The organism is Streptomyces griseorubiginosus (genome assembly GCF_001514195.1).
GTDB lineage: Bacteria > Actinomycetota > Actinomycetes > Streptomycetales > Streptomycetaceae > Streptomyces > Streptomyces griseorubiginosus.
Map to the genome: position 1 here is coordinate 319,082 of NZ_KQ948743.1, position 42,935 is coordinate 362,016.

Consider the following 42,935-nt stretch of genomic DNA (forward strand, 5'->3'; position numbering starts at 1 on the left):
TCCCGCACGGGAAGTGGCCCGGCTTTTCTCATGGTTGATCCTCTTTTGCGCGCTTGGTCAGGGCATGCTGAAGGCACTCGGGGCGGAACGGGGTGAACCAGGGGGTTACGGCGTGACGAGCGAGGTCGAGATCGACGGGGAGTCGCTCTGCCAGGTCGCCGTCCCCGTGGGCGGGGGCGAGGTGGAGCCCGCGGAGGGCGGGGGCGAGGTCGAGGAGGACGTCGTCCCGGTCGCGGCTCCGGTCGTGACCGGCGCCGTGGGCGGTGTCGTGGTCACCGTGTCGCCGCCGGTGTGCGTGGGAGCGCCGGTCGTGGCGGTCGGCGCGGAGGGGCCGCTCGGCGTGGTGTCGGGGGTGCCGGGCGGTGAGGACGTCCACGGTGTGGAGGTGACGGTGGGGAGCGGGTCGTGATCCGCGGGTTCCACCCGGGAGGGCCCCTGGGGCAGCAGGAACAGCCCGAGGCAGAGCCCGGCGACGGCCAGGACGGAGCCCGCGGCCCTGCGTGCGGCCCTCATCCGGCGGCGGTGGCGCACCCCGGCCCGCAGTCGTTCCCCGTGCCTCGCCTCGAAGGGCGTGGGCTCCTCACCGTCGCGCATCATCCGCGCCAGTTCGCGCTCGAAGTGATCCATGGGGCCCTCCTTCACTGGACCGGCTCGATGACGTCGGCCAGGAGCCGGCGCAGTCGCGCGACTCCCCGGGCGGCGTGGGACCGAGCCGTCCCCACCGGGCATCCGAGCACTTCCGCGACCTGGCCCTCGGGGAGGTCCTGGTAGTAGCGCAACACCACGGCCACGCGTTGCTTCGGCGGCAGCTGGGCCAGCGCCGCCTCCAGCCGGGACCGCTCCGCGACGTCCGCGGAGACATCCGTGGCCATCGCCGTGTCGGGCAGCTGGTCGACGGGGCGCTCACCCCACCAGCGCCGCTGGCCCGAGCGGGCGGCCGCACGCACCATCACCTTGCGCACGTAGGGTTCCGGAGCCTCGTCGGCGACCTTGGGCCAGACGAACCACAGCTTGACCAGGGATTCCTGGACGAGGTCCTCGGCCCGGTGGCGGTCGCCGCCGACGAGCAGCCGGGCGAGGTGGATCAGCGTCGACCAGCGGGCCGCGACGAACGCGTCGAACTCACGGGCCCGAGCCTGCTCCATCCGCACTGTCCCTGCTTTCCCCTGGTTGCCTACACCTTGAGAAAGACACCGGGCCCCGGTGCACGCTGCACTCAGGGCCCGTGATCTGGATCACTCCGGCGCCGGAGCCAGGAGGGAGGCGGGATGTCGGCGCCCGCCCGGGCAGCACTGTGGCGCCTCCGACACACAGGTCGAAGGCGCCACAGTGCCGTCCGGGTGGGATCAGCCGAACAACCGGCGCTGGATCTCCCGCCGGTAGTCCTCCAGCGTCCGGTCGAGGTGTACGGCCGTGGCCTGCGCGGCCTCGTCGGGGTGGCCGTCGCGGATGGCGCGGTAGATCGCCTCGTGCTCCTCGACCGCGGAAGCGGTGCCCTCGTTGAAGCTGTTGTGGATGCCGATCGCGCTGGACTGGCGCTGGAGGCGGCGGGCGTCGCGCACCGCGCTGCCGAGGAAGGTGTTGTGCGAGGCCGCCGCCACCGCCGCGTGGAACTCGTCGTCCCCCTGGTTGAAGACGTCGACCTCGCCGTGGACGTACCCGTGCCGGCACTGCTGCATGGCGACCTCGATGGTGCGCAGTTCGGCGGGGGTGGCACGGGTCGCCGCGAGCCGGGCGGCGGCCATCTCCTGAACCCGGCGGAACTCGAACAGCATGAGCACGTGGTCCAGGTCCACGGGCCGGAAGAAGCCGCCCCAGCGACTGGTGATCAGCATGCCGTCGTCGTCCGCGACGAACAGACCGCGCCCCTTGTGCGCCCGCACCCGGCCGAGCGCCGAGAGGATCTTGACTGCCTCCCGGACCACCGCCCGGCTGGTGTCGAGCTGTTGGGCCAGGTCGTTCTCCGTGGGCATGCGGTCACCGGGGACCAGGCGGGACTCGGCGATGAACTCGAGGATCCGCTCCGCCACGATCTCGTAGCCGGGCCGGTAGTCGGTCCGCTCGTCCGATCCGTTCACCAATGCCGCCACCGCGGGCGTGTCCTTCATGTGTCCTGCCTCCGGGTGACTGCGACAACGGTGACCGATCGGCCCTGAAGCCGCGCTCATCGTACCCCAGACTTCGATAAGTCGTACTCATTGATTTCAGGCTCGATCATGAATCCGTCAGCACTTTGCCGCTTTCATGCCGTTTTACCTGGTTCTATGGGTCGACTTGGTTACCTTGGCATGACCGCTGAAGCGCGAAAAAAGACGTACACACCCCTTGACGTCACATCGGATATGGCGGCTAATTTCTTCCGCGGCGGCAACGCCAGAGCCGTCAGAAACCCTCATGGACACCCAGTGGAGTCGCTATGTCCGTCTACAAGCCTTCGGCAGCCCGGAAGACAGGTACCAGCGGGAGACGAGCCGCGCTGCTGGCCGGCTGTGCCGCCACCGTGCTCCTCACCGTCACCGCCTGTGGCGGCGGTGGTGGCACCGGCGGCACCACCAACAAGGACGGATTCGCCCAAGCCGCCCAGAACGACGGGGCGTTGACCGTCTGGGTGGACGCGACCCGCATGGACGCGGCGAAGCAGTACCAGGCGTCGCACCCGAACGCGAAGCTGAACATCGTCAGCTACGACGGCGACGCCAACGGGTCCAACTACCTCCAGACGAAGGTCCAGTTGTTCAACCGCACCGGCAAGGGCTGGCCGGACGTCGTCTTCAGCTCCCAGAACAACGAGGCCAGCTGGGCCGTCGACGCGGGCTTCGCGGCTCCGCTGAACAAGGGCCTCATCCCGGACGCGACCCTCAGCGGGTTCGCCAAGGGCGCCAACGACGTCTGCACGGTCGACGGCACCCTGTACTGCCTGCGCAACGACCTCTCCCAGGCGGTGCTCTGGTACAACGCGCCGCTGCTGAAGAAGTTCGGCTACGCGGTCCCCACGACCTGGGAGGAGTTCCAGGCGCTCGGCGAGAAGGTCGCCAAGGAGCACCCCGGCTACCTCGTGGGCGACGCGGGTGACTCCTTCACCCCCGAGATCTACCTGTGGGCGAGCAAGTGCGGCGCCAACCACATCACCGGCCCCAAGGCCGTGTCGGTGAACACCACCAGCGAGTCCTGCACCAAGATGGCCAAGCTCCTGGACACGCTGATCAAGAACAAGTCCATGTCGATCAGCGGCGTCTTCAGCACCGACTTCGCCAAGAACGAGGCCGACAAGGTCCTGCTGATGCCCGGCCCGGCGTGGTACGGCGGCGCGGTGTTCAAGGACGGCCTCAAGACCCCGGCCAAGCAGATCGCGGTGGCGCCCATCCCGCAGTGGCAGGGCGACACCTCCCCCGCCACCGGCAACGTCGGCGGCGGCACCTGGCTGCTGTCCAAGCACTCCAGCCACCTCAAGGCGGCCACCGACTTCCTGAAGTGGGTCACCACCGACAACGCCTACCAGGGCGAGAAGGCCCCCGGCTTCCCGGCCTACGCCCCGGCGGCCGAGAACTGGCTGAAGGCGCAGGCCGCCTCCGAGTACTACGCCAGTGACCTCACGGCCCTCAAGGACGCCTCCTCGCAGGTGTGGTCCGACTGGGGCTCGGGCCAGTTCAGCCAGGAGGCCATCTGGGCCGCCACCGTCAAGCCCGGCATCACGCAGGGCAAGACCATCGAGTCGATGCTGCCCGCCTGGCAGGACTCGATCGTCAAGTACGCCCAGGCCGACGGATACAAGGTCTCCAAGTGACCGTCACGCACTCCTCGGCCGGCTCTGTCCGGGGGCGCCCTCGCGGCACCTCCCGGCAGAGCCGGGCCGGCGTGGCATTCGTCGCCGGCTACGTGCTGCTGCTGATCGCCTTCGGCGTCCTTCCTACCTGCTACGCGATCTACTTCGCGTTCACCGACGCCGGAGGCGCCTTCACCGGCCTCTCCAACTTCGTCACCACGGCGCAGGACTTCCGCTTCGTCGACTCACTGGGCCACGTGGCCCTGTACCTGGTCTTCTGGCTGCTGTCCCTCGTGGTGTTCGTGGTGGTCCTGGCACTGCTCCTGCACAAGCTGTCCTCCGGACCGCTCAGTCAGGCACTGCGCTTCCTCTACTACATCCCCGGCGCCCTCGCCGGCGCCGCGAGCGTACTGGTGTGGCTGTTCATGCTCGACCCGACCGTCAGCCCGGTCAGCTCCCTGCTGGAGACACTGGGCTTCCACACCTTCGGCGAGGTCATCGCCCCCGGAAACCTGGCGCTGCTGTTCACGATCATCGCGTTCTGGACCGGCGCGGGCGGCTGGATCGTCGTCATGTACGGGGCGCTCAACAACATCCCCAAGGACGTCATGGAGGCCGCGCGCATCGACGGCGCGAACGGCTGGCAGACCGCCTGGCGGGTGCAGATCCCCATGCTCCGCAAGTGGATCGTCTACATGGTGATCCTGGCCTTCGCGGGCGGCGCGCAGCTCTTCGTCGAGCCGCAGCTGCTCTCCCTGGCGAGCACGGGCGTGGCCGGCCGCGACTACTCGCTCAACCAGCTGACGTACGACTTCGCCTTCCAGATGAACAACATCAACGGCGCCGCCGCGGTCTCCGTGGAGCTCCTGGTCGTCAGCGTGTCGGTCGCCGGTGTCTTCGTCGCACGATCGGGGTTCTTCGATGCCGACTGACACACGATCCAACTCTTTCGCAGCCGCTCCTCCCGCGAAACGGGATCAGCACCCCGGCAGCCGCCACGGGCAGCCACACCCGCGCCGCCGTCGACCCCGCCGCGTGACATCCCGTCTGCTGGCCGGCTCGGTGCTCACCGTCTTCGTGGTGTTCTTCGTCCTGCCGGTGCTGTGGCTGCTGCTCGCGGCGACCAAGACCGACCAGCAGCTCGTCCACGACAACCCGCTGTCCTTCGGGTCCTGGCACGCGCTGAAGGCCAACTGGCACGCGCTCACCGCCTTCCAGGACGACGCGATCCTGGTGTGGCTGCGCAACTCGGCCGTCTACGCCGCGATCTCCCTGGTCATCACGCTCTGCCTGGCCATTCCGGCCGGCTACGCGCTGGCGATGACCGAGTTCCGCGGCCGTCACACGCTGCTGATCGCGACCCTGGTCGTGATGCTGATGCCGAACGCCACGCTGGTGGTGCCGCTCTTCCTGGAGATCAACGCGGTGCATCTGATCGGCACCATGTGGTCGATCATCCTGCCGTACTCGTTCTACCCGTTCGGGGTGTACCTGACGTACATCTACTTCACCACCGCCGTGCCCAAAGATCTGCTGGCCGCGGCGCGGATGGACGGCTGCTCCGAGTTCGGTGTGTTCCGCCACGTGGCTCTGCCTCTGGCGACCCCCGTCATCGCGCTGGTCGGGTTCTTCAGCTTCGTCGCCAACTGGACGAACTACTTCCTGCCCTACGTGATGCTCCCCGAGAGCGACCAGATGCCCGTCCAGGTGGGCGTCGGCAGCCTCCTCAGCAATGTGCCGTCGTTCAACCCGACCGTCGGCACACTCGCCATCGAACGACCGCAGTTGGCACTGGCGACGCTGGTGGCCATCACACCGGTGCTCGTCGTGTTCCTGTTCGCCCAGCGCTTCCTGGTCAGCGGAATGCTCGCCGGCGCCACCAAGGAGTAACAGCCCTCATGCCCTACAGCCCCGACCCCCACGCGTCCGGAGCCGAGACCCCGGCCTCCGAGCAGACCGCACCCGACATCACGGCCGGGATCCCGCTGCTCGAACCACCCGGCTGGGCCATCGCACAGCGCTCGCTGTTCGACCTCCTCGACCACGCCTGGCGCCGCTTCGCCCGCGACTTCACCGGCCCCGACGGTCGACTGAACTACACCGGCCCGCTGACCACCCGCGACGGTGCGGACGACTTCTACGAGGTCTTCTTCAACTGGCCCCAGCTGTACCTCCTCGGCGGCGCAGACGACCTGCTGCCCGCCAGCGAGAAGCACTGGGAGGGCGTCACCCGGCAGCTGACCGAACTGGACATGCTGCGCGACGAGTACGAGCGCGGCTACGACTGGTTCCACCAGGGCGAGAGCCTGCTCCTGCTCTACTTCCTGTGCATGGCCGCCCCCGACCGGTGGCGTGAGCGCGCCCTGCGCTTCGCCGAGCTGTACGTCGACCCCGCCAAGGGCAACTACGACCCCGAGCACCGCATCATCACCCGCCCCCACAACGGCAGCGACCCCGAGCGCACCGGCCTGTTCGACGGTGACGTCTACCCGTGGCTGCTGAAGGAGGCGGAGACCTACGGCTACCCGCTCGAGTGGCTGCCCGAGGCCCAGGACGGTCCGTACCCGCTCTCGGCGGACCCGCGGCTCGGCGACCAGATGCGCGACCGGATGGGCGTCGGCGACACCACGATGAACCTCGCCGCGGCCGGTCTCGTCCTCAACGCCTGGATCCTGTCCGGCGAGGAGCGCTACCGGGACTGGATCGTCGAGTACGTCAGCGCCTGGCGCGAACGCACCGAGGCGAACGGCGGTCTGATCCCGGACAACGTCGGCCCGGACGGGGTCGTCGGCAGCCTGCTGGAAGGGCGCTGGTACGGCGGCCACTACGGCTGGTCCTGGCCGCACGGCTGGCACAGCCTCGGCCACGCGGCCTGCGTGGGGGCGCTCGCGGCGGCCACGGTCACCGGCGACGACGACTACCTCTCCATGGTCGCGACCTCGCTCGACACGCTCATAGGCCAGGCCAAGGTCATGCCCCACACGGAGGCCGACACCAGTCTTCCCTCCAAGTGGGCGGTGGAACTGGTCGGTCAGGACCGGCACACGCCCACCATCCACCTGCCGTTCCGCCACAACGACTCCGGCTGGTTCGACTACAACCCGGCCACGCCCCCCGTGCCGGTGGCCCTGTGGCACCACACCTCCTCCGAGGCCGACCGGGCCCGGCTGGAGGGGCTGCGCGAGGCGGACGGCATCGACTGGCGCACCGTGCGGCCGTTCCGGTCCAAGGAGGACTCCGGGCACGAGAAGGCGTGGTTCGCCTTCCTCGCCGGCGACGACCCCGACTACCCCGAGCGCATCCTCGCCACCGCCCAGGCCCAGATACGGCACCGGCTGCGGCGCATCGACCGCTACCGCGACCTGGACGTGCCCGAGGCCGACATCCATGTGTGGCAGCTGTGCAACCCGGTGGTCACCGAGGCCCTGGTCCAACTCACCTGGGGCGGCCCGCAGGTGCTGTACCAGGGCGGTCTCCAGCAGGCCCGGCTGCGCTACCACGACGCCGACGCCCGCCGCGCCGGCCTGCCCGCGGACGTCGCCGCGCTCGTCAGCTCCATCGACCCGGAGGCGACCACCGTCGAGCTGGTCAACCTGGCCCCCGAGACCGACCGCACGGTCATCGTCCAGGCGGGCGCGTTCGCCGAGCACACCATCACCGGCGTCCGGTACACGACCTGCACGGACGACGGCTGGATCGGCGACATGTACGACTACGGCCACACCGAGCCGGTGGTCTCCGAGGCCGAAGTCCCGCATGAGGGGCCGTACCTGACGGTCCGGCTGCCCGCCTCCACCCGTATCCGGCTGACCCTGCGGCTGGGGCTGCGCACTCGCACACCCAGCTACGGCACACCCTTCGACGGGTCCCGCTCCGACGACACGACAGGGGAATCGGCATGAAGCGCATCGCCCAGACCATCAGGCTCCGTCCCGAGCACCGCGAGGAGTACCTGCGGCTCCACTCCGCCGTGTGGCCCGGCGTGGAGGCCGCCCTGCTCCGGGCGAACATCCGGAACTACAGCATCTACCTCCACGGTGACGTGCTGTTCGCGTACATGGAGTACATCGGCGACGACTTCGAGGCGGACATGGCGTCCATCGAGGCCGACCCCGAGACCCAGCGCTGGTGGAAGCACACCGACCCGTGCCAGGAGCCCTTCCCCGACCGGGGCGAGGGACGGCAGTGGACCGAACTCCCCGAGGTCTGGCACCTCAGCGCGCCGACCGACGACGCCACCGCCTGACCCGGCCCGCACCAGTCCGACCCGACTTGGATCACCTCGTGAACGCACCCGTGCTCATCGACGCCCACCACCATCTGTGGGACCTCGACCACCGTCCCCAGCCGTGGCTGGACGACCCCGGCGTGACGTCGATCCGCCGCACCTTCACCCCCGACGACCTGCGCTCCACCGCCACCCGGCCCATCGCGGGCCGGAGACTGCACGGCACGGTCGTCGTCCAGTGCATCGCGGAGGTCGCCGAGACCGAGGACCTGCTCGCGCTCGCCGAGCGGGAGCCCCTGATCCAGGCCGTGGTCGGCTGGGCCGACCTCACGTCACCGGCCGTCGGTGACGTACTCGACAAGCTGCAAGCCGGGCCGGGCGGCGGACACCTGCGCTCCCTACGGCACCTCGTCCAGGGCGAGACCGACCCCAACTGGCTGCAACACCCTGACGTGGAAAGCGGGTTGAGGGCGGCCCGGGACCGCGGACTGCGCTACGACGTCCTCGTGCGCGACCACCAGCTCGACCAGGCGATCCGGCTCGCGGAACGCTTCCCCGACCTGCCCCAGGTCCTCGACCACGCGGGCAAGCCGGACCTCGTCGGGCAGGACCTCACCGAGTGGGAACGCGGGATCCGACGGCTGGCAGCACACCCGCACGTGGTGTGCAAGGTCTCCGGGCTTGTCACCGAGGCCGACCACACCCACTGGACCACCGCCGACATCCGCCCCGCCTGGGACGTCCTGGTCTCAGCCTTCGGCCCCGAGCGGCTGATGTTCGGCTCGGACTGGCCGGTTGCCAACCTGGCCGGCGGCTGGAACCGGTGGGCCACCACCGTGGACGAACTCGTCACCGGCTGGAGCGAGAGCGACGTCCACGCGCTTCTCGTCGGCACCGCGACCGCGTTCTACGGGCTCGCCCCCGTCGCCGCGGAGAGCGGCGCAGCAATCCGAACGACCTGACCCGCCCCGCCGAACATCGCACCGACCCCGCGCCGGACACACCGCCCCACTGCTCCGGTCCGCGCCGAAGGGACCCTGCCCCCATGCCACTTGCCGCCCGCTACACCTCCGCCCGCACCCTGGACACCGCCCCCGTCCAGACCGCGCCGCCCGGCCCCGGTGAGGTGGAGATCGCCCCCGCCTTCGTCGGGATCTGCGGTACCGACCTGCACATCTTCCACGGCGACATGGACGCCCGGGTCACCGCGCCCGCCGTCCTCGGGCACGAGATGTCCGGCCGCATCGTCCGGGTGGGCGAGGGCGTCGAGGGCTGGGCACCCGGTGACGCAGTCACCGTGATGCCGCTGCGCTGGGACGACACCTGCCCCGCCTGCCGCAACGGCCACCAGCACATCTGCCAACACCTCGACTTCATCGGCATCGACTCCCCCGGCGCCATGCAACAGCGCTGGACCGTCCCCGCCTCCACCCTCATACGCCTGCCCGACTCCCTGCCCCTGGACCGGGCAGCGCTCGTGGAGCCCACCGCGGTCGCCGTGCACGACGTCGGCCGCGCCCAGGTGCGCGAGGGCGAGCGGGTCGTCGTGGTCGGCGGCGGCCCCGTCGGCGTCCTGATCGCCCTGGCCGCCAGGGCCGCCGGCGGGGATGTCAGGGTGGTGGAGCTGAGCCCTCACCGGCGTTTGCTCGCAGAGGAGTTGGGCCTGACCGTGTGGGACCCGGCCGCCGAGGACCTGGCCGCACTCGTGCGGGAATGGACCGGGGACGCGGGGGCTGACGTGGCCTTCGAGGTGTCCGGCGCGCAAGGGGGCGTGGAGACGGCCGTCGACGTGCTCGGCGTGCGCGGCCGGCTGTGCCTGGTCGCCATCCACTCCCGGCCCCGCGAGGTGAACCTGCACCGCTTCTTCTGGCGCGAACTCACCCTCGTCGGCGCCCGGTTGTACGACCGCTCCGACTTCGAACGAGCCGTGTCCCTGGTCGCGGAGGGTGCCGTCCCCGCAGACCGGCTGATCACCAAGATCGTGCCCCTGACCGACGCACCGGCTGCCTTCGAGGCGCTGGAGGGCGGCGGAAACGTGATGAAGATCCTGGTGGACTGCACCGACGAGGCCCAGGGAGCCGTCCAGTGAACGCCTTTGATCTGACAGGCAAGCTCGCCGTCGTCACCGGCGCCCGGCGCGGCATCGGCCGCGCCATGGCCCGCGCTCTCGCCGAAGCCGGCGCGGACGTCATCGGGGTGAGCGCCTCCCTGGAGGAGTCCGGCAGCGCGGTGGAGAAGGACGTCACCGCCGCCGGCCGGACCTTCGAGGCGATCCGCACCGACTTCGCCGACCCCGACGCGGTGCGGGCCCTGGGCGAAAACCTCGCGGGCCGACAGCGTCCGGTGGACATCCTGGTCAACAACGCCGGCACCATCCGCCGCACCCCGGCCGCCCAGCACAGCGACACCGACTGGGACCTGGTCCTCCAGGTCAACCTGAGCGCCCAGTTCGCCCTCACCCGCGCCATCGGCGCCACCATGGTCGCCCGCGGCCAGGGCAAGATCGTCTTCACCGCGTCCCTGCTCAGCTTCCAGGGCGGCATCACCGTCCCCGGCTACACCGCCGCCAAACACGGCATCGCAGGACTGACCAAGGCGCTCGCCAACGAATGGGCCCCGCACGGCGTCAACGTCAACGCCATCGCGCCCGGCTACATCGCCACCGACAACACCCAGGCCCTCCAGGACGACCCCGCCCGCAGCAAGGCCATCCTGGAACGCATCCCGGCCGCCCGCTGGGGCAACGCCGACGACCTCGCCGGCGCCACCGTCTTCCTCGCCTCCTCCGCCGCCGACTACATCCACGGCACCGTCCTCCCGGTCGACGGCGGATGGCTCGGCCGATGACCGGCACCGACCTCGCCGGGCTGCTCACCGGGGCGCGGATCGTGCCGGTCCTGACCGTGCCCGACCCCCGCACGGCCGCCCCGCTGGCCCGCGCCCTGGCGGCAGGGGGTGCCCGCTGCGCCGAGGTCACCTTCCGCACCCCCGATGCCGAGCAGGTCGTGAAGGCGATGGCCGCCGAGGGCGGTCTGGTCGTCGGCGCGGGCACGGTGCTGACCGCCGAGCAGGCGGAACGGGCCGTGGCGGCCGGGGCCCGCTTCCTCGTCTCGCCCGGCCTCGACGACGAAGTCCTCGACGCGGCAAGGGCGTTGGGCGTGCCGGTCGCGCCGGGCGTCGCGACGGCCACCGAGCTGATGCGCGCGGTCAGGGCGGGCATCGACACGGTCAAGCTGTTCCCCGCCGAGCCGCTCGGCGGCCGGGCGATGCTGCGGGCGCTCGCCGCGCCCTTCCCCGGGGTGCGGTTCATGCCGACCGGCGGGATCGACGCCGCCGCGCTGCCCGGCTACCTCAGGGAACCTTCCGTGCTCGCGGTCGGCGGCAGCTGGATGGCAACCCCCGCCCTCCTCGCGAGCGGCGACTACGAGGAGATCCGCCGGCTGACCGCCGAGGCCGTGGAGCGGAGCGTGCCATGACCGACGTGATCGCCCTCGGCGAGGTCATGCTCCGCTTCGATCCCGGTGAGGGCCGCATCCGTACCTCCCGCACCTTCCAGGTGTGGGAGGGCGGTGGCGAGTACAACGTCGTCCGCGGACTGCGCCGCTGCTTCGGTCTGCGCACCGCCGTCGTCACCGCCCTGGCCGACAACGCGGTCGGACGCCTCGTCGAGGACCTGATCCTCCAGGGCGGGGTGGACGCCTCCAGGATCTGCTGGATCCCCGACGACGGCATCGGACGCACCGCCCGCAACGGCCTGAACTTCGTCGAGCGCGGCTACGGCATCCGGGGCGCGCTCGGTGTCAGCGACCGCGCCCACACCGCCGTCTCCCAACTACGCAAAGGCGACGTGGACTGGGACACGGTGTTCTCGGCCGGGGCGCGCTGGTTCCACACCGGTGGGATCTTCGCGGGTCTGTCGGAGACCACGGCCGACGTCGCCGACGAGGCGATGGCGGCCGCGCGCCGGCACGGCCTCACCGTCTCCTACGACCCCAACTACCGGCACAGCCTCTGGGCCGACCGCGGCGGACCTGAGCGGGCCCGCGAGGTCGACCTGCGCCTGGCCCGGCACGCCGACGTCGTGGTGGGCGCCCTCGGCCTCGCGGGTGAGCACCCGGGCGCCGTACGGTTCACCGCCGACGAGGTGCCGGACGCGCTCACTGCGGTGGCCGGCCTGCTGCCTGAGGTGAAGGTGCTGGCGACGACCCTGCGCGAGGTGCCCTCGGCGGGTGTGAACGACTGGAGCTCGGCCGCCTGGTCGGCCGAGACGGGTTACGTCGCCGGTCCCCGTATGCCCGGCCTGCACGTCCTGGACCGCATCGGCTCCGGCGACGGCTTCGCCGCCGGGCTGATCCACGGCCTGCTCGCCGGCCACTCCCTGAAACGCGCCCTCGCCTACGGCACCGCCCACGGCGCCCTCGTCATGACCACTCCCGGCGACGTCTCCATGGCCACTTTGTCCGAGGTCGAGGCGCTCGTCGACGGCGGCTCGGCCCACGTCCGACGCTGAACGACCCTCTCAGGAGCATCCCTTGCACCGCCGAAAGATCCCTCACACCCCCGTCGAGGTCACCGAACTCGGCTTCGGCGCCGCGGTGATCGGCAACCTGTACCGGGTCACCGCCCCCCGGACCGCGTCGGCCGCGATCGACGCCGCCTGGGACGCCGGCATCCGCTACTTCGACACCGCGCCGCACTACGGCCTCGGCCTCTCCGAACGCCGGCTCGGTGCCGCCCTTCGCGACCGCCCACGCCACGAGTACGTCGTGTCCTCCAAGGTGGGCCGCCTCCTGGTCCCCAACGAGCATCCGCGGGGCGTCGACGACGACGGGTTCGTCGTACGGGACGACCTGCGCCGCCAGTGGGACTTCAGCCGCGACGGCGTCCTCCGCTCCCTTGAGGAGACACTGGAGCGCACCGGCCTGGACCGCATCGACGTCGTCTACCTCCACGACCCCGACGACCACTGGCAGCAGGCCGCCGACGAGGCCATGCCCGCGCTCGCCGAACTCCGCGACCAGGGCGTGATCGGGGCGATCGGCGCCGGCATGAACCAGTCCGCCATGCTCGCCCGCTTCCTGCGCGAGACCGCCGCCGACGTGGTCATGCTCGCCGGGCGCTACACCCTCCTCGACCAGTCCGCCCTCGACGACGTCCTGCCCGCCGCACAGGCCCACGGCAAGAGCGTGGTCGCCGTCGGCGTCTTCAACTCCGGACTGCTCTCCCAGGACCGGCCCGCCGAAGGCATGAAGTACGACTACCAGGACGCCCCGACCGACCTCGTACAGCGGGCCCTGGCCATCGCCGAGGTCTGCGAGCAATACGGCACCACGCTTCCGGCCGCCGCCATCGCCTTCCCCTTCGCACACCCCGCCGTCGTCAACGTCACCCTGGGCATGCGCACCGCGGAACAGGTCCGGCGCAATGTCGAACTGCACGCGCGACCCATCCCCGACGGCCTCTGGGACGAGCTGCGCGCACAGGGGCTGATCAGGGCCGATGTGCCCATCACGAACGAGGAGCGGTACCCCCGCCGTTCCTGATCGGCACGACGGCACCACGCCGTCGTCCGAGCACACTTCTGGAGCCGCCCATGTCCACGTCCCCCGACACCCGCACCCCGAAGAGGGGCAGACCCCCCGTCTCCCGGGGCCTGTGCCTCCTCCGGGCAGCGCTCACGATGGCGGTCTCGGCCACCGTGCTGACCTCCCTCACGACGCCCACCCCGGCCTCGGCCGCCACCCAGGCGACGTACTACGTCGCCCCCAACGGTGACGACTCCAACGCCGGCACGATCTCGGCGCCCTTCAAGACCCTCCAGCACGCGCGGGACGTCGTGCGCACGGTCAACAGCAACATGACCGGAGACATCAACGTCTTCCTCCGGGGCGGCACCTACCCGGTGACCAGCACCATCAGCTTCACGTCGGCCGACTCCGGCACGAACGGGCACCAGATCGTCTACGCCGCCTACCCGGGCGAGAAGCCGGTCCTTGACGGCGGTGTCCCCGTGACCGGCTGGACCCAGCAGAGCGGGAACATCTGGAAAGCCACTCTCAACCGCGACAACAAGCTCCGCGCCCTCTACGTCAACGGCAAGCGCGCCCAGATGGCCTCGAAGACGATCACCTCGGCGGGCTGCTACGCGAACTACGCCTTCCCGAGCCCCCAGCCCTCCTGGGCCTGGGACTCGCCCAAGACGACGTGCGACCAGATCAAGTACAGCCTTTCCGACCTGCCGGCCATCGCGTCCAACCAGGACGACGTCGAGATCAAGACGGCGACGACCTGGACCACCTCGATCGTGGGCGTCAGCCAGGTCACCACGAGCTCGGACGGCGCCAACCGCGTCGCCAAGCTCCAGGAGCCCGGCGCGGCGATAGCCCAGGCCGCGTTCAACGCCAACTTCCAGCCCACCGGCACCCAGACGTTCATGAACGCGTACGAGTTCCTGGACCAGCCGGGCGAGTTCTACTTCGACAAGTCCACCCACACGGTCTACTACTACAAGGCCGCCTCGGACGACATGTCGACGGCGCAGGTCTTCGCCCCGAACAACGTGTCCACCATCATCAAGATCGCCGGCACGTCCACGACCGACCACGCGAAGAACATCACCCTCTCCGGACTCACGGTCCAGGACTCCGACTGGAACCTGACCAATGTGGCGGGTTCCGTGTTCCGGCAGGGCCAGCAGGGCAACGCCAGCGCGAACGTGTACACGACGAAGAACTTCCACGCGTACTCGTACCGCAACGTCGACCTGCCGCCGGCGGCCGTCCAGATCGAGAGCGCCGACGGGATCGTCCTCCAGCGCAACACGGTGCAGCACATCGGTGCCGACGGGATCACCCTGGCCAACGACGTGACGAACTCGCAGCTGACCGGCAACTTCACCAATGACATCGCCGGATCCGCCCTGACCGTGGGGCACCCCCAGCACGTGTACATCGGGACCGCGGACCCCGACCCGAACGACCCCCACGAGAAGTACCCGGTGGGCGTCGAGGGCGTCTGCAAGAACATCACCGTCACGGACAACTACCTCTACGACAGCGCGGTGCTGTTCCAGGGCTCCAGCCCGGTGTCCGCGTACTTCGTCGACACCCTGGACCTGGAGCACAACCGGATCGAGAAGTCCCCGTGGGCGGGCATCACGCTCGGCTGGGGATGGGACAACTTCGACGGAACGCAGAACTCCAACGTCATCTACCCGGGAAGCCCGACCACTACGGCGAAGAACAACACCGTCAAGTACAACGAGCTCCTCAACACCATGCAGGTGCTCGGGGACTCCGCTCCCATCTACACGCTCGGCAGCCAGCCAGGCACCGAGATCAGCAACAACTTCATCCAGGGCGAACCGGCCGGTCACCGCTACGGCATCCACCCCGACGAAGGCTCCGCCTACATCAACGAGCACGACAACGTCCTCGACGTGGACCCGAACGTCATGTGGGTCATGAACACCGGCACCTGGGGACGGCAGAACAACCTGACCGTCACCAACAACTACGGCCCCCGCAACACGATCTTCAGCAAGAGCGTCACGAGCAGCACCATCGACAACGTGCGGGTGTACCGGGACAACGTGTGGCCGTCGCAGGCCTACGGCATCGCCGTGAAGGCGGGCCTGGAAGACACCTACAAGGACATCGTCCCCGCCGCCAACACGACCGCTCAGGACTACGCGCTGCCCACCAGCGTCTTCACCGGCAAGGGCGATGTGACCATTCCGGTGCGCAGCCCTGGAGACTCGGCCAAGACACTTTGGCTGGCTCCCTCCGGTACCACCACGTTCACCGCCGGTCCCACCATGACCAGCGCAAGTGGCACGGCGAGCAGCATCAACGTCCCGCAGGCGGCCGGTGACTACCGCCTCTACGTCCTCGACGCCCAGGGCAACGCCTCCGCCGCGTCCACGGCGCTCGTGCGGCAGCGCTGGAACCACGTCGACGACAAGGCGGCCGGGGTGACCTATTCCGGCACGTGGTCGAACTGGAACGACACCAAGGACATGAACGGGTCCGAGAACTTCACGAGCACCGCGGGCAACTACGCCCAGTTCTCGTTCACCGGCTCGGGCGTCCGCTACCTCAGCATGACGCAGCCGAACATGGGCAAGGTCGACGTCTACATCGACGGCACTCTCGCCCAGGCGGGCATCGACGCCTATGCCTCGACGGTGACGAAGCAGGTGCCACTGTTCGAGAAGACGGACCTCGCCGCGGGTCCCCACACGATCAAGGTGGTGTGCACCGGCACGAAGAACGCTGCCTCCTCCGGCACCGTCTGCGCGGTCGACGCGTTCGCCTCCATCGCGTTCCCGGCGACGAACGCCAACTACAAGATCGTCAACAAGAGCAGTTCCAAGGCGATCGACGTCTCGGGCGCGTCGATGACTGCCGGAGCCAACGTCATCCAGTGGACGGATTCCGGAGCCGTTAACCAGAACTGGGTCTTCGCCCCGGTGGGTGACGGCAGCTACGAGATCGTCAGCCGGAACAGCAACCTGCTCATGGACGTCAGCGGTGGCGTCACCACGGACGGCGCGAACATCGTCCAGTCGTCCGACGGCAACGTCTCGAACCAGCGCTGGACCCTGACCGCCACCGGAAACGGCTACTACAAGATCAAGAACGTGAACAGCAACGACCTGCTCACCGTGTCCTCCGGAGGCACTCAGCTCGTCCAGTCGGCGGATACCGGCGCCGACAGCCAGCTCTGGAAGATCGTGAACGTGGACTGACACTCCACCCGAACCACTCGGCGGCCGCCCCGTTTCGCGGGGCGGCCGCCGGGCGTCCGATGCCCTTTCGGTTCACCGGGTCACTGGATGGTCCACGCCTGGTTCGACTGGTTCAGTGCCATCCACTGGTCGATGGCGGCCCCGTTGGCCGTCGAGGCGGCACCCACCTCCAGGACCTGCCCGGTCTCGAAGTTGCGGATGAGGTATCCGCCGCTGGTCGGCTCGAAGTACCAGAGCTGGTTGTTGCCGCCGTTGTAGGTGTACTGCTGAAGATTGGTCCCCTTGTAGTGATTTGAGGCGTTGATGTCGAGGGCCTTGCCGCTGTTCCGGTTGACGATCTTGTAGAGCTGGCCGCTGACCTGGACGATGTTCCACTGCTGGTTGGTGCCGCTGTTGGCCGGCCACTGGACGACGCTCCCGCCGTCGGCGGTGGAGGCCTGGTACACGTCCATCAGCTGGCCGCTGTTGACGTTCTTGATGGTGTAGTACGTCGACGGGTTGACGTTCGGCGTGCCGGTCGCGTCCTCCAGCGCACCGCCGGCCTGCTGGACACTGAAGTCGCCGATGAAGAAGTAGGCGCCGTCGGTCTTGGCGACCCGCAGGTAGCGGAACTTCTGGCGCGCGTCGATGTTGCCCGTGAGCGTCGAGGCGAGCGGCAGGGTGGTGGCGCCCTGGCGTCCCAGCACGGTGTAGGTGGCGAACGACGGGTCGTTGGAGCCGCGGATCTCGAAGTTGCTGCGCGTCTCGGACTGGTCGAGGTCCTGGCGGGTGGTCAGGGAGTACTGGCCGAGCTGGTAGGCCTGTCCGAGGTCGACCTGCCACCAGGCCGAGGTGTCGCTGCCGGTCGGCGACCACCCGGTGGAGCCGTCGTTGTCGTTGCCCTTGGAGGCCACGTTCCCGGCCCCGTAGACCGAGGAGGCCGAGGCCGGCTTGTTGTAGGCGAGGTTGAGCTTCGCGGCCAGCCCCTGGTAGGCGGACTCGAGGCCTGAGGCCTTGATGACAGTGTCACCGGACGTGGTGTTGTTGGTGAGCGTGACGTTGGAGCCGTTGCGGTTCTGGTTGATGAACCCGTCGGTGTGCGACAGCACGTTGTTCGACAGGGTCATGTTGTCCGAGCCCTCGTCGGTGTAGATGCCGGGCACGGCCGAGCCGCAGGCGGCCGGCGAACGCACCACGTCGTGGATGTAGTTGTTGTTGATGACCGTGCCCGGGTCGTTGGAGAGGTGGTAGATGCCGGCGGAGTCGCACAGCCGGTTCATCACGTTGCCGATCCGGTTGTAGCTGATGCTGTTGTTGCCCTCGGCGTTGGCCGCCGACTGCCAGCCCCAGCCGAGCGAGATGGCGGCCCACGGGGTGTCGGAGATGTCGTTGTGGTCGATGGTGGTGCTGTTGACGAAGCCCGCGTCGATGGCGGCGGTGCCCAGGTAGTCCTCGCCGATGCGGGTGATCAGGTTGTTCTTGACGGTGATGTTCTTGACGACCTCGCGGGCGTCCTCACCGGCGGGTGAGGTGGGCGGGTTGTAGACGGTGTGGTACTCGACGGTCGGGTCGGAGAACTTGCCGACCATGATGCCGTTGCCGGCGATGTCGTAGACGAGGTTGCCGGTCACGGTGCTGGCGTGCACGCCGTGGGAGAGGTCCAGGGCGCTGGCGCCCATCTGCGTGAAAGTGTTGCCGGTGAAGGAGAGGCGGTCGGCGTCCGCCGCCTGGACCCCGGCCGGCGGACGGCCCACGTACTGCTGGTTGGAGTTGTTGGCCGAGAGGTTGTAGTTGCCGCCCTGGGCGTTGAGGTAACCGTTGTTCGTCGCTTCCATCCAGGTGGTCTGAGCGAAGGTGATCCCGGAGAAGCGCAGGTCGTGGACGGGGCTGTCGAGGCTCGTGCCCTTGATGTCGAAGAGCGTCTGCACCGTGGGCGCCTGCACGGTGGCCGTGGACATGTCCTCGCCGGGGCGGGGCTTGTAGTAGACGGTCTGCGCGGCCGTGTCGACGTAGAACTCGCCCGGTTCGTTGAGGAACTCGTGGGCGTTCTCGAAGTGCAGCGGAGAGCCGTCGGCGAGGACCGGGAAGGGCCTCTGGAAGAGGATGCCCGCCTCATGGTCCTGGATCGAGATGTTGGCGATGCCGTTGGCGGAGCTGATCGACTTCAGCCGCAGGTAGCTCTCGCCCCACTGCGTCTCCAGCATCATCTCGACCTGGCTGAGGTTGTTCCAGTTGGAGACCTGGGAGCTGAGCACCTTCAGCAGCTTGTTGGTCTTGTCGCTGCCCTGGAGCTGGAAGTCCGAACCGACGTCGGGGAAGCGGGCCCGGGTGGCGCGGACCCCGTTGACGTACAGCTGCCGGAAGTTGAGGCTGCCCACCGATGCCTTGTACTCGCCGTTGACGGCCGCGGTCCAGCCGGTGATCGACTTGCCGCCGCTGATCACGGGCGTCTCGTTGTTGTACGCCTGGTAGACGACCGTGTGGCCGTTCGTGCCGGAGTCGCTGGTGCCGAAGCTGATGGGGGCGGTGAGGGGGTAGGTGCCGCCGCGCAGGTTCACGACGATGTCGTCGGACATGTTCGCGTTCACGGCCCGGACCGCGGCCTTGGCGGCCTGGATGGTCTTGAAGGCGGCACTGGTGCTGGTACCGGAGTTGCTGTCGTTGCCGCCGGTGGGGTCGACGTAGAAGTTGACGGTGGCGGCCTGTGCCGACTGGGCCGGCACCAGGGTCGCGAAGACGACGACTCCGGCCGCGAGTGCCTTGGCCAGTCCGGCGCCTGTACGCAGGGGTCTCATGTGCGGGTTCCTCTCCGAGCCACGTTGCTCATGAGTTGCATTTATCAGGGCCAGGCTGAGAGTGCGTCAAGAGATGGGACAGAAACATTTTTCGCCGCTCTCTCAGCACAACGTGCAACGCGCCTGGCAGATGGGCAGATGAGGGCGGTCCACTCACCGCGCGAGCCGGAATTCATCACTCCAAGCGATTTCTAATGAGTAGTACTCATTCTGTAGACGGCTCGTTTCGGTTGAGTCAGGCGGGTCCGGGCGGGATGCTTGACCCACCGCCCGTGACGCGCCACCGGCGGGCGCCGTCACGGCATGAGTGAGAGTGGGTCGTCCCATGGGCAACCAGTCCGAAGTCTCCGGTGCGGCGGCGGGCACCGGAGTACCCGAGGACTTCGCGGTCGTCATCGACGCCGGGCTGCGGATCATGGCGTGCAGCGCGGGCGCCCAGGCGCTGCTCGGACACACCTCCGACGAGATCGTGGGCCGTCCGGCCGCCGACTTCCTCGCCGCGGACTTGCCCCACTCCGCCGGGCGCCGCCTGTCCGCCGCGGAGCCCTGGACGAGTGACGTGGTCCTGCGCCACCGCCACGGCGACCGGGTCCTCGTGCGGTTGTCCGGCACCCCCCTGCCCGCCGGCGAGACCGGCCCGCTCTGGCTGGTCACGGGCGCGGCCACGACGTACGCCTCCGGTCCGGGGGAGGCGGATGCCGCGGTGCTGTGGGACCGGGCGCTCGCGCAGCTTCCGCTGTCCGTCGCCGTATACGACGACCAGGCCCGTTTCGTGGCCTGCAACCAGATCATGAGCCAGGCCATGGGCATGACCAGCGACGAGATGAAGGGACTGACCCTCACCGAGATCCAGGCGAGCCACCGGGAGATGGACCACCTCCAGCGCCGGGTGCTGCGCACCGGGGAAGCCCTCTACAGGGAGCAGCGGCCCGGCCGGGCCCCCGGCGAGGTCCAGGACCACGCCTGGTCGGTCTATCTCACGCCGCTCAAGGAGCCGGGCGGCTCGGTGCAGGGCCTGTCGGCGCTGGTCATCGACACCACCGAGCAGTACTGGGCCCGACGCCGCCTGGAGGTGCTCAACGAGGCCAGTGCGCGCATCGGCAGCACCCTCGACGTGACGCGGACCGCGGAGGAGCTCGCCGACGTGGCCGTCTCGGGGTTCGCCGACTACGTCGTCGTCGACCTGCTGGAGTCCGTCGTACGCGGGGACGAACCGGAAGCCGTGTCGCCCACGGGACCGGTCGTCCTGTCCCGCTGCGCCCACGCCTCGGTGCTCCCGGGCTGTCCCGAGGCCGCGGTGGCGGTGGGAGAGACCACCACCCGGCCCGCGCACTCCCCGGCGGCCCTGGCGCTGCGCACCGGCCGGGGCACCCGGCACCGGATCAGCGATCCGGTGCTGCGCGAGTACCTGACCGAGTCCCCGGCGCGCGGTGAGGCCGTACGGCGGTTCGGGATGCACTCGGTCCTGCTGGTGCCGCTGCGCGCCCGTGGCGTCACCCTGGGGCTGGTTCACCTGGTCCGGCACCGCACCCCGGAGGCCTTCGGCGACGACGACCTGCTGCTGGCCGAGGAGATGGCCGCGCGGGCCGCCGTGAGCATAGACAACGCCCGCCGCTACTCCCAGGAGCGCCGGACGGCCCTCGCGCTCCAGCGCAGCCTGCTGCCCGAGCGATTGCCCGCGCCCGCGGCGGTGGACCTCGCGTACCGGTACCTGCCGGCGGGTTCCGCGAGCGGGGTCGGGGGCGACTGGTTCGACGTCATCCCGCTGTCCGGGGGTCGCGTGGCCCTCGTGGTGGGCGACGTGGTGGGGCACGGCATCCACGCCTCGGCCACGATGGGCCGTCTGCGGACCGCCGTGCGCACGCTCGCCGACGTGGATCTCGCCCCCGACGAACTGCTCACCCAGCTCGACGACCTCGTCGTCCGGCTGGACCGGGAGGAGGGTCCCGAGGCACGCGGCCTGCCGAGCGGGGCATCGGGAGAGGTGGGCGCCACCTGCCTGTACGCCGTCTACGACCCGGTCTCCTGCACCTGCCGGATGGCCCGGGCAGGACACCCGCCGCCGGCCCTGGTGGCGCCCGACGGCACGGTCCGGTTCCTCGACCTGCCCGCAGGCCCGCCGCTGGGTGTGGGAGGGCTGCCGTTCGAGGCCGTCGAGGTCGAACTGGACGAGGGCAGCGTGCTCGCCCTCTACACGGACGGGCTGATCGAGGCCGCCGACCGTGACATCGACCGGGGGCTCGGCCTGCTGCGGGACGCGCTGGCCCATCCGCCCTCGGGCCTGGAGGACCTCTGCGACCAGGTCGTCCGCAAGGTGATACCCGCCGCCCCGGCCGACGACATCGTGCTGCTCCTGGCCCGCACCTCGGCGCTCGACGCCGACCGGGTGCACACCTGGCGGCTGCCGACCGACCCCGCCCAGGTCGCCGGGGCCCGCCGCGAGGCGAGCGACCAGCTGACCGCGTGGGGACTGGACGAGCTGGGTTTCGCCACCGAACTGATCGTCAGCGAACTGGTCACCAACGCCATCCGCTACGGCAGCGCGCCCATCGAGCTGCGGCTCCTGCGTGGCGACACGCTCATCTGCGAGGTCTCCGACGGCAGCAGCACCGCCCCGCACCTGCGCCGGGCCCGCACCTTCGACGAGGGGGGACGCGGACTGCTGCTCGTCGCCCAGCTCGCGGAGCGCTGGGGCAGCCGCCAGACCGCCACCGGCAAGACGATCTGGGCGGAGCTGCCGCTGCCGGACTGATCCTCCTCAACCGCCCGCTCGGGGCTCCACGTTGAGCCCTCCCGACCGGAACGGCCCGACATCGTGGGGTACTTCGCCGTACCCTGCGGTCGCCAGGGCCCCGGGGATTCCCGGGTGCGCCGCGACCCGCTCCACCAGCCCGGAGTCGATCTCCAGACGCACCGAGTCCCCGAGGTCACGGACCCGCAGATCCGTCACCGTCAGTCCGGCGTCGGCGAGGAGGGCCCGTACGGCGGTCTCCGCGCGGTCGACGCGGGCGAGACGGTACGGGGTGACCTCGACGCCGTAGCGGATCCGGCTGGCCAGGCAGGGGGTCGCCGGTTTGTCCCAGGTCGGCAGGGACCAGGTCCGGCTGAGCCGCCGTACGGTCGCCTTGTCCAGGCCGGTGTCGAGGAGCGGGGTGTGGATGCCGCGTTCGCGGCCGGCCCGGATGCCCGGGCGGTACGGGTCGCGGGCGTCGTCGGCGTTGGTGCCGGTGGCGACCTGGTCGTGGCCGTGCTCGCGGGCGAGGGCGGTGATGGTGTCCAGGACCTCGGACTTGCAGAAGTAGCAGCGGTCGCGGCCGTTGGCCCGGTAGCCGGGACGGGAGAGCTCCTCGGTGCGCGGGGTCAGGTGGACCACGCCCAGGCTCTCGGCGAGCCCCGCGGCTCTGGGGAGTTCCTCCGCGGCCAGGCTCTCGGAGACGGCGGTGACGGCCAGGACCCGCTCGGGACCGAGGGCACGGACCGCGGCGGCGAGGACCAGAGCGGAGTCCGCGCCCCCGGAGTAGGCCACGGCGAGCGGTCCGATGGCCCGCATACGGTCCAGCAGGCGCTGTTCGTGCGTGTCGTCACCCACGGTTTCCCCTCTCCTTCGGCGGCTGGTCCTGGGCCTGCCCGTTCAGCGCACGATCAGCCACCTCGCGCAGGGACAGGCCCAGTCGGGGCGCCGCCGCGACCAGGTCGTCGTGTTCGGGCTTGGACCGGTACGGACCGTGTTTGATCCGCACCGGGTGCCCGTCGACGTCCACGGTCTCGAAGCGGCGGGGCAGCGTGGTGCGGGTCGCGGTGAGGCGGCGGATGCCGAGGCTGCCGGTCTCGGCCAGCACGAGGTCCCGCAGCGGCCGTTCGTGCTCGGGCGTGGTGAGCACGTGCAGGACCTGCGCGGGGCGGCCCTTCTTCATCACGGCGGGGGTGGCCCAGGCGTCGAGGGCCCCCGCCGCCATGGCCCGGGCGATGGTGTGGCCGAGGATCTCGCCGGTCACGTCGTCGAGGTTGGTCTCCAGGACGACGACGTCCTCCTGACCGGTACCGGCCGGCTCCCCGAGGGTGACGGCGACGACGTTGGGGCGGTCGGGCAGGCGCCGGGTGCCCGCGCCGTAGCCGGTGGGCCCCAGGGTCATCGGGGGCGGTGGGCCGTACCGGGCGCCCGAGGCACGCAGCAGGGCGGCGCCGGTCGGGGTCACGGTCTCCCCCGGCAGGTCGGTGCCGGTGACCGCGGCTCCGGCGAGCAGCGCGAGCGTCGCCGGGGCTGGGCAGGGCAGGACGCCGTGGGCCGCGTCGATGCGTCCCCGGCCGAGCGGCAGCGGCGAACTGACGACCTCGGTGACGCCGAGGGCGTGCAGGGCGGCGGCCGTGCCGACGATGTCGACCAGGGTGTCGTGGCCGCCCAGTTCGTGCAGGTGGACCCGGGCCGGGTCCGTGCCGTGCAGGCGGCCCTCCACCTCGGCGACAGCGGTCACGGCGGCGACCGCGAGGGCCGCCACGGGCTCGGGGGCGGCCCGGGAGGCGAGGGCGATGACCTCGGCCGCGTGGCGCTCGGTGACCGGGTCCGTGACGTGCACTTGGACCCGGGTGGCGGACAGGCCGTGGTCGGTGACGCGCTCGGCGGTCAGCTCCCAATCGGTCAGGCCGGTGGCCTCGATCGCGGCCCGGATACGGTCCAGGGGTGCCCCGGCGTCGATGAGCGCGGCCAGCAGCATGTCGCCGGCCAGGCCCGTGAAGGGGTTGATCCAGCAGATCACCGGTCGTCCTCTCCACGGTGGCCGTGGGTCTGGGCGATGCGGTGGACCGCCATCGCGGCCGAGAAGCCGGAGTCGATGTTGACCACGGTCACCCCGGCGGCGCAGGAGGCATGCATGGCGAGCAGCGCGGTGACGCCCTCCAGGGAGGCGCCGTAGCCGGTGGACACGGGGACCGCGACGACCGGTGCGCGGACCAGGCCGCCGACGACGCTCGCGAGGGCGCCCTCCATGCCGGCGACGACGATCACCGCGTCCGCGGCCCGGAGTCGGTCCCGGACCTGGAGGATGCGGTCGAGTCCGGCCACGCCGACGTCGTGGACGGCGCTGGTGTCCAGGCCGACCGCGCTCGCCACGGCGACGGCCTCCGCGGCGACCGGCCGGTCGGACGTTCCGGCGGCGGCCACGAGCACGGAGAACGACCCGGTGGCGGCGGGGCGCCACAGCAGCAGCCGGGCCTCCGCGTCGTACGAGCCGCCGTCCACGGACGCCAGGACGGTCTCGGCGGTCTCCGGGGCGACGCGGGTGACGAGCACCGGGCCGGTGTTGTGGGTCAGCAGCCCGGTGACGATGCCGACGATCTGCTCCGGGGTCTTGCCGGGGCCGTAGACGACCTCGGGCAGTCCCTGGCGGGCCTCGCGGTCCAGGTCGAGGCGGGCGAAGCCCAGGTTAAGCACCTCGCTCATGACCGGGCCCCGTCGACGTACGGGATGGTCTGCGGTCCCTCGGGCAGGACGCACACGCGGGCGCCAGGACCGGCGGCGGCCAGGGCCTCGGCGACGGTGGCCGAGATGTCCCGCGTCTGTTCGAGGTGGGCGGTGGCCAGGTCGGCGTCGCTGAGGAAGCCGGTGCGCATGACGACCCGGCTGCCGGACTGGATGCGCGCCTGGATCTGTACCTGCCACTGGTCGGGCACGGTCTCGGTGCGGGCGCTGATGTCGTCGAACAGCGCCTGGGGCGAGGCGGCGGAGGCGAGGACCTCGCGGTAGGAGCCGTGGTCGGGGAAGCCGTCACGGCACTCGGCGGCGCAGACGATCGTCCCGCCGGGACGGACCACCTGGTAGGCGGCGGACATGCCCTTGACCGCCTGGTAGAGGTTCTGGTCCAGCGGGAAGCCGGAGTTGGTGGTGACGACGACGTCGAACGGCGCGGGCACCGGGCGCATCGCCATGCGCTTGGCCGCCGCCGTGGCCGCCGCGTGCATCGGCAGCAGATCACCGCCGAACGCGGCCACAACGTCCTTGTCCCGGTTGAGCACCACGTCCAGCGCGAACGTCACGCCGGTGGCCTCGGCGATGGCGCGTACGTCGTCGTGGACCGGGTTGCCGTGGATGACGCCCCAGGTGGCGCGCGGGTCGCCGATCCGGGCCGCGTCGTGCAGGACGAGCACGGTCTCCAGCGCGGCGAGGCCGGGGGCGACGAGCTTGGGCCCGCCCGAGAACCCGGCGAAGAAGTGCGGTTCGACGAACCCGGTGGTGATACGGACGTCCGCCTCCACCCACTCCCGGTTCAGCCACACCGGCACGTCCTTGCCGTACGTGCCCATCCAGGTCAGCTGCCCGGCGTCACGGGCGTCGTGGTTGACGATCCGTACGCTGTCCACGACCTCGTCGCCGAACATCGCGCGCAGTTCGGCCTCGCTGTTGCCGCGGTGGGTGCCGGTCGCGACGAGGACGACGACGTCCTCCAGGCGGACGATCCCGTCGAGTTCGTCGAGGACGGCCGGGATCATCAGGTGGCGCGGCTGGGGGCGGGTGCCGTCGCAGGCCGAGATCGCGACCGTCTGCCCCGGCCGGACCCGCTCGCGCAGCGGCGGTCCGGCAACGGGGTCGCGCAGGGCCGCGCGCAGCACCGCCGACTGGTCCGGGGCGGCTTCGTGGTGGACGGGTTCGACGACGGTCGCTGTGCGCGGGTCGACGTCGATGTCGAGTCCCGACCGGCCGTAGGCCAGACGTACTTTCACGGGGCTTCCTCACGCGGTCGGTCCAGGGGGAGTCGGTAGGCGCGGGCCGCGGTGCCCCCGAAGACCTCGGCCCGCTCTACGGCGTTCAAGCCGGAGGTGAGTTCCTCGGTGGTGCGGACGAACTCCTGGTAGGAGGCGGCCGGCGGGCACACCGGCCAGTCGGAGCCGAACATCACCCGGGACGGGCCGAAGGCGCCCAGCACGACGTCGGCGTACAGGCGCAGGTAGGACGTGGTCCGGCTGTCCCGGTCGGCCTCGGTGACCGTGCCGGACAGCTTGCGGAACACGTTGGGCTCGGCGGCCGGCTCACGGATCCGGCCGGCCCAGGGCTCCCGCTCGCCCGAGGCGATGGGCGGCTTGGAGATGAGGACGGCGGGGCGCTCCAGGCCGGGCGGGCCCCACGCAGCTGTCTCATCGGGTTCTCCTGGATGGGGATGAGCGATCGGTCGGGGAAGGCGGGCGCCGGGGGGCCGGCGGCTGCGAGGTCGGTGACCGGGGAGTCGGCGACTGCGAAGGGGGTTAGCGCGGCGTTCGACTGCCGGCTCAGGCGCAGGCGTAGGCGCCGCCCGGCTCAGGCCTCCGCGCCGGCCAGGTCGCGCGAGGCGCGGCCGTCCTCGGCGCCCCAGTGCGCGCGCAGCCACCGCTCCGTCGTGGTGACGTGCAGCAGGGCCGCGGCCTGCGCGAGGGCCGCGTCCCCGACCGCGAGGGCCTGGTAGATGGCCTCGTGCTCGGCGACGGTGCGCGCGGCGGCGTTGTCGTCGACCAGGCCGCGCCAGATCCGGGCGCGCACGGTGCGACTGGAGATGCCCTCCAGCAGGGCGGCGAGCGTGGCGTTCCCGGTGGCCGCGACGACCGTGCGGTGGAAGGCCGTGTCGTGCTCGTTGAGCAGTTCCACGTCCTCGCGGGCGGCGCGCATCGCGTCCAGGTGTCGCTCCACCTCGCCGAGGGCGACGGCCGAGATCCGGGTCGCGGCCAGGGCGGTGGCGACCGGCTCGAACAGCCGGCGCACCTCCGTCAGCTCCAGCAGGGTGTCGCCGTGCAGCAGCTCCACGGCGGAGCCGATGCCGCTGAGCAGCAGCTCCGGTTCGAGGCTGGTCACATAGGTGCCGTCACCGCGCCGGATCTCCAGCACCCGGGAGACGACCAGGGCCTTCACGGCCTCCCGCGTCAGGTTCCGGGACAGCCCGAGCTCCGCGGCGAGCTGCGGCTCGGGCGACAGCTTGGCTCCCGGCGCCAGCTCACCGGACTGGATGAGCTCCCTGATGCGGTCGATGGCCTTGTCGGTGAGTGACATGGATCGCCGTCCCCTCTGAGTGCGTGCGCAAGCGGCACCGTAGCAATACATCCCATGGGTACGGAAGAGATGGGATGACTGCTACGGCCTCTCCTGCCGGCTAGTGACGCCTACGCATGCGGGTTGATCAGGGGTGGACGAAATTGATTCGGTGCGGGCTATGGACATCATGTCCCAGCGCCAATTTGAACTCATCCCATGTCCGGGACCTGCTGCTCGCACCAGGACATACCCAAGGCATATGACAACAGGTGCTTTGCCATGACCCCTCACGGACGCGCGGACGCGGGGGCCCCGCTGGTCGTCGGTCTGCGCCCTCTCCCGCCGGCTGCCGTCCGGCTGCCCCGCCTGCACGACGACACCCAACTGGCTCGGGGGGGCGCAGGCTATTGCCAGGCACCAGCGGACACAGTTGCTCCGGAGCCCCGGCCCACCGCACCCTCGGCGCCTCAAAGCGGTCGCGCCGCTCGGCTACGAGGCGGTCTTCGTTCCGATGCCGTGGGCGAGGAGGCTCTCGGCGGTGTCTGCGATGGTGTCCTCGATGGGACGGGCCCGCCATCCGAGGAGCTTCTCCGCCTTGGAGCTCGTGGCGTCGAGGTCCCGGCCGAGCTGGTGCTTGAGCAGGCGCAGTTCCGGGTTCACGATGCCCAGGGCGCGAGCGGCCCACACGGGCAGTTCACGGGTCGGGGCCTTCGCGGCGCGCTCGCCGAGGCGGTCGTGCAGGATGCGTGCGATGTCGATGACGCGCAGGCTGTGCCCGGCGATGGCCAGGAAACGTTCGCCGGCGGCTGCTGGGTCGGTCATCGCACGCAGGTGCAGGTCCGCGACGTCGCGCACGTCGACGAAGCCCATCCCGAAGGGAGGGCACGCGGGAACCTGTCCTTCGAGCATTCTGCGGACCAGGCGCAGAGACGGCGGGTCGTCCAGGCCGAGCAGGGGGCCGAGGACACCCACGGGATGAACCGCCGCCAGTTCCAGGCCGCCACCCTCGTCCTGGATGAACTGCCACGCGGCGCGTTCGGCGAGTGTCTTGGACCGCTGGTAGGGCGGGATGTCGCTGTCGACGTCCGTCCAGTCCTCCTCGGTGAACGGGGTCGAGCGCGGCGGGTGCCCGATCCCGACGGCACCGAAGGCGCTGGTCAGGACGGTGCGGCGGACACCGGCGTCACGGGCGGCGCGCAGCACCCGCAGGACGCCCTCGCGTGCCGGGACCACCAGGTCGTCGTCGTTGGCCGGCGTGTGGCGCAGGGTCGGCGAGGCGACGTGCAGGACGAACTCGCAGCCGGCGACGGCGGCATCCCAGCCCTCGGGCTGTTCGAGGTCGGCGCGCACGACGGTGAGCCGGTCGTCGTCGAACGGTGTGGCGGTGTGCAGCCAGGAGCGCAGCGCGGGCTCGCGCCGCAGGTCGCGGACCGTGGTGCGGACCGTGTGCCCGGCCTCCAGCAGGGCCTGGATGCACCAGCTCCCGATGAATCCGGTTCCTCCGGTGACCAGTACCTGTGTCATCTGTCTCTCCTTCAGCTCTCGGCTCGTGCGGTGAGGGCGGCCATCGGGTGCGTTGCACGGTGGCGCCGGGTGGCGGCCACGCTGCTTCCCAGGAGCGCGTGGCCGATCATGATCGGGTAGATGACGGCGCGCTCGAACAGGCCGATGTTCCACATCCAGCCGGTGAACACGTCGGTCATGAAGAGGGGGAATGCGATCAGTCCTGCGGTGCCGAGCGCGGTGCTCACGATGGAGCGGCGCCTGGTGAGTCCGATGCGGGTTCCGCTGGTGCCGACGGCGATCGCCATGAGGTTGCCGGCGAGCATGACGCTCTGCGCGCCGGCGGTGTGAAAGGCGATCAGGCCGTTGTCGACGTTGGCGTTGGAGCCCTGGAAGATGCCGACGAGCGAGACTCCGACACCGGCGAGGACGGCGAGGCTCAGGATGACGATGGGGCGGGCACCCTTGCGCGGGTCGAACACGAGGAACGTGCCGGCGATCAGGAGGATGCCGTAGACCACCCAGCCGGTGTCCATGACGGCACCGAGGGGTGAGTTGGCGACCTGCCCGAACGCTGTCTGCGGCGGACCGGTCAGGCCGAGGTGGCTGACCCAGTTGTACAGCGGGGAGTACGGCGGGTCCTGCCATGCGGCGGCGGTGATGAACTCGGCGACCCAGGACACCAGCGGACCGAGGAGGATCAGCAGGGCTCCGGCGCGGGCGGGGGTCCCGGAGCGGACGATCGGGGTCATGCGAGGGCCATGCCAGGGACGCGCCGGCGGATGGCCTCCAACTCGGCCTCGTCGGAGATGCCCTGCCAGTCGTACCGAGGGGTGTACGGGGCCTCCAGGGCGCGCACCTCGTCGTCGGTGAGCTCGATGTCGAGGGAGGCCACGGCCTCGTCGATCTGCTGGATGGAGCCTGCGCCGACCAGGGGCGCGGTGACGACCGGCCGGCGGCGCAGCCAGGCGAGCGCGACCTGTGCGCGGCTGACGCCGTGTGCGGCGGCGACCTGCCCGACGGCGTCGATGATCGCGTGGTTGGACGCCTCCTCGGCCGGCGAGTAGAGCAGGTCCGCGTAGGCGCCGTCGGTCTCGGAGCGCGCTGTCGAGCGGGCGTCGTCCCACGCGCGGGCGAGGCGGCCGCGGGCCAGCGGCGACCAGACGATCGTGCCGACGCCCTCGTCCAGGCACAGCGGGATCATCTCCCGCTCCTCCTCGCGGGCGAGCAGGTTGTAGTGGTCCTGCATGGACACGAACCGCGCCCAGCCGTGCTGCTTCTGGAGGTTCAGGGCCTTCGCGAACTCCCAGGCGTGCATGGAGGAGGCGCCGAGGTAGCGGACCTTTCCGGCCTTCACGAGGTCGCTGAGCGCTTCGAGGGTCTCCTCCCAGGGGGTGGAGTGGTCGTTGCGGTGGATCTGGTAGAGGTCGATGTAGTCGGTGCCGAGGCGGCGCAGCGAGTGGTCGACCTCGGTCATGACCGCCTTGCGGGACAGGCCGCGGCCGTTGGGTCCCAGCCGCATCGGGTGGCGCAGTTTCGTGGCGACCACGACGGCATCGCGGTCGGCGTAGTCCTTGAGCGCGCGGCCGAGGATCTCCTCACTGGAGCCGTTGGAGTACATGTTCGCGGTGTCGAAGAAGTTGATGCCCGTCTCCAGTGCGTGCCTGATGAGCGGGCGCGCGTCCGCCTCGCCCTTCGACCAGACGGGATGGCCGCGGTCGGGTTCGCCGTAGGTCATCGCACCGATCGCGATCGGGGACACGTCGAGGCCGGTCGTGCCCAGCTTGATGTAATGCATGACGCTCCTTAAAGTATGCGGAGAGCTCTCCACATAACGTAGTGGAGAACTCTCCACTTAGCAACGTGAGGTCCCGTGGTCCGTTCAGACGCCCGAGAGAACAGGGCACGCATCCTCGCCGCCGCACGCGAGGCGCTCGCCGCGGACGGCAGTACGTCGATGAACCAGATCGCCCAGCGCGCCGGAGTCGGGGCGGGCACCCTGTACCGCAACTTCCCCACCCGCGAGGCGCTCGTCCTGGCCGTGAACCAGGACGAGGTCGCCCGCATCACCGGCACCGTGCCCGACCTGCTGGCCCAGTGGCCCCCGCTGGAAGCCCTACGGCACTGGACGATGGACCTCGTCGAGGCGATGCGGCGCAAGCACGGCCTCGGCGACGCACTCACCCCGGCCGTGCACCAGGCGATCAACGAGCAGAGCTACGGCCCGGTCGTCGCCGCGATCACCGAGCTCCTCGACGCCGGCAAGAAGGACGGAAGCATCCGTGCGGACGCCGCACCCGAGGACTTCCTCCAGCTGACCGGCGCGTTGTGGCGTGCCGCGTCCAGCCCCGTGGACCGGGCCCCCCACATGCTCGCGCTCATCCTCGACGGCCTCCGCACGCACCGGGCCCAATCAGCGCGCTGACCATGCCGTCCGCGTTCCGCCGCGGCGCCCTGCCCGGCGCGATCGGCCGGTGACGCCCCTGCCGCTCCGGCCGAAACGGTCGACCGGGCCGGTGACCAGCATGCGCACGACCCGAACGGCACAGGGACGAAGAACCCACGCGGCAAACCCCGTGCCGTCCGGTTCGGGCTATTGAAGCGCTTCGACGCTGCCACCGGCCCCTGAGGGGCTGTCAATAGCACGGGGAGAGAAAGTTTCTTAGTGTTCTGCCCCCTTGTTTCGCGAGAAACCTGTCATTAACGTTCCCGGCCAGGTGAAGCGCTTCGACTCCTGCGCCCCGGAAGGGCAGGCGCGCGTCTCCTCGGACTCCCCCACCCACCGGAAGGGCATCCATGACCAGCGCACCGCGGGCCCTGCGATGGGGCCACCAGGCCCTGGAGGTCGAGGTCGGCGTCGGCGAGGACGGAGTTCCTCGCCTCACGCGGATCGGCCTGCCCGGCGGCACGCCCCCCGAGCCGCGCACCTGGGCCCCGCTGCCCCTGGTGGAGGTGACGGCCGCGGGCCACGGCCGCAACTGGTCGGGCGGCCGCCTGATCGACACGTCCCTCGGCAGCCGCATGCGGTACCGCGACCATCGCATCGGCCACGACGGCGACTGGCATGTGCTCACCGTCCAACTGCACGACCCGGAGACGGGGTTGGTCGCGGAGGTCGCCTACCGCTCGCCCGACGGGATCCCCGTGCTGCGCTCCCAGGTCACCCTCCGCAACGACGGCGCGACCACCCTCCACCTGGAGTCGGTCTCCTCCCTCGTCGTGGGTCCGCTCGCCGACGGCCCGGAGGCGATCGACGCGGCGGACCTGCTGTGGGCCGAGAACGACTGGGTCGCCGAATGCCGCTGGCAGCGCCGTCCGATGCGGCAGACCTCCCCGGTCATCGGGGACCGTGTCGTCTACGACAACGGCAAGGGAGAGTTCACCCGGACCGGCCGCGGTGTGTGGTCCAGTTGTGGCCTGCTGCCCATGGGAGGTCTGACGGACCGCCGCCTCGGGCGCACCTGGGTGTGGCAGATCGAGCACAACGGCGGCGGCTGGCACTGGGAGTGCGGCGACCGCGACACGCTGGCCTACCTGGCCCTGTTCGGCCCGAACGACACCCACCACGGCTGGCGCCACCCGCTGGAGCCCGGCGCGGAGTTCACCACCGTGCCGGTGGCGCTCGCGTTCAGCGCGGACGGCGGCCCCGACAAGGCGTTCGCCGCGCTCACCCGCTACCGCCGCGCGATCCGCCGCCCCCACCCGGACCACGAACGACTCCCCGTCGTCTTCAACGACTACATGAACTGCCTGATGGGGGACCCCAGTACGGAGAAGCTGCTGCCGCTGGTCGACGCGGCGGCCGATGCCGGGGCGGAGTACTTCGTCATCGACGCGGGCTGGTACGACGGCGAGAACGGCGGCTGGTGGGACAGCGTGGGCGCCTGGGAGCCCGCCGCCTCCCGCTTCCCCGGCGAGCGCGGCATCCACGAGGTGCTGGACCGCATCCGGGACCGCGGCATGGTGCCGGGCCTGTGGCTGGAGCCGGAGGTGATCGGCGTCCGCAGCCCCATGGCCAAGTCCCTGCCGGACGAGGCGTTCTTCCGCCGCGACGGCGTCCGGGTCACCGAGACCGGCCGCCACCACCTGGACCTGCGCCAACCGGCCGCCCGTGCCCACCTGGACGAGGTCGTGGACCGTCTGGTGGGCGAGTGGGGCGTCGGCTACCTCAAGCTCGACCACAACATCGACCCCGGCTCCGGCACCAGCGCCCACCCCGGCGAGACCCCGGCCGCGGGCCTGCTGGGCCACAACCGGGCCCAGCTCGACTGGCTCGACGGCATCCTGGACCGCCACCCGCACCTGGTCGTGGAGAACTGCTCCTCCGGCGGCATGCGCTGGGACTACGCCCTGCTGTCCCGGCTCCAGTTGCAGTCCACCAGCGACCAGCAGAGCCATCGGCTGTACGCCCCCATCGCGGCCGCCGCGCCCTCCGCCGTCACCCCCGAGCAGGGTGCCGTGTGGGCCTATCCGGTGCCGGAGGACTCCCCGGACGAGGTGGCCTTCACCATGGTCAACGCGCTCCTGGGCCGGATCCATCTCTCCGGTCTGCCCGGCGATCTGCGCCCGGAGGCCCGTGCCCTGGTCCACGAGGCCGTCGCCACGTACAAGACCATCCGTGCCGACCTCGCCCGAGCCGTTCCCGCGTGGCCGCTGGGCCTGCCGGCCTGGGACGCCGAGTGGCTCGCCCTGGCCCTGCACACCCCCGCCACCACCTACGTCAGCGCCTGGCGCCGCCCCGGCGCGGAGGCCGGCACCACGCTCGCCCTGCCGCACCTGCACGGCCGTACCGCCCGCGTCGACGTGCTGTATCCCGCCGCGAGCCCGGCCGACGCCCTGTGGAACCCCGACACCGCCGACCTCACGCTCACGCTGCCCGCAGCCCCGTCCGCCGTGCTCCTCCGTCTCGCCCACGCGGCAACCGCCCGCTGAAGAACAGGACTTGACCCCGTGTCCGAGCATCAGGGAATCGCCCTGCGCAATCCCGTCATCCCCGGTTTCCACCCCGACCCCAGTGTCTGCCGCGTGGGCGACGACTACTACCTGGTCTGCTCCAGCTTCGAGTACTTCCCCGGCATCCCCGTCTTCCACAGCCGCGACCTGGTGCACTGGACGCAGCTCGGCAACGCCCTCGACCGGCCGAGCCAGTTGCGGCTGCCGCGGGAGCTGCTCTCGTCGGCCGGCATATACGCGCCGACCCTGCGCCATCACGACGGCCGCTTCTGGCTGGTCGTCACCAACGTCGCCGGTGGCGGCAACATGCTCTTCACCGCGACCGACGCGGCGGGCCCCTGGTCGGACCCGATCCCGCTGCCGGGGGTGCCGGGCATCGACCCGGACCTCGCCTGGGACGAGGACGGCACGTGCTGGTGCACGATCGCCGGGGTCCGACAGGCGCGCATCGACCCCGTCACGGGAGAGACGTTCGGAGAGCCGCGGCGGATCTGGTCGGGCACCCCCGGCGCGAAGGCCCCCGAGGCTCCGCACCTGTACCGCATCGGTGACCACTGGTACCTGCTCATCGCCGAGGGCGGCACCGAGCGCGGCCACGGCGTCGCGATCGCCCGCGGCCCCTCCCCCTCGGGGCCGTTCGAGCCCTGCCCGCACAACCCGGTGGTGACCCACCGCGGTACCGAGCACCCGATCCAGAACACGGGGCACGCGGACCTGGTCCAGGCGCCCGACGGCTCGTGGTGGATGGTGCTCCTCGGGGTCCGGCCGCGCGGCGGCACCCCGGGCTGGCACGTGCTGGGCAGGGAGACGTTCCTGGTGCCGGTGGAGTGGGCGGACGGCTGGCCGGTGGTCGGCGAGGTCCCCTCCGAACTGCCTACCCCTTCCTGGCCGTTGGTCCCCGCACCGGTCGAGCCCGTGCGGGACGACTTCGAGCTCGGTGAACTGCGGCCGCAGTGGATCTCCCCCCGGGACCGCTCCCCGGACCACTGCACCACCAAGGACCGCTCCGGCTGGCTGACCCTGCGTGCCCGCGGTGCCTCCCTGGACGAGCCGGACGCCGTGTTCGTCGGCCGCCGCCAGCAGCACCTGACGTGCGAGGCGCGCACCCGCGTCGACACCGGACAGGGCCGCGGTGGTCTCGCGGTCCGCCTCGACGAGGAGCATCACTACGAGATCGAGGCCACCGAGGGCGAGGTACAGGTGCTCGCCCGCGCCGGGACCCTGCGCACGGTCCTGGCCTCCCGCACGGTCCCCTCCGGGCCCGTGGTGCTCGGCGTCCGCTTCTCCCCCGCCCCCGACCTGGGCCCCCGCACCGGGCCCGACATCGTCGCCTTCGGTGTCGAGGAGCCGGACGGCAGCTTCGCCGAACTCGGCTCCCTGGACGGCCGTTACCTCTCCACCGAGGTGGCGGGCGGCTTCACCGGCCGGGTCATCGGCATGTACGCCGCCGCCGGCACGGTCCACTTCGACTGGTTCGACTACACCCCACAGGGCTCCTGACCAGGCACCGCTCGCCTCAGGGGTCTTCCTTCACCCGTCTGGACGCACCTCCCCCCACGGGCGGACCCCCCGCCCGGCCGACAGAGAAGGGTCAACCATGCAGAGAACGCGGTACCTGACCGGAGGCCGCGGCCCCGGTCGACTGCTGGGTCTGCTGCTGGCGTTGGTCACCATGATCGGGGTGACCAGCACCGCGGCCTTCGCCGCCCCCAAGGGCCCGCTCCCCATACGGCTGCCCGGAGCGGCCGCGAGCGCGGCGGACACGGTGGCGGCGATGCAGCCCAGCTGGAACCTGGGCAACACGTTCGACGCGATTCCGGACGTGACGTCCTGGGGCAACGACGTGCCCACCAAGTCCCTGTTCGACGCTCTCAAGGCGCAGGGATACCGCAGTGTGCGCATCCCCGTCACCTGGACCGACCACCAGTCCGCCACGGCTCCCTACGCGATCGACGCGGCGTGGATGACGTCCGTCAAGAAGGCCGTCGACCTGGCCCTCAACGACGGCCTCTACGTCGTGATCAACGTCCACCACGACTCGTGGCAGTGGATCGCGGACATGCCCACCCACCATGACGGCGTGCTGGCCCGGTTCAAGGCCACCTGGACGCAGATCGCCGCCACGTTCCGCAACCACCCGCAGAAACTGCTCTTCGAGGGCAACAACGAGCCGCAGTTCACCAACACCACCGAGGCTCAGGGCATCCAGTACAACGCCGAACTGAACAGCGCCTTCCGCAGCGTGGTGCGCCAGTCCGGCGGCAACAACGCGACCCGCCTGCTGTTCCTGCCCACCCTCGGCTGCACGCCGTCCCAGGAACGCATGGACCCCCTGGCCGCGCAGCTCAAGTCGATGAACGACCCCAACCTGGCGGCCACCGTCCACTACTACGGCTACTACCCGTTCAGCGTGAACATCGCGGGCGGCACCCGGTTCGACGCCACCTCGCAGCAGGACATGACCGACGCCTTCAACAGGATGCGCTCCCTCTTCGTGACCCAGGGGATCCCCACCTATCTGGGCGAGTACGGCCTGCTGGGGGGTCCCGACAGCAACCACCCCTCCCGTTTCGAGCAGGGCGAGGTACTGAAGTACTACGAGATGCTCGGCTACAGCGCCCGCACCGCCGGGGTGACCACCGCCCTGTGGGACGCCGGCAGCTGGAACTACTTCAACCGCACCACGCTCCAGTGGAGCGACCCGGGCCTGGGCGCCGCGATCAGGTCCAGCTGGACGACCCGCTCGGGCACCGCGTCCTCGGACCGGGTCTACCTGGCGAAGGCCGACGCCATCACCGCCAGGACCCTCACCCTGAACCCGAACGGCACCACCTTCCGCGGCCTGTGGCAGGGCAGCACGCAGCTCGTCCAGGGGCGGGACTACACCGTCTCCGGCAACCAGCTGACCCTCACGGCCTCCGCCCTCACCAGGCTGGCCGGCAACCGCGCCTACGGCACCAACGCGACGATCCAGGCCCGGTTCTCCGCGGGCGTCCCCTGGAACATCTACGTGACCAGTTACGACCCGCCGGTCCTCGCCAACGCCACCGGCAACACCACGGACGGGCTGAGCATCCCCACCCAGTTCCGCGGTGACCAGCTGGCGACCCTGGAGTCCCGGTACGCCGACGGCAGCACCGCCGGCAACACCTCCTGGACGCCGTACCAGGAGTTCAACGTCGCCTTCTCCCCCGACTACCCGCACAACGCCATCACCCTGCTGCCCGCCTATCTCAACGCCCTCAACGACGGTGCACAGGTCACGCTCACCTTCCACTTCTGGAGCGGCACGAACGTGACGTACCGCGTGACGAAGAACGGAGGCTCGGTGACGGGGACCGTCGCCTGATCCCGCCGCGCCCCGGGTGCCCTCCGGGCGCCCGGGGCCGTGCCGCTCAGTTTCTCGGCGGAGCCGTGCTCTCGCGGACGGTGAGACTGGTGGCGATCTCCAGACCCACCTGGGGCACGTCGTCGCCCCGGCCCAGCGCCAGCGCGAGTTCGGTGGCTGCCACCGCCATGTCGGCCAGCGGCTGGTGGACCGTGGTCAGCGGCGGGTCCACCCAGGCCACGGCCGGTACGTCGTCGAAGCCGACCACGCTCAGGTCGTCCGGGATGCGCAGTCCGAGGTCCCGGGCGGCCTGGTAGACGCCGAGGGCCTGCATGTCGTTGGCGGTGAAGACGGCCGTGGGCCGGTCGGGCCGGGAGAGCAGGTCCCGGGCCGCGACACGGCCGTCCTCACGCGTCAGCTGGGCCTTGACCAGCAACTCCTGCCGGACCGGCAGTCCGGCTTCGACGAGCGCCGAGGAATAGCCGGCCGTCCGCGCGAGACAGAAAGGATGATCCGGTCCGGTGATCATGGCGATACGGCGGTGCCCCAGGTCGATCAGGTGCCGGGTCGCGGACCGGCCGCCCCGGAAGTTGGTGGCCCCGACGAAGGGCACTCCCTCGGGCAGCTCCCGGTTCGGGTCGAACACGACGAACGGAATGCCCTTCGCCTGCAACTGGTCCCGCTCCTCCGGCGACAGCCACGCGACGGACAGCACGCACTGCGGACGGCGTCCGAGGGTGTCGTCGATGGTCCGCTCGGGAGCCTCCTGAAGGCCGAACTCCGACACCAGGACGCTGACCTTGTTGCGGCGCGCGGCGCGCTCGACGCCACGGATGATCTCCACGGCCCACATGTTCTCCAGCTCGCGGAAGACCAGCTCCACGAGGTTGCTGCGGTTCTTCGGCGGCTTGCGGTATCCGTACCGGTGGATCAGCTCCTCGACCCGGCTGCGGGTCTCGTCCGACACCCCGGACCGGCCGTTCAGCACCTTCGACACCGTGGGGACGGAGACACCGGCCGTCTCGGCGATGTACGCGATGGTGACCACCGGCGGCCCGTCGCCGCTGCTCTTCTCTTCCTCGTCCGGCACGGTTCTCGTCCCCATCCCCTCGCCATCAGTCACGAAAGCATACCCGCGGGTTTCGCATCCAGCTGAAGTACCGATCGCCAGCCTCTGACCAGGCATGAATCTGATCCGCAGCGCACTCCCCTCCCTCCTCCGGATCACCACCCCCTCCGATACTTTCGCTGCACAAGGAGTCGTATGTCCCCGCGTTACTTCGAGGAGTTCTCCCCCGGCCACGGCAAGGAGCCCCCTCGTGCCGCCCTGACGACGAACGCCCCGCGGATCGATCTGAACGGCGACTGGGCTTTCCGGTTCTCGGCCACCGGTCTCGACGAGACGGACGGCTTCGAGACTCCCGGCTTCCACGACCGGGGCTGGGACCGGCTGCCGGTCCCAGCCCAGTGGCAACTGCACGGCTACGGCAGACCCGTGTACCTGAACATCCCGTACCCCATCCCGCTCGACCCGCCGTACGTCCCCGACGAGAACCCGACTGGTGACTACCGGCGGACCTTCGACCTGCCGCCGTCCTGGGCCGGAGCACCGGCGGTGGTCCGTTTCGAGGGCGTCGAGTCGTGCGCCAAGCTCTGGCTCAACGGCCGGGAACTCGGCGTGACCCGCGGCAGCCGCCTGGCCTCCGAGTTCGACGTGACGGAGGCCCTGCGCCCCGGCCGCAACGTGCTCGCCGTCCGGGTCCACCAGTACTCCTCGGGTACGTACCTGGAGGACCAGGACACCTGGCGGCTGGCGGGCATCTTCCGTGACGTGACCCTGCTCGCCCGCCCGGCCGGCGGCATCCGGGACGTGTTCGTGCACGCCGACTACGACGCGGCGACCGGCGCCGGCCGGCTGAGGATCGACGTCGACACGGAGGCGGAGGCGACGCTCACCGTTCCGGCACTCGGGATCACCGGCGCCACCGTGTCCCAGGAGTTCCTCCTCGACGAGGTCCGGCCGTGGAGCGCGGAGGATCCGCACCTGTACGACGCCGTGGTCGCCACCCCGGCGGAGGAGGTCAGGCTGCGCGTCGGCTTCCGCACGGTGGCCGTCGACGACTCCGGTGTGCTGACCGTCAACGGCAGGCGTGTCGTGCTGCGGGGCGTCAACCGGCACGAGTTCCACCCCGACCGGGCCCGGGCCGTCACTCTCGACGACATGCGCCGCGACGTGGAGTCCATGAAACGGCACAACGTCAACGCCGTCCGCACCTCGCACTACCCGCCGCACCCCGCCTTCCTCGACCTGTGCGACGAGTACGGCCTGTGGGTCATGCTCGAATGCGACCTGGAGACCCACGGCTTCGAGATGACGAGGCCGGAGCCATGGCGGGACAACCCCTCCGACGACCCGCGGTGGCGCGAGGCCTACCTGGACCGCGCCGAGCGGACCGTGGAGCGCGACAAGAACCACGCGAGCGTCATCTCCTGGTCGCTGGGCAACGAGTCGGACGACGGCGGCAACCTCGAGGCCATGGCCGCCTGGATCCGCGAGCGCGACCCATCCCGGCCGATCCACTACGAGGGCGACCGGCTGGCCCGCTACGTCGATCTCTACGGCGAGATGTACCGCACCCCGGCCACCGTGAGCCGGATCGGCCAGGGCCTGCTGCGGCCGGGCGAGAAGTTCTACCCGGCCGCCGACGGCGAGGGCGACCCCGCGGACGATCCGCGCAACCGCATGCCGTTCGTCTACACGGAGTTCGCCCACGCGATGGGCAACGGCCCCGGCGCGCTTGCCGAGTACATGGGGCTGTGCGAGCGGTACCCGCGCGTCCAGGGCGGGTTCGTGTGGGAGTGGAAGGACCAGGGACTGCGCAGCGCGGACCCCGAGGGCCGCGCATTCTTCGCCTACGGGGGCGACTTCGGGGAGGAGGCGCACGACGGCAACTTCATCTGCGACGGACTGGTCTTCCCCGACGGCACCCCGTCGCCGGGCCTGCTGGAGTACCGGAAGGTCATCGAGCCCGTCACGATCGGCCCCGGTGACCGTCCCGGGCACCTTCTCGTGCACAACCGCCACGACATCGTGGACCTCGCGCACCTGCGATTCAGCTGGTCGCTCACCGAGGACGGGGTGCTGCTCGAGGAGGGCGCCCTCGCGACGCCGGACCTGGGTGCCGGGGAGCGGGTGGAGATCCCGCTGCCGCCGCTCGGGGCGGGCGCCGGCGGAGGCGAGCTGCTGCTGACCGTGCGGGCTGAGCTGGCCAAGTCCGCCGTATGGGCGCCCGAAGGGCACCTGGTGGCGTGGGGGCAGGTGCCGTTGCCGTCCTCCGGGAGCGCGCCGGACCGGTCCGCGCTGGGCAGCCTGCTCCCGGCGCTCGAGACATCGGGAACGCGCATCGCCCTCGGACCGGCTCGTTTCGACCGCACCACCGGACGCCTGCTCCGGCTCGGCAACCACGCCTTCGACGGACCACGGCTGTCGCTGTGGCGGGCACCGACCGACAACGACCGCGCCTGGTCGCAGCGTGACGCCCTCTACTGGGAGGCACGGGGCCTGCAACGGCTGCGGCACCGGACCGTCTCCGTGGACGAGGGCGCGGACGGCCTGACCGTCGTGGTGCGCAGCAGCGCGTCCGCCGCGGACTGCGGCTACCTCACGACCTACCGCTGGGAGACGGACGGGCAACGCCTGCGGGTACGGGTCCACACGGAGCCGTTCGGCCACTGGCCGGAGCGGGACGACCGTTTCCCCGAGGCCATGGTGGACGCCGGCCTGCCGCCCGGCGAACGCGCGGAACTCCTGCGCCGGGACAAGGCGCCCTCATTGGCCCGGATCGGCCTGCACTGGGAACTGCCCGGGGAGTGGTCGCAGGTCAGCTGGTACGGCGCGGGTCCGGGTGAGGCCTATCCGGACTCCCGGCAGGCGGCCCGGACGGGCCTGTTCCACGCGAGCGTCGAAGAGCTTCAGACGCCGTACGTGCGCCCGCAGGACAACGGCAACCGGGCCGATGTGCGCTGGGCGGAGATCGTCGACGGCACGGGCTCGGGGCTGCGGGTCGAGGGCGCCGAACTGTTCAACCTGGCCGCCCGGAGATGGACCGACCGGCAACTGGCCGAGGCACGCCACCAGACCAACCTGACGGCGGGTCCGACGGTCCATCTGCACACCGACCACGTCGTCCAGGGCCTCGGCTCCGGCGCCGTCGGCCCGGGGGTGCTGCCCGAACACCGGCTCGAAGTACGCCCGGCGGACTTCACGTTCGTACTGACGGCCCTGCCGACTCCGTGACGCGGAGCGGACTGGCAGACGTTCGGCACGGCGCGAGGTCAGAACATGGTGTTGTCGTTGGCGCTGTCCTCGGGAACCTCCTGGACCACGTCCCAGTGCTCGACGATCTTCCCGTCGGCGACCCGCCAGAAGTCGGCGACGGCCATGCCCCGGTCGCCCGGCTTGAGGTGGAGGTTGCTGTGGGTGACGACCAGATCCCCTTCGGCGATCGCGCGCTTGATGTCCAGGTGCAGTTCCGGGAACTGGCCGCGCAGCCAGTGGACGTAGCCCACGAAGGCCTGCGGGCCGTCGCCGGCTCCGGGGTTGTGCTGGGTGTAGGTCTCCCCCAGGTGCGCGGCCGCGGCCTGCTCGGGCTGGTAGTCGTTGAAAGCCTGCTCGTAGAACGCGATCACGAGGGCCTTGTTGTCTGTAGCAGCCATGCGAATCTCTCCTTGCTGAGCAGGGGCGAACGGGGATCTGCGCGTCGAGGCCGGGGCCGGCTCCGGGGAGTCAGGGCACCCGGAGCCGACCGTTCATGTGCCCGCCGGGCTCAGGTGCCGTGGCCCGCCCGTGCGGCGGCGTCAGCCAGGACGGCGGCGACTTCGTCGGGGTGCGACAGGTGCGGTGAGTGCCCGGAGGCGACGCGGACCGTACGCGTACCGCGTGCAGCCCACTGCTCCTGCACCCCGGGCGGCAGCGCGGGGTCCTTCGTGGCCACGATGTACGTCCTGGGCAGCCCGTTCGGCGCGGCGCCCAGTTCCTCGGTGAAGGCGCGCAGCCCTTGCCAGTTGAGGCGTTTGACGGCCTCGGCGGTGACGTCCGGCGCGACTCCGCTGAAGATGGACTCCTCGGGATCCCCGGCCTTGACGGCGAGCCCGTCGGGCGAGTGGATCCAGGTGGGCGGGAAGTCGCCGCCCATCCACTCCAGCATCGAGGTGCCGGGCTCCAGGGCGAACGCGGCGATGTAGACCAGTTCGACGACCCGGTCGGCCTCGGCGGCGACCCAGGTCGCGGGGACACCGCCGTAGGAGTGGGCGGCCAGCACGACGGGCCCCTCGACCGCCTCCACGGCGGCACGCAGGACCGCGACGTCGTCGCTGAGCCCTTGGGCGGCGGCGCTGTCCGGGTTGCTGCTGGGCAGCTGCACGGCGAGGGAGTCGACCCCGTGGGCGGCCAGCCGCTCGCGCAGCGGGTCGAAGATCCACGGGGTGTGCATGGCACCGTGGACGAGTACGACGGTGGGGTTCATCAGTGCTGCCTCACGGGGTCATGGCGTCGCGGACGAGGGCGGTGTCGACGAACTGTTCGAAGCGGACGATGAGTCCGCCGCGGACGACGAAGTGGTGGGCCACGCGGACGTCGATCGGCTTT

At 70.7% G+C, this 42,935-nt stretch carries 35 protein-coding genes and 1 pseudogene (1 of these 36 cut by a window edge); 18 read left to right on the forward strand and 18 right to left on the reverse strand.

Features of this window, described 5'->3' with window-relative positions; translation table 11 throughout:
• The 4 genes from AQJ54_RS34900 to AQJ54_RS34915 all read right to left on the reverse strand — a co-directional run.
• On the reverse strand, positions 1–32 hold the 5' portion of the coding sequence (locus tag AQJ54_RS34900; RefSeq protein WP_248845496.1) for a bifunctional glycosyltransferase family 2/GtrA family protein. Its footprint begins 1,192 nt before the window's first position; only the first 32 of its 1,224 coding nucleotides appear in the window; its start codon is at positions 30–32; the stop codon falls past the left edge of the window.
• Between the two features lie 73 nt (positions 33–105).
• Positions 106–627 carry a hypothetical protein gene (locus AQJ54_RS34905; RefSeq protein ID WP_062244310.1) on the reverse strand — a complete coding sequence of 174 codons (522 nt, stop codon included), beginning with the start codon at positions 625–627 and terminating at the stop codon, positions 106–108.
• An 11-nt stretch (positions 628–638) separates the two neighbouring features.
• Positions 639–1,145: a SigE family RNA polymerase sigma factor gene (locus AQJ54_RS34910; protein ID WP_062030900.1), complete on the reverse strand. Its 507-nt coding sequence runs from the start codon at positions 1,143–1,145 to the stop codon at positions 639–641.
• A gap of 201 nt (positions 1,146–1,346) precedes the next feature.
• A complete protein-coding gene (locus tag AQJ54_RS34915; protein ID WP_062030898.1) occupies positions 1,347–2,108 on the reverse strand; it encodes a FadR/GntR family transcriptional regulator in 762 nt (253 codons plus the stop codon).
• Positions 2,109–2,416: 308 nt separating this feature from the next.
• On the opposite strand from AQJ54_RS34915, the gene AQJ54_RS34920 reads away from it, so the two are divergent.
• From AQJ54_RS34920 to AQJ54_RS34975, 12 genes are all read left to right on the forward strand, one after another.
• Positions 2,417–3,784: an ABC transporter substrate-binding protein gene (locus AQJ54_RS34920; protein ID WP_062244312.1), complete on the forward strand. Its 1,368-nt coding sequence runs from the start codon at positions 2,417–2,419 to the stop codon at positions 3,782–3,784.
• A complete protein-coding gene (locus AQJ54_RS34925; protein ID WP_030324828.1) occupies positions 3,781–4,695 on the forward strand; it encodes a carbohydrate ABC transporter permease in 915 nt (304 codons plus the stop codon). The genes AQJ54_RS34920 and AQJ54_RS34925 overlap by 4 nt, the downstream gene beginning before the upstream one ends.
• Before the next feature lie 103 nt (positions 4,696–4,798).
• A complete protein-coding gene (locus AQJ54_RS34930) occupies positions 4,799–5,653 on the forward strand; it encodes a carbohydrate ABC transporter permease (protein ID WP_062244316.1) in 855 nt (284 codons plus the stop codon).
• Between the two features lie 8 nt (positions 5,654–5,661).
• Positions 5,662–7,665 (forward strand): DUF8034 domain-containing protein, encoded by a 2,004-nt coding sequence (locus tag AQJ54_RS34935; RefSeq protein ID WP_062244319.1) that lies wholly within the window; start codon positions 5,662–5,664, stop codon positions 7,663–7,665.
• The gene (locus AQJ54_RS34940) at positions 7,662–8,009 is read left to right on the forward strand and encodes an L-rhamnose mutarotase (protein WP_062030891.1); all 348 of its coding nucleotides are present in this window, start codon (positions 7,662–7,664) and stop codon (positions 8,007–8,009) included. The genes AQJ54_RS34935 and AQJ54_RS34940 overlap by 4 nt, the downstream gene beginning before the upstream one ends.
• Before the next feature lie 38 nt (positions 8,010–8,047).
• Positions 8,048–8,953, forward strand: a complete 906-nt coding sequence (locus tag AQJ54_RS34945) for an amidohydrolase family protein (RefSeq protein ID WP_062030889.1) — start codon at positions 8,048–8,050, stop codon at positions 8,951–8,953.
• An 83-nt stretch (positions 8,954–9,036) separates the two neighbouring features.
• Positions 9,037–10,080, forward strand: coding sequence for a zinc-dependent alcohol dehydrogenase (locus AQJ54_RS34950; RefSeq protein ID WP_062244322.1), 1,044 nt, complete (start codon positions 9,037–9,039; stop codon positions 10,078–10,080).
• Entirely contained in the window at positions 10,077–10,838 is a 762-nt protein-coding gene (locus AQJ54_RS34955) for an SDR family oxidoreductase (protein WP_062244325.1), read from the forward strand. Before AQJ54_RS34950 ends, AQJ54_RS34955 begins: the two co-directional genes overlap by 4 nt.
• Entirely contained in the window at positions 10,835–11,467 is a 633-nt protein-coding gene (locus AQJ54_RS34960; RefSeq protein ID WP_062244328.1) for a bifunctional 4-hydroxy-2-oxoglutarate aldolase/2-dehydro-3-deoxy-phosphogluconate aldolase, read from the forward strand. Before AQJ54_RS34955 ends, AQJ54_RS34960 begins: the two co-directional genes overlap by 4 nt.
• Complete coding sequence (locus AQJ54_RS34965) at positions 11,464–12,501, forward strand: sugar kinase (protein ID WP_062244331.1); 1,038 nt, start codon at positions 11,464–11,466, stop codon at positions 12,499–12,501. Before AQJ54_RS34960 ends, AQJ54_RS34965 begins: the two co-directional genes overlap by 4 nt.
• A 22-nt stretch (positions 12,502–12,523) precedes the next feature.
• Positions 12,524–13,534, forward strand: coding sequence for an aldo/keto reductase (locus AQJ54_RS34970; RefSeq protein ID WP_062244334.1), 1,011 nt, complete (start codon positions 12,524–12,526; stop codon positions 13,532–13,534).
• A gap of 50 nt (positions 13,535–13,584) precedes the next feature.
• On the forward strand, positions 13,585–16,740 hold the full coding sequence (locus AQJ54_RS34975) for an RICIN domain-containing protein (protein WP_062244336.1): 3,156 nt from the start codon (positions 13,585–13,587) through the stop codon (positions 16,738–16,740).
• Positions 16,741–16,820: 80 nt separating this feature from the next.
• On the opposite strand, the gene AQJ54_RS34980 is transcribed toward AQJ54_RS34975, so the two are convergent.
• Positions 16,821–19,514, reverse strand: a complete 2,694-nt coding sequence (locus AQJ54_RS34980) for an RICIN domain-containing protein (RefSeq protein WP_062244339.1) — start codon at positions 19,512–19,514, stop codon at positions 16,821–16,823.
• Between the two features lie 325 nt (positions 19,515–19,839).
• On the opposite strand from AQJ54_RS34980, the gene AQJ54_RS34985 reads away from it, so the two are divergent.
• Positions 19,840–22,266: an ATP-binding SpoIIE family protein phosphatase gene (locus AQJ54_RS34985; RefSeq protein WP_062244343.1), complete on the forward strand. Its 2,427-nt coding sequence runs from the start codon at positions 19,840–19,842 to the stop codon at positions 22,264–22,266.
• Between the two features lie 6 nt (positions 22,267–22,272).
• Here AQJ54_RS34985 and larE read toward each other — a convergent pair whose 3' ends face one another.
• From larE to AQJ54_RS35030, 9 genes are all read right to left on the reverse strand, one after another.
• Positions 22,273–23,103, reverse strand: coding sequence for an ATP-dependent sacrificial sulfur transferase LarE (larE, locus tag AQJ54_RS34990; RefSeq protein WP_107121199.1), 831 nt, complete (start codon positions 23,101–23,103; stop codon positions 22,273–22,275).
• The gene (gene larC, locus AQJ54_RS34995; protein WP_062244346.1) at positions 23,096–24,268 is read right to left on the reverse strand and encodes a nickel pincer cofactor biosynthesis protein LarC; all 1,173 of its coding nucleotides are present in this window, start codon (positions 24,266–24,268) and stop codon (positions 23,096–23,098) included. Before larC ends, larE begins: the two co-directional genes overlap by 8 nt.
• Positions 24,265–24,951, reverse strand: a complete 687-nt coding sequence (gene larB, locus AQJ54_RS35000; RefSeq protein ID WP_062030871.1) for a nickel pincer cofactor biosynthesis protein LarB — start codon at positions 24,949–24,951, stop codon at positions 24,265–24,267. Before larB ends, larC begins: the two co-directional genes overlap by 4 nt.
• Positions 24,948–26,228: a nickel-dependent lactate racemase gene (gene larA / locus AQJ54_RS35005; protein ID WP_062244348.1), complete on the reverse strand. Its 1,281-nt coding sequence runs from the start codon at positions 26,226–26,228 to the stop codon at positions 24,948–24,950. Before larA ends, larB begins: the two co-directional genes overlap by 4 nt.
• Positions 26,225–26,869, reverse strand: coding sequence for an amidohydrolase family protein (locus AQJ54_RS46990; RefSeq protein ID WP_248845497.1), 645 nt, complete (start codon positions 26,867–26,869; stop codon positions 26,225–26,227). Before AQJ54_RS46990 ends, larA begins: the two co-directional genes overlap by 4 nt.
• The gene (locus AQJ54_RS35015; protein ID WP_062244351.1) at positions 26,800–27,522 is read right to left on the reverse strand and encodes a FadR/GntR family transcriptional regulator; all 723 of its coding nucleotides are present in this window, start codon (positions 27,520–27,522) and stop codon (positions 26,800–26,802) included. The genes AQJ54_RS46990 and AQJ54_RS35015 overlap by 70 nt, the downstream gene beginning before the upstream one ends.
• Positions 27,523–27,993: 471 nt before the next feature.
• Positions 27,994–29,028 carry an SDR family oxidoreductase gene (locus AQJ54_RS35020; RefSeq protein ID WP_062030865.1) on the reverse strand — a complete coding sequence of 345 codons (1,035 nt, stop codon included), beginning with the start codon at positions 29,026–29,028 and terminating at the stop codon, positions 27,994–27,996.
• Positions 29,029–29,039: 11 nt separating this feature from the next.
• Positions 29,040–29,759: a DUF998 domain-containing protein gene (locus tag AQJ54_RS44145; protein ID WP_079070151.1), complete on the reverse strand. Its 720-nt coding sequence runs from the start codon at positions 29,757–29,759 to the stop codon at positions 29,040–29,042.
• Positions 29,756–30,805 carry an aldo/keto reductase gene (locus tag AQJ54_RS35030; protein ID WP_062030863.1) on the reverse strand — a complete coding sequence of 350 codons (1,050 nt, stop codon included), beginning with the start codon at positions 30,803–30,805 and terminating at the stop codon, positions 29,756–29,758. The genes AQJ54_RS44145 and AQJ54_RS35030 overlap by 4 nt, the downstream gene beginning before the upstream one ends.
• A 75-nt stretch (positions 30,806–30,880) precedes the next feature.
• Here AQJ54_RS35030 and AQJ54_RS35035 point away from each other — a divergent pair, with 75 nt between their 5' ends.
• The 4 genes from AQJ54_RS35035 to AQJ54_RS35050 all read left to right on the forward strand — a co-directional run bounded on the left by AQJ54_RS35035 (position 30,881) and on the right by AQJ54_RS35050 (position 37,309).
• Positions 30,881–31,432 carry a TetR/AcrR family transcriptional regulator gene (locus tag AQJ54_RS35035; RefSeq protein WP_062030861.1) on the forward strand — a complete coding sequence of 184 codons (552 nt, stop codon included), beginning with the start codon at positions 30,881–30,883 and terminating at the stop codon, positions 31,430–31,432.
• Positions 31,433–31,803: 371 nt separating this feature from the next.
• Positions 31,804–33,939: an alpha-galactosidase gene (locus tag AQJ54_RS35040; RefSeq protein ID WP_062030859.1), complete on the forward strand. Its 2,136-nt coding sequence runs from the start codon at positions 31,804–31,806 to the stop codon at positions 33,937–33,939.
• Positions 33,940–33,957: 18 nt separating this feature from the next.
• On the forward strand, positions 33,958–35,460 hold the full coding sequence (locus tag AQJ54_RS35045) for a glycoside hydrolase family 43 protein (RefSeq protein ID WP_062030857.1): 1,503 nt from the start codon (positions 33,958–33,960) through the stop codon (positions 35,458–35,460).
• 97 nt (positions 35,461–35,557) lie between these two features.
• The gene (locus AQJ54_RS35050) at positions 35,558–37,309 is read left to right on the forward strand and encodes a cellulase family glycosylhydrolase (RefSeq protein WP_062244354.1); all 1,752 of its coding nucleotides are present in this window, start codon (positions 35,558–35,560) and stop codon (positions 37,307–37,309) included.
• A gap of 46 nt (positions 37,310–37,355) precedes the next feature.
• Here AQJ54_RS35050 and AQJ54_RS35055 read toward each other — a convergent pair whose 3' ends face one another.
• On the reverse strand, positions 37,356–38,393 hold the full coding sequence (locus AQJ54_RS35055; protein WP_062244357.1) for a LacI family DNA-binding transcriptional regulator: 1,038 nt from the start codon (positions 38,391–38,393) through the stop codon (positions 37,356–37,358).
• 159 nt (positions 38,394–38,552) lie between these two features.
• On the opposite strand from AQJ54_RS35055, the gene AQJ54_RS35060 reads away from it, so the two are divergent.
• A complete protein-coding gene (locus tag AQJ54_RS35060; protein ID WP_062244361.1) occupies positions 38,553–41,585 on the forward strand; it encodes a glycoside hydrolase family 2 TIM barrel-domain containing protein in 3,033 nt (1,010 codons plus the stop codon).
• 38 nt (positions 41,586–41,623) lie between these two features.
• On the opposite strand, the gene AQJ54_RS35065 is transcribed toward AQJ54_RS35060, so the two are convergent.
• The 3 genes and pseudogenes from AQJ54_RS35065 to AQJ54_RS46995 all read right to left on the reverse strand — a co-directional run.
• A complete protein-coding gene (locus tag AQJ54_RS35065) occupies positions 41,624–42,004 on the reverse strand; it encodes a nuclear transport factor 2 family protein (RefSeq protein ID WP_062244363.1) in 381 nt (126 codons plus the stop codon).
• A gap of 110 nt (positions 42,005–42,114) precedes the next feature.
• Complete coding sequence (locus AQJ54_RS35070) at positions 42,115–42,813, reverse strand: alpha/beta fold hydrolase (protein WP_062244367.1); 699 nt, start codon at positions 42,811–42,813, stop codon at positions 42,115–42,117.
• A 10-nt stretch (positions 42,814–42,823) separates the two neighbouring features.
• A pseudogene (locus AQJ54_RS46995) lies at positions 42,824–42,935 on the reverse strand (nuclear transport factor 2 family protein); the annotation flags it as partial.

Bases quoted from the DNA above. Each gene is read 5' to 3' on its own strand.
- AQJ54_RS34905 (WP_062244310.1), bottom strand. From the start codon at position 627: ATGGATCACTTCGAGCGCGAACTGGCGCGGATGATGCGCGACGGTGAG.
- AQJ54_RS34910 (WP_062030900.1), bottom strand. From the start codon at position 1,145: ATGGAGCAGGCTCGGGCCCGTGAGTTCGACGCGTTCGTCGCGGCCCGC.
- AQJ54_RS34915 (WP_062030898.1), bottom strand. From the start codon at position 2,108: ATGAAGGACACGCCCGCGGTGGCGGCATTGGTGAACGGATCGGACGAG.
- AQJ54_RS34920 (WP_062244312.1), top strand. From the start codon at position 2,417: ATGTCCGTCTACAAGCCTTCGGCAGCCCGGAAGACAGGTACCAGCGGG.
- AQJ54_RS34935 (WP_062244319.1), top strand. From the start codon at position 5,662: ATGCCCTACAGCCCCGACCCCCACGCGTCCGGAGCCGAGACCCCGGCC.
- AQJ54_RS34940 (WP_062030891.1), top strand. From the start codon at position 7,662: ATGAAGCGCATCGCCCAGACCATCAGGCTCCGTCCCGAGCACCGCGAG.
- AQJ54_RS34950 (WP_062244322.1), top strand. From the start codon at position 9,037: ATGCCACTTGCCGCCCGCTACACCTCCGCCCGCACCCTGGACACCGCC.
- AQJ54_RS34960 (WP_062244328.1), top strand. From the start codon at position 10,835: ATGACCGGCACCGACCTCGCCGGGCTGCTCACCGGGGCGCGGATCGTG.
- AQJ54_RS34965 (WP_062244331.1), top strand. From the start codon at position 11,464: ATGACCGACGTGATCGCCCTCGGCGAGGTCATGCTCCGCTTCGATCCC.
- AQJ54_RS34975 (WP_062244336.1), top strand. From the start codon at position 13,585: ATGTCCACGTCCCCCGACACCCGCACCCCGAAGAGGGGCAGACCCCCC.
- AQJ54_RS34980 (WP_062244339.1), bottom strand. From the start codon at position 19,514: ATGAGACCCCTGCGTACAGGCGCCGGACTGGCCAAGGCACTCGCGGCC.
- AQJ54_RS34985 (WP_062244343.1), top strand. From the start codon at position 19,840: ATGGGCAACCAGTCCGAAGTCTCCGGTGCGGCGGCGGGCACCGGAGTA.
- larB (WP_062030871.1), bottom strand. From the start codon at position 24,951: ATGAGCGAGGTGCTTAACCTGGGCTTCGCCCGCCTCGACCTGGACCGC.
- AQJ54_RS35015 (WP_062244351.1), bottom strand. From the start codon at position 27,522: ATGTCACTCACCGACAAGGCCATCGACCGCATCAGGGAGCTCATCCAG.
- AQJ54_RS35020 (WP_062030865.1), bottom strand. From the start codon at position 29,028: ATGACACAGGTACTGGTCACCGGAGGAACCGGATTCATCGGGAGCTGG.
- AQJ54_RS44145 (WP_079070151.1), bottom strand. From the start codon at position 29,759: ATGACCCCGATCGTCCGCTCCGGGACCCCCGCCCGCGCCGGAGCCCTG.
- AQJ54_RS35030 (WP_062030863.1), bottom strand. From the start codon at position 30,805: ATGCATTACATCAAGCTGGGCACGACCGGCCTCGACGTGTCCCCGATC.
- AQJ54_RS35040 (WP_062030859.1), top strand. From the start codon at position 31,804: ATGACCAGCGCACCGCGGGCCCTGCGATGGGGCCACCAGGCCCTGGAG.
- AQJ54_RS35050 (WP_062244354.1), top strand. From the start codon at position 35,558: ATGCAGAGAACGCGGTACCTGACCGGAGGCCGCGGCCCCGGTCGACTG.
- AQJ54_RS35055 (WP_062244357.1), bottom strand. From the start codon at position 38,393: ATGGGGACGAGAACCGTGCCGGACGAGGAAGAGAAGAGCAGCGGCGAC.
- AQJ54_RS35060 (WP_062244361.1), top strand. From the start codon at position 38,553: ATGTCCCCGCGTTACTTCGAGGAGTTCTCCCCCGGCCACGGCAAGGAG.
- AQJ54_RS35065 (WP_062244363.1), bottom strand. From the start codon at position 42,004: ATGGCTGCTACAGACAACAAGGCCCTCGTGATCGCGTTCTACGAGCAG.
- AQJ54_RS35070 (WP_062244367.1), bottom strand. From the start codon at position 42,813: ATGAACCCCACCGTCGTACTCGTCCACGGTGCCATGCACACCCCGTGG.